Annotated in this window: 51 protein-coding genes, 1 pseudogene and 1 riboswitch (1 of these 53 running past the window's edge); of the genes and pseudogenes, 40 read left to right on the top strand and 12 right to left on the bottom strand. The window is 69.5% G+C overall.

Going from position 1 to position 55,397, the window contains the following annotated elements; genetic code table 11:
* The 6 genes from ccoO to AVS7_RS09825 all read left to right on the top strand — a co-directional run.
* Positions 1-615 carry the 3' portion of a cytochrome-c oxidase, cbb3-type subunit II gene (ccoO, locus tag AVS7_RS09850; RefSeq protein ID WP_020228290.1) on the top strand. It extends 18 nt beyond the left edge of the window, so only the last 615 of its 633 coding nucleotides appear in the window; its start codon lies beyond the left edge, outside the window; its stop codon occupies positions 613-615.
* A 12-nt stretch (positions 616-627) separates the two neighbouring features.
* Positions 628-765, top strand: coding sequence for a cbb3-type cytochrome c oxidase subunit 3 (locus tag AVS7_RS09845; RefSeq protein WP_020228289.1), 138 nt, complete (start codon positions 628-630; stop codon positions 763-765).
* A 30-nt stretch (positions 766-795) separates the two neighbouring features.
* Positions 796-1,710 (top strand): cytochrome-c oxidase, cbb3-type subunit III, encoded by a 915-nt coding sequence (gene ccoP, locus AVS7_RS09840; RefSeq protein WP_020228288.1) that lies wholly within the window; start codon positions 796-798, stop codon positions 1,708-1,710.
* Positions 1,711-1,791: 81 nt separating this feature from the next.
* The gene (ccoG, locus tag AVS7_RS09835; RefSeq protein WP_020228287.1) at positions 1,792-3,234 is read left to right on the top strand and encodes a cytochrome c oxidase accessory protein CcoG; all 1,443 of its coding nucleotides are present in this window, start codon (positions 1,792-1,794) and stop codon (positions 3,232-3,234) included.
* Positions 3,235-3,294: 60 nt separating this feature from the next.
* On the top strand, positions 3,295-3,576 hold the full coding sequence (locus tag AVS7_RS09830) for a FixH family protein (protein WP_024001278.1): 282 nt from the start codon (positions 3,295-3,297) through the stop codon (positions 3,574-3,576).
* A gap of 115 nt (positions 3,577-3,691) precedes the next feature.
* On the top strand, positions 3,692-3,979 hold the full coding sequence (locus tag AVS7_RS09825; protein ID WP_020228285.1) for a hypothetical protein: 288 nt from the start codon (positions 3,692-3,694) through the stop codon (positions 3,977-3,979).
* 25 nt (positions 3,980-4,004) lie between these two features.
* Here the strand turns inward: AVS7_RS09825 and fnr are convergent, their stop codons facing one another.
* On the bottom strand, positions 4,005-4,727 hold the full coding sequence (gene fnr, locus AVS7_RS09820) for a fumarate/nitrate reduction transcriptional regulator Fnr (protein WP_020228284.1): 723 nt from the start codon (positions 4,725-4,727) through the stop codon (positions 4,005-4,007).
* Between the two features lie 195 nt (positions 4,728-4,922).
* Between fnr and hemN the strand changes: the two genes are divergently transcribed.
* The 4 genes from hemN (at position 4,923) to AVS7_RS09800 (ending at position 10,890) form a co-directional block, all read left to right on the top strand.
* Entirely contained in the window at positions 4,923-6,305 is a 1,383-nt protein-coding gene (hemN, locus tag AVS7_RS09815) for an oxygen-independent coproporphyrinogen III oxidase (protein WP_024001276.1), read from the top strand.
* A 3-nt stretch (positions 6,306-6,308) separates the two neighbouring features.
* Positions 6,309-7,037: a sulfite exporter TauE/SafE family protein gene (locus tag AVS7_RS09810; RefSeq protein WP_020228282.1), complete on the top strand. Its 729-nt coding sequence runs from the start codon at positions 6,309-6,311 to the stop codon at positions 7,035-7,037.
* 101 nt (positions 7,038-7,138) lie between these two features.
* Positions 7,139-8,443, top strand: coding sequence for an HD-GYP domain-containing protein (locus tag AVS7_RS09805; protein ID WP_020228281.1), 1,305 nt, complete (start codon positions 7,139-7,141; stop codon positions 8,441-8,443).
* A complete protein-coding gene (locus AVS7_RS09800) occupies positions 8,443-10,890 on the top strand; it encodes a bifunctional diguanylate cyclase/phosphodiesterase (protein WP_020228280.1) in 2,448 nt (815 codons plus the stop codon). Before AVS7_RS09805 ends, AVS7_RS09800 begins: the two co-directional genes overlap by 1 nt.
* A gap of 256 nt (positions 10,891-11,146) precedes the next feature.
* Here AVS7_RS09800 and AVS7_RS09795 read toward each other — a convergent pair whose 3' ends face one another.
* The gene (locus AVS7_RS09795; protein WP_020228279.1) at positions 11,147-11,488 is read right to left on the bottom strand and encodes a cell division protein ZapA; all 342 of its coding nucleotides are present in this window, start codon (positions 11,486-11,488) and stop codon (positions 11,147-11,149) included.
* Positions 11,485-11,706, bottom strand: coding sequence for a hypothetical protein (locus AVS7_RS09790; RefSeq protein ID WP_020228278.1), 222 nt, complete (start codon positions 11,704-11,706; stop codon positions 11,485-11,487). Before AVS7_RS09790 ends, AVS7_RS09795 begins: the two co-directional genes overlap by 4 nt.
* A 35-nt stretch (positions 11,707-11,741) precedes the next feature.
* A riboswitch (cobalamin riboswitch) is annotated at positions 11,742-11,986 on the top strand.
* Positions 11,987-12,067: 81 nt separating this feature from the next.
* On the opposite strand from AVS7_RS09790, the gene AVS7_RS09785 reads away from it, so the two are divergent.
* Genes AVS7_RS09785 through cobT form a run of 14 tightly spaced genes read left to right on the top strand, consistent with a single transcriptional unit; the run spans position 12,068 to position 25,377 of the window.
* Positions 12,068-13,957 (top strand): TonB-dependent receptor, encoded by a 1,890-nt coding sequence (locus tag AVS7_RS09785; protein WP_020228277.1) that lies wholly within the window; start codon positions 12,068-12,070, stop codon positions 13,955-13,957.
* Between the two features lie 6 nt (positions 13,958-13,963).
* A complete protein-coding gene (locus tag AVS7_RS09780) occupies positions 13,964-15,316 on the top strand; it encodes a cobyrinate a,c-diamide synthase (RefSeq protein ID WP_020228276.1) in 1,353 nt (450 codons plus the stop codon).
* Complete coding sequence (locus tag AVS7_RS09775; protein WP_020228275.1) at positions 15,313-15,888, top strand: bifunctional adenosylcobinamide kinase/adenosylcobinamide-phosphate guanylyltransferase; 576 nt, start codon at positions 15,313-15,315, stop codon at positions 15,886-15,888. Before AVS7_RS09780 ends, AVS7_RS09775 begins: the two co-directional genes overlap by 4 nt.
* Positions 15,885-16,754 carry an ABC transporter substrate-binding protein gene (locus tag AVS7_RS09770; RefSeq protein ID WP_020228274.1) on the top strand — a complete coding sequence of 290 codons (870 nt, stop codon included), beginning with the start codon at positions 15,885-15,887 and terminating at the stop codon, positions 16,752-16,754. The genes AVS7_RS09775 and AVS7_RS09770 overlap by 4 nt, the downstream gene beginning before the upstream one ends.
* On the top strand, positions 16,751-17,818 hold the full coding sequence (locus AVS7_RS09765; protein WP_020228273.1) for an iron ABC transporter permease: 1,068 nt from the start codon (positions 16,751-16,753) through the stop codon (positions 17,816-17,818). Before AVS7_RS09770 ends, AVS7_RS09765 begins: the two co-directional genes overlap by 4 nt.
* Positions 17,815-18,621, top strand: a complete 807-nt coding sequence (locus AVS7_RS09760; protein ID WP_020228272.1) for an ABC transporter ATP-binding protein — start codon at positions 17,815-17,817, stop codon at positions 18,619-18,621. Before AVS7_RS09765 ends, AVS7_RS09760 begins: the two co-directional genes overlap by 4 nt.
* 9 nt (positions 18,622-18,630) lie before the next feature.
* Positions 18,631-19,200, top strand: a complete 570-nt coding sequence (gene cobO, locus AVS7_RS09755) for a cob(I)yrinic acid a,c-diamide adenosyltransferase (RefSeq protein ID WP_020228271.1) — start codon at positions 18,631-18,633, stop codon at positions 19,198-19,200.
* A gap of 5 nt (positions 19,201-19,205) precedes the next feature.
* Positions 19,206-19,754 carry a methylated-DNA--[protein]-cysteine S-methyltransferase gene (locus AVS7_RS09750; RefSeq protein WP_020228270.1) on the top strand — a complete coding sequence of 183 codons (549 nt, stop codon included), beginning with the start codon at positions 19,206-19,208 and terminating at the stop codon, positions 19,752-19,754.
* An 11-nt stretch (positions 19,755-19,765) separates the two neighbouring features.
* Positions 19,766-20,710 carry an adenosylcobinamide-phosphate synthase CbiB gene (cbiB, locus tag AVS7_RS09745; protein WP_234449994.1) on the top strand — a complete coding sequence of 315 codons (945 nt, stop codon included), beginning with the start codon at positions 19,766-19,768 and terminating at the stop codon, positions 20,708-20,710.
* Positions 20,707-21,699 carry an aminotransferase class I/II-fold pyridoxal phosphate-dependent enzyme gene (locus AVS7_RS09740; protein ID WP_020228268.1) on the top strand — a complete coding sequence of 331 codons (993 nt, stop codon included), beginning with the start codon at positions 20,707-20,709 and terminating at the stop codon, positions 21,697-21,699. The genes cbiB and AVS7_RS09740 overlap by 4 nt, the downstream gene beginning before the upstream one ends.
* Before the next feature lie 17 nt (positions 21,700-21,716).
* Entirely contained in the window at positions 21,717-22,466 is a 750-nt protein-coding gene (locus AVS7_RS09735) for a HipA family kinase (RefSeq protein ID WP_034690544.1), read from the top strand.
* The gene (locus tag AVS7_RS09730) at positions 22,453-22,863 is read left to right on the top strand and encodes a DUF3037 domain-containing protein (RefSeq protein WP_020228266.1); all 411 of its coding nucleotides are present in this window, start codon (positions 22,453-22,455) and stop codon (positions 22,861-22,863) included. Before AVS7_RS09735 ends, AVS7_RS09730 begins: the two co-directional genes overlap by 14 nt.
* Positions 22,860-24,323 carry a cobyric acid synthase gene (locus tag AVS7_RS09725; RefSeq protein ID WP_020228265.1) on the top strand — a complete coding sequence of 488 codons (1,464 nt, stop codon included), beginning with the start codon at positions 22,860-22,862 and terminating at the stop codon, positions 24,321-24,323. The genes AVS7_RS09730 and AVS7_RS09725 overlap by 4 nt, the downstream gene beginning before the upstream one ends.
* A 7-nt stretch (positions 24,324-24,330) precedes the next feature.
* Positions 24,331-25,377 (top strand): nicotinate-nucleotide--dimethylbenzimidazole phosphoribosyltransferase, encoded by a 1,047-nt coding sequence (cobT, locus tag AVS7_RS09720; RefSeq protein ID WP_020228264.1) that lies wholly within the window; start codon positions 24,331-24,333, stop codon positions 25,375-25,377.
* 61 nt (positions 25,378-25,438) lie between these two features.
* On the opposite strand, the gene AVS7_RS09715 is transcribed toward cobT, so the two are convergent.
* Genes AVS7_RS09715 through AVS7_RS09705 form a run of 3 tightly spaced genes read right to left on the bottom strand, consistent with a single transcriptional unit; the run spans position 25,439 to position 31,397 of the window.
* Positions 25,439-26,989 (bottom strand): efflux transporter outer membrane subunit, encoded by a 1,551-nt coding sequence (locus AVS7_RS09715; RefSeq protein WP_020228263.1) that lies wholly within the window; start codon positions 26,987-26,989, stop codon positions 25,439-25,441.
* Positions 26,986-30,129 carry an efflux RND transporter permease subunit gene (locus AVS7_RS09710; protein WP_020228262.1) on the bottom strand — a complete coding sequence of 1,048 codons (3,144 nt, stop codon included), beginning with the start codon at positions 30,127-30,129 and terminating at the stop codon, positions 26,986-26,988. Before AVS7_RS09710 ends, AVS7_RS09715 begins: the two co-directional genes overlap by 4 nt.
* A 14-nt stretch (positions 30,130-30,143) precedes the next feature.
* Complete coding sequence (locus AVS7_RS09705; RefSeq protein ID WP_034690528.1) at positions 30,144-31,397, bottom strand: efflux RND transporter periplasmic adaptor subunit; 1,254 nt, start codon at positions 31,395-31,397, stop codon at positions 30,144-30,146.
* A 247-nt stretch (positions 31,398-31,644) separates the two neighbouring features.
* Here AVS7_RS09705 and AVS7_RS09700 point away from each other — a divergent pair, with 247 nt between their 5' ends.
* From AVS7_RS09700 to AVS7_RS09670, 7 genes are all read left to right on the top strand, one after another.
* Positions 31,645-33,300 carry a PAS domain-containing methyl-accepting chemotaxis protein gene (locus AVS7_RS09700; protein ID WP_024001272.1) on the top strand — a complete coding sequence of 552 codons (1,656 nt, stop codon included), beginning with the start codon at positions 31,645-31,647 and terminating at the stop codon, positions 33,298-33,300.
* Between the two features lie 190 nt (positions 33,301-33,490).
* Entirely contained in the window at positions 33,491-34,135 is a 645-nt protein-coding gene (locus AVS7_RS09695; RefSeq protein ID WP_020228258.1) for a DUF937 domain-containing protein, read from the top strand.
* Positions 34,136-34,218: 83 nt separating this feature from the next.
* Entirely contained in the window at positions 34,219-34,656 is a 438-nt protein-coding gene (locus tag AVS7_RS09690; protein WP_020228257.1) for a CBS domain-containing protein, read from the top strand.
* 121 nt (positions 34,657-34,777) lie between these two features.
* Positions 34,778-35,941 (top strand): ABC transporter substrate-binding protein, encoded by a 1,164-nt coding sequence (locus AVS7_RS09685; RefSeq protein ID WP_020228256.1) that lies wholly within the window; start codon positions 34,778-34,780, stop codon positions 35,939-35,941.
* Positions 35,942-35,969: 28 nt separating this feature from the next.
* The gene (gene tsaD / locus AVS7_RS09680; protein ID WP_020228255.1) at positions 35,970-37,013 is read left to right on the top strand and encodes a tRNA (adenosine(37)-N6)-threonylcarbamoyltransferase complex transferase subunit TsaD; all 1,044 of its coding nucleotides are present in this window, start codon (positions 35,970-35,972) and stop codon (positions 37,011-37,013) included.
* A gap of 121 nt (positions 37,014-37,134) precedes the next feature.
* Positions 37,135-37,794 (top strand): DUF2242 domain-containing protein, encoded by a 660-nt coding sequence (locus tag AVS7_RS09675; protein ID WP_024001269.1) that lies wholly within the window; start codon positions 37,135-37,137, stop codon positions 37,792-37,794.
* 82 nt (positions 37,795-37,876) lie between these two features.
* Entirely contained in the window at positions 37,877-39,178 is a 1,302-nt protein-coding gene (locus tag AVS7_RS09670; RefSeq protein WP_020228253.1) for a branched-chain amino acid ABC transporter substrate-binding protein, read from the top strand.
* Between the two features lie 12 nt (positions 39,179-39,190).
* Here AVS7_RS09670 and AVS7_RS09665 read toward each other — a convergent pair whose 3' ends face one another.
* Genes AVS7_RS09665 through AVS7_RS09645 form a run of 5 tightly spaced genes read right to left on the bottom strand, consistent with a single transcriptional unit; the run spans position 39,191 to position 45,279 of the window.
* Positions 39,191-40,210, bottom strand: coding sequence for a DUF2059 domain-containing protein (locus AVS7_RS09665; RefSeq protein ID WP_020228252.1), 1,020 nt, complete (start codon positions 40,208-40,210; stop codon positions 39,191-39,193).
* A complete protein-coding gene (mltB, locus tag AVS7_RS09660) occupies positions 40,207-41,298 on the bottom strand; it encodes a lytic murein transglycosylase B (protein ID WP_034690524.1) in 1,092 nt (363 codons plus the stop codon). Before mltB ends, AVS7_RS09665 begins: the two co-directional genes overlap by 4 nt.
* Entirely contained in the window at positions 41,295-43,379 is a 2,085-nt protein-coding gene (locus tag AVS7_RS09655) for a DUF3488 and transglutaminase-like domain-containing protein (protein ID WP_020228250.1), read from the bottom strand. The genes mltB and AVS7_RS09655 overlap by 4 nt, the downstream gene beginning before the upstream one ends.
* A gap of 8 nt (positions 43,380-43,387) precedes the next feature.
* Entirely contained in the window at positions 43,388-44,359 is a 972-nt protein-coding gene (locus AVS7_RS09650; protein ID WP_020228249.1) for a DUF58 domain-containing protein, read from the bottom strand.
* The gene (locus AVS7_RS09645; RefSeq protein ID WP_020228248.1) at positions 44,359-45,279 is read right to left on the bottom strand and encodes a MoxR family ATPase; all 921 of its coding nucleotides are present in this window, start codon (positions 45,277-45,279) and stop codon (positions 44,359-44,361) included. The genes AVS7_RS09650 and AVS7_RS09645 overlap by 1 nt, the downstream gene beginning before the upstream one ends.
* A 91-nt stretch (positions 45,280-45,370) precedes the next feature.
* Between AVS7_RS09645 and AVS7_RS09640 the strand changes: the two genes are divergently transcribed.
* From AVS7_RS09640 to AVS7_RS09605, 8 genes are all read left to right on the top strand, one after another.
* Complete coding sequence (locus tag AVS7_RS09640) at positions 45,371-46,276, top strand: histone deacetylase family protein (RefSeq protein WP_020228247.1); 906 nt, start codon at positions 45,371-45,373, stop codon at positions 46,274-46,276.
* 18 nt (positions 46,277-46,294) lie between these two features.
* Entirely contained in the window at positions 46,295-47,095 is an 801-nt protein-coding gene (locus AVS7_RS09635; RefSeq protein ID WP_020228246.1) for an enoyl-CoA hydratase, read from the top strand.
* A gap of 3 nt (positions 47,096-47,098) precedes the next feature.
* Positions 47,099-48,391 carry a mechanosensitive ion channel family protein gene (locus AVS7_RS09630; RefSeq protein ID WP_020228245.1) on the top strand — a complete coding sequence of 431 codons (1,293 nt, stop codon included), beginning with the start codon at positions 47,099-47,101 and terminating at the stop codon, positions 48,389-48,391.
* A 130-nt stretch (positions 48,392-48,521) separates the two neighbouring features.
* Positions 48,522-49,271, top strand: coding sequence for an electron transfer flavoprotein subunit beta/FixA family protein (locus AVS7_RS09625; RefSeq protein ID WP_020228244.1), 750 nt, complete (start codon positions 48,522-48,524; stop codon positions 49,269-49,271).
* 2 nt (positions 49,272-49,273) lie between these two features.
* Complete coding sequence (locus AVS7_RS09620) at positions 49,274-50,206, top strand: electron transfer flavoprotein subunit alpha/FixB family protein (RefSeq protein ID WP_020228243.1); 933 nt, start codon at positions 49,274-49,276, stop codon at positions 50,204-50,206.
* A 79-nt stretch (positions 50,207-50,285) separates the two neighbouring features.
* Positions 50,286-52,076: an acyl-CoA dehydrogenase gene (locus AVS7_RS09615; protein WP_034690522.1), complete on the top strand. Its 1,791-nt coding sequence runs from the start codon at positions 50,286-50,288 to the stop codon at positions 52,074-52,076.
* 78 nt (positions 52,077-52,154) lie between these two features.
* A complete protein-coding gene (locus AVS7_RS09610; protein WP_020228241.1) occupies positions 52,155-53,111 on the top strand; it encodes a nitronate monooxygenase family protein in 957 nt (318 codons plus the stop codon).
* Between the two features lie 88 nt (positions 53,112-53,199).
* On the top strand, positions 53,200-54,339 hold the full coding sequence (locus tag AVS7_RS09605; protein WP_034690519.1) for an acyltransferase: 1,140 nt from the start codon (positions 53,200-53,202) through the stop codon (positions 54,337-54,339).
* Positions 54,340-54,390: 51 nt separating this feature from the next.
* Here AVS7_RS09605 and rnk read toward each other — a convergent pair whose 3' ends face one another.
* Positions 54,391-54,798 (bottom strand): nucleoside diphosphate kinase regulator, encoded by a 408-nt coding sequence (rnk, locus tag AVS7_RS09600; RefSeq protein WP_020228239.1) that lies wholly within the window; start codon positions 54,796-54,798, stop codon positions 54,391-54,393.
* 286 nt (positions 54,799-55,084) lie between these two features.
* On the opposite strand from rnk, the pseudogene AVS7_RS23645 reads away from it, so the two are divergent.
* Positions 55,085-55,397, top strand: a pseudogene (locus tag AVS7_RS23645) (hypothetical protein); the annotation flags it as partial.

Here is a 55,397-nt window from a genome sequence, read left to right as displayed (position 1 = left end):
AAAGCATCGTCCGGCTTCACCCACGAGAAGGTCGAGACCAGCAACTTCCTCATGATCGTCCTGATTCTGCTGGTGGTCGCCGTCGGGGGGCTGGTGGAAATCGTTCCGCTGTTCTTCCAGAAGTCCACCACGGAGCCGGTCCAGGGCATCAAGCCCTACACGGCCGTGCAGTTGATCGGCCGCGACATCTACCTGCGCGAGGGCTGCTACAACTGCCATTCGCAGATGATCCGCCCGTTCCGCGCCGAGACGCTGCGCTACGGCCACTACTCGGTGGCGGGTGAATTCGTCTACGACCACCCCTTCCAGTGGGGCTCCAAGCGTACCGGCCCCGATCTGCACCGCGTGGGCGGCAAGTACAGCGACGAATGGCATCGCATTCACCTGAACAACCCGCGCGACGTGGTGCCCGAATCCAACATGCCTGCCTATCCGTGGCTTGAGAAGAACCTGATCGATCCTGCCGACGTGGCTCCGCGCATGAAGGCGCTGCGCACCGTGGGCGTCCCGTATACGGACGAGGACATCGCGGGAGGGGCGGAGGCCGTCAAGGGCAAGACCGAGATGGATGCCGTCGTGGCCTACCTGCAAGTGCTGGGCCGCGCGCTCAAGTAAGGAGAGGAAGCCATGGACATCACCACCATGCGCATCGTGGCCACGCTGGCATCGCTGGCGTGTTTCGTGGGCATCTGGTTCTGGGCGTACATGCGCAGCAACCGGGCCCGCTTCGAAGAGGCCGCGCAAGTGCCCTTCGCCGAGGACTGAATGGCTCCTTCACAAGAAAAGAGATAACCCATGAGCGATTTCACCCATAACTTCTGGTCCCTCTATGTGGCCGGAATCACCATCATCGGCATCGTGGCCTGTGGCCTGCTGCTCTGGATCACCTCGCGCAAGAAGGTTGAGGCGACTGCGGACAATACGACCGGCCACGTCTGGGACGTCGATCTGACGGAAATGAACAACCCCATGCCCCGCTGGTGGATGTGGCTGTTCGTCATCACCCTCGTTTTCGGTGCCGGCTACCTTATCGCCTATCCTGGCCTGGGTACCTTCAAGGGCCAGTTGGGCTGGACCCAATTGGGTGAGTACCAGGCCGAGGTCGACAAGGCTTCTGCGGAACTCCAGCCGCTTTATGCCCGTTTCGCCAGCATGAAGACCGAGGAAATGGCAGGCGATGCGGCGGCCATGGCCATCGGCGAGCGCCTGTTCATGAACAATTGCGCGCAGTGCCACGGTTCCGATGCGCGCGGCAGCAAGGGCTTCCCCAGCCTGGCGGACGGCGACTGGCTGCACGGCGGCGCGCCCGACCAGATCCGCCAGACCATCCACGACGGCCGCGTGGGTGTCATGCCCCCCATGGCTGCCGCGGTGGGGTCTCCCGAGGACGTGCGCAACCTTTCGCACTATGTGCTGAGCCTGTCGGGCAGTCCGCATGATTCGCTCAAGGCATCGCTGGGCAAGTCGAAGTTCACGGCGTGCGCTGCGTGCCATGGCATGGACGGCAAGGGCAACGTGGCTCTGGGTGCCCCCAATCTGACGGATGACATTTGGCTGCACGGTTGGGGCGAAGCCGCCATCACGGCTATGATCAACAACGGAAAGACCAACGAGATGCCGGCACAGGCCGGCAAGCTGACCGACGCACAGATCAGCGTGCTGACAGCTTACGTGTGGGGCTTGTCCAACAAGGCCGGCGCCGCGCGCTGACGCCCCTCCACCGGCCGGACACCCCCTCATGGGGTGCCGGCCGTTTTTCATGCGGAAGCCGCTTCCCAAGAGATCCCCACCATGAAGCCAGCCGAAGGCCAGCCCCGCAAGGTGATCCCCATCGCACCTGCCGCGGCAGATAACTCGCAAACCGAAGTTGTTTCGCTGTACGAGGCGCAGAAGAAGATCTATCCCCGTTCCATCAGCGGCATTTTTGCCCGGTGGCGGTGGGTCATGGTGTTCCTGACGCAGTTGATCTTCTACGGGTTGCCGTGGTTCGAGTGGGGCCAGCGCCAGATGGTGCTTTTCGACCTCGGTGCCCGGCGTTTCTACATCTTCGGGCTCGTGCTCTATCCGCAGGACTTCATCTACCTGACGGGCCTGCTCATCATCTCGGCCCTTTCGCTGTTCCTGTTCACCGCTGTCGCAGGGCGCCTGTGGTGTGGTTTCTCGTGCCCGCAGACGGTCTACACGGAAATGTTCATGTGGATCGAGCACAAGATCGAAGGGGATCGCAGTGCCCGCATGCGCCTGGACAACGGACCGTGGACCTTCGAGAAGGTGTGGAAGAAGTCGCTCAAGCAACTGGTCTGGATTGCCGTGGCGTTCTGGACAGGGTTTACCTTCGTGGGCTACTTCGTTCCCATTCGCGAACTGGGCAGCGAATTGCTGGCGCTCCAGGGGACGTGGCAGATTTTCTGGGTGCTCTTCTACGGTTTTGCCACCTACGGCAATGCGGGCTACCTGCGCGAGCAGGTGTGCAAGTACATGTGCCCCTATGCGCGCTTCCAGAGCGCCATGTTCGACAAGGACACTTTGGTCGTGACGTACGACCCTGAGCGCGGTGAGCCGCGCGGGCCACGCAACAAGAGCATCGATCACAAGGCGAAGGGACTCGGCGACTGCATCGACTGCACGCTGTGCGTGCAGGTGTGTCCTACGGGCATCGATATCCGGGAGGGCCTGCAGTATGAATGCATTGGCTGCGGCCTCTGCGTGGATGCATGCAACACCGTGATGGACAAGATGAAGTACCCGAGAGGGCTGATCCGCTTCTCTACGCAGAACGGCGTGAAGAACCATTGGACGCAGTCGCAGATGCTCAAGCGCGTGCTGCGTCCGCGCGTGCTGATCTATACGGCTGTGCTGGCCTTGCTGTGCGTGGGCATGCTGGCCAGCCTCGTGGTGCGCACGCCGCTCAAGGTGGACGTGGTCCGCGACCGCGCGGCACTGTCCCGGATCGTGGCAGGCGGCAAGCTGGAAAACATCTACCGCTTGCAGATCATGAATGCCACCGAAGGCACGCAGCGCTACCGTATCAGTGCGCGCGGGCTGGAAGGGCTGGAAGTCGCCTCCGAATCGGAGATCGATATCGGACCGGCCGAGTCGCGCTGGGTGGCAGTGCGGCTGCAAGTGCCCTATGGTTCTGCCGCGCCCGGGTCGCACACTGTGTTTTTCGACATCCAGGCACAAGGCGACAAAGCGCAGGTGGCCGAGAAGTCGGTGTTCCTGGTACCCCGCTGATGAGCGTGCCAGGTGGTTATGTTCAGGTCAGGCCTCCTCTATGGGGCCAAGGAGTTTCCCATGCCCGCAGTCCCATCCATGAATGAATCGCCAGTGGCGCAGCCTTGGTGGAAATATGGCCATGTCTGGCTGGTGATCGCCGGGCCGGTGATCGTGATCATCGCTGGCTTCGTGACGCTGTGGCTCGCGATCCGGCAGCCCGACCCTGTATTGGCGGAAGACTATTACCAGCGTGGCCTGGAGATCAACAAGACGCTCCAGCATCCCGAGGCCAGCATGGCCCCTGCGATAAAGGGCCGCAACCATGCCGCCACGCCCCTCGAGGACCAGCCTCGCCGGTGACGCGGGGCCGCATCCGAAAAGAATTGATGCAGGTAAGGGGAATCGAGAGGTCGGGTACTCTTTGCATGCGCAGGGCATGGTGCTAGGCTGTCACCATTGCAAGGAGGCATGCGAAATGTGGACGCAGCGACTGATGTGGATTGCCTGGCCCGCCTTTCTGATGGCAGGGGTCATGGAAATGGTGGTGTTTGCCTTCGTGGATCCGGAGGCATTGCACTGGTTCGACCAACCCATGAACCTATCGCGGCAAGGCGTTTACACCGTTGCCTTCTTCATCTTCTGGTTGGTGATCATGGCGTCGAGTGCATTGACGACCATGCTGTCCCTCTCGCCGTTCGAGGTCAACCGCTGTCCTGTGCCCAAGGGAGACCGTCCCCTGGACTGCGCAAAGTATTCGTCCTGAAGAAGCGGGCCGCCTGCAAGGCGGTTCAGTGGCAGGCTTGCTGGCTGTTCACGATGCGTTTCAGGGCATCGGTGTCCACGATGCGGACATGCCGCTGCTTGACTTCCACGATGCCTTCTTCCACGAATTTCGAGAATGTACGGCTCACGGTTTCCAGCTTGAGACCGAGGTAGCTGCCGATTTCCTCACGCGTCATGCGCAGGACCAGTTCCGACTGGGAAAATCCCCGCGCATGCAGGCGCTGTACCAGATTCAACAGGAAAGCCGCTAGACGCTCCTCGGCGCGCATGCTGCCGAGCAGGAGCATGACGCCATGTTCACGCACGATCTCGCGGCTCATGATCTTGTGCACATGGCTCTGCAGTGCCGTCACTTCGCGGGAGAGCTCTTCAATGCGGTCGAAGGGCATCACGCAGACTTCTGCATCCTCGAGCGCTACGGCGTCGCAGGTGTGCCTGTCGTTCACGATGCCATCGAGGCCGATGATCTCCCCGGCCATCTGGAAGCCGGTGACCTGATCGCGTCCATCCTCCGTGGCGACGCAGGTCTTGAAAAAGCCCGTGCGGATCGCAAAAAGGGAAGTGAAGGCTTCACCGTTGCGAAACAGCGTGCCGCCTCGCTTGATCTTGCGGCGGATGGCCACGATTTCGTCGATGCGTTGCAATTGCTGGTCGTTCAGCCCCAGGGGCATGCAAAGCTCGCGCAAGTTGCAGTTGGAACACGCAACTTTGATGGTCTGCAGATTCATGTGCACGGGCGCCCTGTTCATGTGGCTAGCTTACCTCTGAAACCCCTGGAGGCGGAAATGCCGCAGGGAATTGACCGACTTTGAGCCGAAATCAAATTGTCGCTATCCTGACCCCGTGAGTGCTTGATTAAAGTCAAGGACGAGCCGGGGCCTCTGCGGCACAGTGGATAGCCAGATACAAGGAAAATTTTCCCCATGACTGTTGTCACCACCGAGCTCTTGCGTCGCTTCGATGTGCCTGGGCCGCGCTACACCTCCTACCCTACAGCAGACCGTTTCGTGGAGGCTTTTGGCGAAGAAGAATACATTCTTGCGCTGCAGCAGCGCCGCGTGGGTTCGGCGGCCAAAGCGATGCCATTGTCGCTGTATGTGCACATCCCGTTTTGCGAGTCGCTGTGCTACTACTGCGCATGCAACAAGATTATCACGCGGCACCCGGAACGGGCGGAGGTCTACCTGCGCTATCTGAGCCGGGAGATCGACCTGCATACAGCCCATTGCGGTGTCGGGCAGCACGTCAGCCAGTTGCATCTGGGAGGGGGGACGCCGACATTCCTGTCCGACGAGGGGCTGCGCGAACTCATGGGCATGCTGCGCCGCAGCTTCGTGCTGGCGCCTGGGGGCGAATATTCGATCGAAGTGGATCCGCGCACGGTCGACGAACAGCGCCTGGCTCTGCTGGCGGAACTGGGCTTCAACCGGCTCAGCTTCGGTGTGCAGGATTTCGACCCCGAGGTGCAGAAAGCGGTGCACCGGGTGCAGCCCGCGGAAAAGGTATTCGCCCTGGTGGCGAGCGCCCGCAAGCTGGGGTTCGAGTCGGTCAACGTGGATCTGATCTATGGTTTGCCACGCCAGACTCCGGAGTCCTTCGATCGGACGCTGGAGCAGGTCACCCAGTTGCGCCCGGACCGCATTGCGCTCTACGCGTATGCCCACCTGCCCGAGCGGTTCAAGGCGCAGCGGCGCATCGTCTCCGCCGAGTTGCCCATGGCATCGGCCAAAGTGTCCATGCTGGCCCGCTCCATGGATGTCTTCATGGCTAGCGGCTATGTGTACGTGGGCATGGATCATTTTGCCTTGCCGGACGACGCTCTGGCCGTGGCCAAGCGCCAGGGGCGCCTGCATCGCAACTTTCAGGGCTACAGCACCCAGCCTGACTGCGACCTGATCGGCCTGGGCGTCTCGGCCATCGGCCGCATCGGCGCTACCTACAGCCAGAACGTCAAGACCCTGGACGAATACTACGACGCGATCAACCAGGGACACCTGCCCGTTGTGCGTGGCCTAGCGCTTACCCGTGACGATCTGATACGCCGTGCAGTCATCATGGCCTTGATGTGCCAGGGCAAGGTGCTTTTCGAGCCCATGGAGCAATCCTGGCTGATCGATTTCCGCCGTTACTTCGATGTCGAACTGGCACGGTTGCAGGAGATGGAAGGGCAAGGCCTGGTGAAAATCAATTCCGATGGCGTGGAGGTCACGCCGATGGGATGGTTCTTCGTGCGGGGCGTGGCGATGGTGTTCGACAAGTACCTGCAGGCCGGACGCAACCGGGCGCAGTTCTCCCGCATCATCTGATCCATGCTGCTGGCCCTGGCCTCCACGGCATTGCTCATGGGCATCTCGGGTGGGGCGCACTGCCTTGTCATGTGCGCGGCTCCTTGCGGCGCATTGACGGGGCAAGGGGGGGAAAAGCCACAGGCCTCGGAGCAGGCGGTCCAGTGGGTCTCGCACAAGCGCCGGGGCAGGGGGCGCCTGCTGGGATTCCACTTGGGGCGGCTCGTTGGCTACGGTGCGGCGGGAGCCATGGCTGCGCTGGCAATGGAGCGCCTGGCGTGGCTGAGCCAGTTCAGCCCTGCGCTGCGCCCAGCGTGGACGATGATGCATGTGATGATCCTGGCCTGGGGGGCGCTGATGGTGCTGCAGGCGCGCCAGCCCGCGTGGATCGAAGCCGCTGGCCGCCGCGTATGGGCCAAAACCAAGCCTCTCGTATCCAAGCCTGGAGGGGTGTTTGCTGCGGGAGTCGCCTGGGCCCTGCTGCCTTGCGGCCTGCTGTATACCGCATTGCTCATGGCAGCACTGAGCGGCAGTGTGGCCAACGGGGCTGCGTGCATGGTGCTGTTCGGAATCGGCAGCGGTTTGTGGCTGGTCGCCGGCCCTTGGGCATGGAGCCGGTTGCGCGAGCGGCTGAACGCGCTGCGCGGAAGCTGGGGGACGCGGTTGGCCGGCGCGGTGCTCCTGACCATGGGGGCATGGGCCCTATGGATGGACGTAGTCCACGGACAGCCGGCCCCCTGGTGCGTGAGCTGAGTGTTGCATCGGCGGCTGTCGCCTACTATTTGTAACAACTCTAAAGCTGCCGTAACTGATGATAATGGTTCAATCAAAGCGAGCTGCCTGCGCTCCGTGAAGTGAACCAATCCGTCCTGATCGACATCGACCAGCTCCGTGTGGGCATGTTCATCCAGCTCGACCTGGGGTGGATGAACCATCCTTTCCCGATGAGCAGTTTCCGGGTGTCCTCGCAAGAGCAAATTCACACCCTGAGAGAGCTGGGACTGAAGCAGGTGCGCTATGTGCCCGCCAAAAGCCAGCCAGTGCCCGAGGTACCCGCCAGATCGGGCTTGCAAAGGGATGGTGCCGAAACGGCGGTGCCCGATCCTGCGGGTGCTTTCGGTACGCAAGAGCAATCCCTTGACACAAGTGCCTCATTTTCCGGCACGCGAGCCTGGCGGGAGCAAAGCGAGTCGCTGCAGCGCTGCGGCCAGCGCTACAGGGAAGCCACGGACACCTATGTCATGGTGTCCACGCAGGTTCTGGTTTCCCCGCCTGACGCACGGAGGCAGGTGGATGCGTTGGTTGGCAGTTGTGTGGCCGAGCTGCTGGACGCCGAGCATTGCGCGATCCGCTTGCTGGCCGAGGTGCCCAGCGAGCGGCCGGCCCTGCATGCTGTCAATGTCATGGTGCTGGCATTGCTGCTGGGGCGGGCGCTGGGGCTGCAGTCCAGGGAGTTGCACCACGTCGGCGTAGCCGCCTTGCTCCATGACTTGGGCAAGATCATGCTGCCTCCCCACGTCGGCGAGCCGGGAGCTTCGCTGACGCCGGCCGATCTCTCGCGTTATGAGGGGCATGTCGGCCATTCGGTGGAGCTGGGTCAGCGGATGGAGCTGGCCAGCGATGTGCTCATCGCCATCGCCCAGCACCATGAAATGGCGGACGGCAGCGGCTTTCCCTTGCGTCTCATGGCGGACGACCTGGGCCGGGGAGGGCAGATCGTGGCGCTGGCCAATCGCTACGACCGCCTGTGCAATCCGTTGCATGGCGCGCAGGCGCTGACACCGCATGAAGCGCTGTCGCAGATTTTCGCGCAGCAGAAGATGTGTTTTGATGCCACGGTGCTGGGCGCCTTCATCCGCATGATGGGAGTCTACCCACCGGGCTCCCTGGTTCAGCTGACGGATGGTCGCTTCGCTTTGGTCGTCTCGGTCGATGCATTGCACCCGTTGCGGCCTTGCGTGTTGCCGTTCGACGCGAAGGTGCCGCGGTCGCAGGCCGTGGCCATGGATCTGGCTGCATGTCCGGACGAAGGCATACGCCGCAGCCTCAAGCCGGAACAGCTGCCCCGCGAAGCGCTCGACTACTTGTCGCCGCAGCAGCGCATCTGCTACTTCTTCGAGCGCGCCGTGGATGCGCGGCGGTGCGAGGACGGTGCTTGATGGACAGCCGCCTCTCCCTCGCAGCCTGGACTGCGGTGTGCGACGGCCTGGACGTCGCCCTCTGGGTGGTGGATGGACAGGCACTGGACATCCTGCACGCCAACGAGGCGGCAGCGCGGCTCGTAGGCCGTCCGGTGGGAAGCATGGTGGGCATGGCGGTGCAGACGTTGGCCGAGACGCCCGAGGACCACATCTTCTGGAGCCAGTCTGCGCAAGACATCGTGCGGGGCATCCACTCCCGCACCAGCGTCCGGCATGCGGGGAGCGGCCATCTGGTGCCGGTGGAGCGCCGCGTGCTCGCCCTTGTGGGCCACGAAGGCTTGCTGCTGCTGACGATGTACGACCGCTCCGAGCAGGAGGCTTCCGAACGCGAGCTGGAAACCTTGTTGTCCGAGCTGCGTGCGACGCTCGATTCCGCGGCCGACGGCGTGCTGACCTGCAACCTCCACGGCGAGGTGCGTGCCTTCAACCAGCGCTTGGCCCAGATCTGGCACATACCGCGCGAACTGCTGGTGCAGCGCGACGATGCGGCCATCCGGGAGCACATGGAAGCGCAGGTGCTGGACCGCGATGCCTACCGGGCGCGCCTGGCTTCCATTGCGCTGGAGCCGCTGCTCGAAACGACGGACGTCCTGCATCTGCGCAACGGCGCCACGATCGAGCGCTGCTCCGTGCCGCAGCTCATCAAAGGCCGGCCCGCCGGGCGCGTGTTCTCCTTCCGCGACATTTCCCGGCAGGCGGAGGTGCAGGCGGGCCTGCGCCTGGCGGCGCGGGTGTTCGAATCCAGCCTGGATGCCATCTTCATCGCGGACGAGCAGCATGCCGTCGCACGCATCAATCCCGGCTGCGAGCGGCTGCTGGGAGCCGACGCGCAGGCGCTGGTAGGCCGCCCGGCCCAGAGCCTGCTGTGTCCGAACGACGAGGCCGATGCGTTCATGGCCCGGGTGGCGGACGGGTGGGCGCGCAGGGGGTTCTGGGAAGGCGAACTGGCCCTTGCCCGGCAGGACGGCAGCCGCTGCGCCGTGCAACTGTCCTGGGTGGCGCTGCGCGACGATGCGGGCGCCATCACGCAGAGCATCGGCTTCATGCGCGACCTCACTTCGCAGCATGCAGCCCAGCGGCGCATCGAAGAGCTGGCCTACCGCGACGTGCTGACGGGCTTGCCGAACCGGCTGCTGCTGGGGCAGCGGGTCATGGCGGCCATCGACGGCGTGAGCACGCGCGGCGGCGGCTTTGCGATCCTTTTCCTGGACCTCGACCGCTTCAAGATCATCAATGACTCCATGGGGCACCCGTTCGGAGACCGGGTGCTGCAGCTCGTGGCGAGGCGGCTGCAGGACTGCCTGCGCCAGTCCGACATGCTCTGCCGCCTGGGAGGCGATGAATTCGTCATCTACCTGCACGATGCCGATGCGGTGGTGGCAGAGGCCGTGGCGCGGCGTGTGCTGGACGAGATGGCGAGCCCGTTCATGCTCGATGAGCTGGGGTTCTCGATCCAGTGCAGCATCGGCATGGCCTTGTATCCCCGCGACGGCATGACGCTGGACGACCTCATCAAGCAGGCGGACACGGCCATGTACCGCGTCAAGGAGCGCGGGCGCGGCAGCTATGGCTTCTACCAGCCGCAGATGAATGCCCATCTGCTGTCGCGCATGAAGATGGAGCACGCGATGCGGCAGGCCCTCGGGCAGGGGCACATGGCCGTGCACTACCAGCCCCAGGTGGGTATGGCGGACGGGCGCATCGTGGGCGCTGAGGCGCTGGTCCGGTGGACCGCCCCTGAATTGGGCGCGGTATCGCCCAGCGTGTTCATTCCGCTGGCAGAGGAGTCCGGCTACATCGTCACGCTGGGGGCATGGGTCATGGAACAGGCCATCCGGGAAGCGGCCCGCTGGCGGCGGTGCGGCGTGCCGCTGCCGGTGTCGGTCAATGTCTCGGCACTGGAGTTCCGCCAGCCCGGCTTCGTGGAGCGCGTGACCGGCCTGCTGGACGAATGCGGCCTTCCGCCGGACCAACTGGAGCTGGAACTGACGGAAACCATCCTGCTGCAGGATGCGCTGGAGATGGAGCAACTGCTCCATGCCTTGTCGCAATTGGGCGTGCGTCTGTCCATCGACGACTTTGGAACCGGCTATTCCAGCCTGGCCTATCTCAAGAAGCTGGACATCCACAAGCTCAAGATCGACAAGTCGTTCGTGAGCGGCCTGCCCGGCGACGAGGGTGACCGGGCGATCGTGCGCGCCATCGCCAGCATGGGCCGCGCGCTGCGCATCGAAGTTCTCGCGGAGGGCGTGGAAACCGAACAGCAGCGGCTCGCGTTGCGTGAGATGGACTGCGACTGCTACCAGGGATTCCTGTGCGCGCCCGCCTTGCCGATGGCCGACTTTCGCGCTCTGCTGGCGCGGCAGTGGGGCGCTTCTGGCTTGCTGGCGGGGGATGAGGTCTGATGCGTGCCCTGCGTCATGGGCACAGGAAGAGGGTGTCTGCAAATGCCACCGGACCGGCATCCTGAACCGGGGGTTCAGGTGGGCAAGGGCAGCCAGGCGTTGGGTTCATCTGACGCGAGATGATCACGCTCACCAGGCAATGTACCAAGCCCGTGCTCAATGAGCATTGGTTCAAGGAAATATAAAGCCCGGCAGCACTGCAGACGGTTCCATTGTAAGGCCGCGAGTCCGGGTTGTGGACCTCTTCAGGGAATGCTTACAAGAGTCGCCCGTCGTCACCCAGGGCTTCGTCCAGGCGCAGCAGCAACTGCTGCACGCGTTCGTCGCCGGCGGCTTCATCCGTGCCGGTTGGCGCGGCGCTGGCCCGCGCAACGGACTGCGCCGCGGCGGACAGGGCTTCCCGGTCGGCCAGCTCGAATGCCAAGTTGAGGGCAGCCAGCACCGCGATGCGCTCGCGCGCGCGTACCTTGCCCGCGTCGCGGATACGGGTCATGGCCGTGTCCACGCGCTCCACGGCGTCCAGCAGGCGGGCCTCCTGCCCTTCGGGGCAGGCCAGCACATAGCTTTGCTGCAGGATCTGGACCTCGATTTGCTTCATGGCGCGTCCTTCGTCTCGGAAGCAGGGGGCAGGCGGTCGAGCAGTGCGTCCACGCGCGCGCGGGCGGCCTGCAGACGGGATTGAAGGGAGTCGCGCTCCTGCGTGAGCGCCATGACCTGCTGCGCCAGCAGCGTGTTGGTGCGCTGCAGCTCCGCATGGCGCAGCAGCAGGCGCTCGACGCGCTCGGCGATCTGATCGAGGGAGGAGGGGTGGGCCATACGCCGCCGATTGTAGGGACGGCGTCGCCGGGCAACGTAAAATTACACGTGTTGGTGCTCGCGGCGTGGTTCGCATGCCGCAGTTCAACGGGAAGCAGGGAAGGCGCCTCCGCCATGGAGCGTGTCCTGTGCCTGCGCTGCCCCCGCAACGGTCAGCGGATGAGTCGCACGCCGGCTCCACTTTCATACACACGCCACTGGGTGCCTTGAACAAGCCCCTGGGAAGGCCATGGAAGCTGTTCCGCCAGCCCGGATACCGGCCAACATGGTGGCCGTGCGCGCCTGCAAAAAGGCGCACGCGGCTGTATCACCCAACGCTGGCGGGGAAGCTGGCACGGGTTACCTAGCAGTAATTTTTCCTATGATGAATCGGTCTTTCCGCGAGTGCGCCGCAGCGCCCGCGCGTGCGCACCTGCGCTATTCGGCCTTGGCCCTGGCGGCCATGGTGACCTGTGCGGCGCAGGCCCAGGAGGGTGGCGTGCTGGTGGCGCAGAACCTGCGCGCCCCTTCCCTGAATGAAGTCGTGATCACCGCCACCCGCACCGAGCAGCCGCTGACCGACATCGTGGCGGATGTTTCCATCGTGGACCGCGAGACCATCGACACCGCGGGCGCCACCGGCTTGGCGGACCTGCTGGCGCGCCTGCCGGGCGTGGAGATCACGCGCAACGGCGGCGTAGGCAATTCGTCCAATGTGTTCCTGCGCGGCGCCGAGGGGCGCTTCACCGCCGTGTACATCGACGGCGTGCGCGTGGACTCGCAGTCCACCGGCGGCGCCGTGTGGGAGCAGATCCCGCTGTCGCAGATCGACCGCATCGAGGTGCTGCGCGGCCCGGCCGCTGCTGTCTACGGCTCGGACGCCATGGGCGGCGTGATCCAGCTCTTCACCAAGAAGGGCGAGGGCTCGGCGGCGCCCTACGTGGGCGTGGGCCTGGGCTCGCACAACCTGCGCAAGATCGAAGCGGGCGTGAGCGGCGCGGCGGGCGTCTTCGACTATGCGCTGGGCATCAGCCACGAGCGCAGCGACGGCTACGACATCCGCGACAACGCGGGCCACAACCCCGACAAGGACGGCTACCGCGCCACGGCGGGCAATGCGCGCCTGGGTTTCCAGATCAACACCGCCCACCGGCTCGACGCCACGCTGCTGGCCAACGAGATGAAGTCGGGCTACGACGCCTTCACCTACACCCCGGCCAACCCCGAGAACGACCAGAACGACAACCGCATGCACACGGCGGGCCTCACCTGGTCGGCCAAGTGGACGGATGCGTTCAGCTCGCGCGTGTCGGTCACGGACTCGGTCAGCCGGTACGAAACCACGCCTGCCTACTACCTCACCCGCACGCACCTGCGCGGTTACCTGTGGCAGAACGAATACCGCCTGGGCGCGCACCTGTTCACCGCCGCGCTGGAGCGCCGCGAGGACGAGCTGGCCAATGCTCCCATTGACCGCGACCGCTCGCAGGACGCATTGGCCCTGGGCTACGGCTTCCATGCGGGCGCGCACACGCTGCAGCTCAACCTGCGCCATGACGACGACAGCGAATTCGGCGGCAAGAACACGGGCAGTGTGGCCTACGGCTACGCCCTCACGCCCACGCTGCGTGCCACGGCATCGGCCGGCACGGCCTTCCGTGCGCCCACGCTGTACCAGCGCTTCAGCATCTACGGCGATCCCAGCCTGAAGCCCGAGACAGGCCGCAACGTCGAACTGGGCCTGCGCTACGCGAGCGGCGCCAGCTATGCGGGCGTGGTGGCTTACCGCAACCGAGTGAGCGACCTGATCGTCTTCGACAGCGGCTACAAGGCCTGCAACCAGGCATTCGGCTGCTACAACAGCGTGGGCCGCGCCGAATACAAGGGCGTGACCCTCTCCGCGGGCCACCGCATCGGCGGCGTGACGCTGCGCGGCTCCATCGACCTGCAGAACCCCAAGGACCTCACCACCGGCAAGCAACTGCAGCGCCGCGCCAAGCGCCATGCCACCTTCGGCGCCGACACGCAGCTGGCCGGCTGGACGCTGGGCGCCGAGGTGCAGGCCTCGGGCCAGCGTTTCGAGAACGCGACCAACACGCAGGTGCTGGGCGGCTACACGCTTGTCAACCTCTATGCCAGCACCCAGGTGGCGCGCGATTTCACATTGCTCGCCCGCGTGGACAACCTGGGCGACAAGGACTACCAGCTGGCGCGCACCTACGTGACGCCGGGGCGCTCCGTGTACGTCGGCCTGAAGTGGGCCCCGCGCTGACCTGACATGGCCCGCTGCCCCGCACTGGTCATCGCCGCGCCCGCCTCGGGCCAGGGCAAGACCGCCGTCACCGCCGCCCTGGCGCGCCTGCATGCACGCCAGGGCCGGCGCGTGCGCGTTTTCAAGTGCGGGCCGGACTACCTCGATCCCCACTGGCACCAGCTCGCCAGCGGCGCGCCGGTGCACCAGCTCGACCTGTGGATGACCGGCGAGGCCGACTGCGCGCAGCGCCTGGCGCAAGCCGCCGCGCAGGCGGACCTGCTGCTGGTCGAAGGGGTGATGGGCCTGTTCGACGGCGAGCACAGCGTGGCCGCGCTGGCGCGGCGCTTCGGCATGCCCGTGCTAGCGGTGGTCGATGCCGGTGCCATGGGCGGCACACTGGGCGCCGTCGTGCACGGGCTGCGCCACTACTGGGCGGACCTGCCCTGGGCCGGCGTGCTGGCCAACCGCGTGGCGGGCGAGCGCCACGCGGACATGCTGCGCGCCGGGCTGCGGGACGGCGCCGACTGGCTGGGCGCCCTGCCACGCCTCACGGATGCCGCTGCGGGTACAGGGGAGCCTGGTGGCCTCCTGCCCGAGCGGCACCTGGGCTTGGTGGGCGCACAGGAGCTGCCCGATGCACTGCAGCGCCTCGATGCGGCCGCCGACGCGCTGGCCGCCACGCCGCTGGGCCGCATGGATCTGCAGGCGCTGCAGCGCTTTGCCGTGGACTTCGCCGCGCCCGTGCAGCCAACGCCCGTGCCGCCGCTGCTCGCCGGCCGCACCGTGGCCGTGGCGCAGGACGCGGCCTTCTGCTTCGTCTACGACGCCAACCTGGACACCCTGCGCAGCCTGGGCGCGCGGGTGGCCCTCTTTGCCCCGCTGCGCGGCGACCCGCTGCCCGCCTGCGATGCCGTGTGGCTGCCCGGCGGATACCCTGAATTGCATGCCGACACGCTGGCCGCGAACACGGCCCTGCGCGAGGCCCTGCGTGCGCACGTGGGGGCAGGCCGGCCCGTGTGGGCCGAGTGCGGCGGCATGCTGGCGCTGCTGGAGTCGCTCACGCTGGCCGATGGCCGCAGCGTGCCGATGTGGGGCCTGCTGCCGGGCCGCGCCGCGATGCGCCGGCGGCTGGCAGCGCTGGGGCCGCGCGAAGTGCTGCTCGATGGCGTGGATGGCGCGCATGCGCTGCGTGGCCACACCTTCCACTACAGCACCACCGACAGCCCGGCCACCGCCTGCGCCCACACCCGGCGGCCCGGCGAAGACGCCGTGGACGAGCCCGTCTACCGCCACGGCAGCATCCGTGCGAGCTACTTCCATGCGTGGTTCGCCTCCAGCCCGCGGGCCGTGGCCGCGCTTTTCACGCAGGCGCCATGAACATCGCCCGCAGCGAACTCATCCTGGGCGGCCAGAAGAGCGGCAAGTCGCGCCGCGCCGAGTTGCTCGCGCGCGCGTGGCTGGCGCAATCCCCCGCGCACCGCGCCGTGCTCATCGCCACCGCCCAGCCGTGGGACGACGAGATGCGCGCACGCATCGCCCGCCACCAGCGCGAGCGTGCCGAGCGCGTGCCCGGCATGGCCACGGTGGAGGCGCCGCGCGACCTTGCTGGCGCGCTGGCGCGCCATGGCGCGGCCGATACCCTCGTCGTGGTGGATTGCCTCACACTCTGGCTCACCCACTGGCTGATGCCCATGGAATCAGAGCAAAATAAGCCTCCAGCGCTTGACTGGCAAGCGCAAGCAGCTCACTTTTTCGAAGCGCTGGCTGCCAGCCCCGGCCCCGTGGTGCTGGTGGGCAACGAGATCGGCCTGGGCGTCATCCCGCTGGGGCGCGAGGTGCGCGCCTTCGTCGATGCGCTGGGCGTGCTGAACCAGCGCGCGGCCGCCGCCTGCCGCCGCGTAACACTGATGGCGGCCGGACTGCCGCTCACCTTGAAGGACGACACATGAAGCCCTGGCACCGCCTGCTGCTCGCCGCCTGCTGCCTGCTGGCCGGCGCCGCGCAGGCCATCACCATCACCGACGACCGGGGGCGCCAGCTCCACTTCGACGAGCCGCCCCGGCGCATCGTGAGCCTGCTGCCCTCGCTGACCGAAAGCGTGTGCGAACTGCAGCACTGCGACCGCATCGTGGGCGTGGACCGCTACTCCAACTGGCCCGCCTCCATCCAGCGCCTGCCCCAGGTGGGCGGCGGGCTTGACCCGAACATCGAGGCCGTCGTCGCCCTGCGCCCGGACGTGGTGCTGCTGTCCGTCAGCAGCCGCGTGAGCGACCGGCTGGAGGCCCTGGGCGTGAAGGTGGCCGCGTTGGAGCCCAAGAGCCACGCCGACGTGCGCCGCGTGCTGCGCGTGGTGGGCGACCTGCTGGCCGTGCCGCATGCGCAGGGCGCCGACCGCGTGTGGCGCGTGATCGACGCGGCCGTGCAGGCCGCCGCGCAATCCCTGCCCGCGCGGGCGCGCGGCACGCGGGTGTATTTCGAAGTGAGCCGCGGCCCCTACGCGGCGGGCGCCAGCTCGTTCATCGGCGAGACGCTGGTACGCCTGGGCGTGCGCAACGTGGTGCCGCCCGAGCTGGGACCCTTCCCGCGCCTGAATCCGGAATTCGTGCTGCGCGCGCGGCCCGACGTGATCATGGTCGCCAACCGCAGCATGCAGCCCATGGTGCTCTACCCCGGCTGGCAGAACATGGCGGCCGTGAAGGAAGGGCGCATGTGCGAGTTCGGCCCCGAAGTCTCCGACGTGGTGGTGCGCCCCGGCCCGCGCATGGCCGAGGCCGCGCGCATCATGGCCGGCTGCCTGGCAAAGTCCTTCCCATGAACCTGCACGTTCCCCCAAGCGATACCCTTGCCGCGGCCGTGGAGCCGGCGGCACCGGGCCCGGCGCCCGGCAGCCGCCGCGCGGCGCTGCTAGCCACCTGGCTGCTGTCAGGCACGGCCGTGCTGCTGCTGCTGGGCGCCAGCGTGGGGAGCACCGGCTGGGACAGCGTGCTGCATATGGGCAGCGATCCGCTGGCGTGGCAGATCGTGTGGGACATCCGCCTGCCGCGCACGCTGGGCGCGTGGCTGGCCGGCGCGCTGCTGGGGCTGGCCGGTGCCGTTGCGCAGGGCCTGTTCCGCAACCCGCTGGCCGACCCTTACCTGCTGGGCAGCGCCTCCGGCGCGGCGCTGGGCGGGGCCATCGCCATGGCCATGCTGGGCGTCTCGCCCACCACGGCGGGCTGGCTGGTGCGCCTGGGCGTGGTCGGCATGGCCTTCCTCGGCGCGGCCGGGGCTGTGCTGCTCACGCTCACGCTGGCGGGCGGGGTGCAGCACACGCTGCGCCTGCTGCTGGCGGGCGTGATCGTGGGCGTGGTGCTGGGCGCGGTGCGCGACCTGATCCAGGTGGCCAAGCCCAGCATTCTGGAATCCATGCAGGTCTTCACCATGGGCAGCTCCGCCTTCGTGGGCTGGCAGGCCTGCGCGCTCATGGCCGCCGGCTGGGCGCTGTGCGCGGGCACGGCCTGGGCGCTGTCGCGGCTGCTGGACGGGCTCATGCTGGGCGAGGCCACTGCTGCCAGCCTGGGCCTGCCGCTCGCGCCCATGCGTGCCGGGCTGGTGCTGGCGCTGGCGCTGGCGACCGGGCTGGCCGTGGCGCACACGGGGCTGATCGCCTTCGTCGGCCTGGCGGCGCCGCACCTGGTGCGGTCGATCGCGCGCGTCACGCACCAGTGGCACGTGTGGCTGTCCAGCCTCATGGGCGCGGTGCTGCTGCTGGCGGCCGATATCCTGGCGCGCTGGGTCATCGCGCCGCAGGAGCTGCCCGTGGGCGTGCTCACCGCTGCGCTGGGCGGCAGCTACCTGCTGTGGCTCATGCACCGCCGCACGCGGGGGGGCGGACTATGAAAAACATAGCTATCAGCGCCCGCCAGATCAGCGCCAGCATCGGAAATGCCCACATACTGCGCGGCATCGACCTGGACCTGCCCGCCGGCCGCTGGACCAGCGTGGTCGGCCCCAACGGCGCGGGCAAGTCCACGCTGCTCAAGGCCCTGGCCGGCCTGCTGCGCCATGCGCGCGCGCAGGGGCAGGTGGAGCTGCTGGGCCGCCCGCTGCACGCCATTCCCATGCGCGAGCGGGCGCGCCAGCTCGCCTGGCTGGGGCAGAACGAGTCCACGGCCGACGACCTGCCCGCCTACGAGGTCGCCATGCTCGGCCGCCTGCCGCACCGCCCGTGGATGGCGCCCCCCAGCGCCGCCGACCACGCCGCCGTGCAGCAGGCGCTGCGCACCACGCAGGCCTGGGAATGGCACGCGCGCGCGCTGTCCGAACTGTCGGGCGGCGAGCGCCAGCGCGTGCTGCTGGCGCGCGCCCTGGCCGTGCAGGCGAGCGTCACGCTGATGGACGAGCCCCTGGCCAACCTGGACCCGCCGCACCAGACCGACTGGATGCTCGCCGTGCGCGCCCTGGTGGAGCAGGGCGGCACCGTGGTCAGCGTGCTGCACGAAGTCTCCATCGCGCTGCAGGCCGACGACATGGTGATCATGGCCGCCGGCCGCGTGGCGCACCACGGACCCTGTGCCGATGCGGCCACCCACCGCGCGCTGGAACAGGTATTCGACCACCGCATCCAGGTGCGCCAGATCGACGGCGCCTGGATCGCCTTGCCCCGCATGGCGGCGCAGGCAACCTCTTCCTTGATTGATTAGGATCGTCCCATGCAGATCGAGAATCCTCCCACCGAAGCCCGGTACGACAAGCCCCAGGGCGAACGCCGTGGCCTGGTGCTGGTGCACACCGGCGACGGCAAGGGCAAGAGCACGGCGGCCTTCGGCCTGGCGTTGCGCGCGCACGGGCGCGGCAAGGCCGTGAAGATCTTCCAGTTCATGAAGGTGCCCTCGGCGCGCTTCGGCGAGCACCGCATGTTCGAGCAGCTGGGCATTCCCATCGAAGGCCTGGGAGACGGCTTCAGCTGGAAAAGCAAGGACCTGGAGCACTCCGCCCAGCTTGCGCGCGATGGCTGGCAGAAGGCCCGCGCGGCCATCCTCTCGGGCGACCCGTTCCTGGTCGTGCTCGACGAGATCACCTACCCGCTGATCTACGGCTGGCTGCCGCTGCAGGAGGTGCTGGACACGCTGGCCGCCCGGCCCACGCTGGTGCACGTGTGCCTGACCGGCCGCCGCTGCCCGCAGGAAATCATCGACATCGCCGACACCGTGACCGAGATGAAGCTCATCAAGCACGCGTTCCAGGCGGGCGTGCCCGCCCAGCGCGGCATCGAGGACTGATCTCCATGGCCCTGCTGTCGCGCCGCCTGCCCACGCCGCTCGGCGAAATGCTGGCCGTCGCCTCGCCGCAGGGCCTGTGCCTGCTCGAATTCATCGGCCAGCGCGGCGTGGAGCGCGAACTGGCCCAGGTCGAGGCTGCGCGCGGCAGCCCGGTGGGCGATTGCGACAGCGCCATCACCGCGCAGGCCGCGCACGAGCTGGCCGAATACTTCGCGGGCCGCCGCACCGCCTTCGGCGTGCCGCTGGACCTGGTGGGCACGCCGTTCCAGATCGATGCGTGGCACGCCCTCGTCGCCATTCCCTACGGTCAGACCCGCAGCTACGCGAGCCAAGCCCGCGCCATCGGCCGCCCCACCGCCACGCGCGCCGTGGCGGCGGCCAACGGGCAGAACAAGATCTCCATCATCGTCCCCTGCCACCGCGTGATCGGCAGCGACGGCAGCCTCACCGGCTTCGGCGGTGGGCTGCCGCGCAAGCAGGCGCTGCTGGCGCTGGAGGGCAGGGCGGTGCAGGCGGACTGGCTGCACGGCGAAGCCGGAGGCTTCGCCCTGTGATGGAGGTGGCCATGGCGCTGGCAGTGGCCGGCGCGCTGCTGCTGGCCCTGGCCGTCGATGCGCTGTGGGGCGAGCCGCCCGCGCCGGTGCACCCCGTGGTGTGGATGGGGCACGCGCTGCACTGGTGCGGCGAGCGCCTGGCACCACTCTCGCCTCGGGGGCGCGATTACAAGGGGTTTTGGCTTGGAGCGCTTGCCTGGTGTGCGCTGGCAGCTATTGTTTTTGTAGTCTTCTGGGGCCTGGAGCGGCTGGCGCTGCACCTGCCCGCGCCGCTGGCGGCATTGGCGCTGGCGCTGCTGCTCAAGCCGCTGCTCGCTTGGCACATGCTGCGCGACGAAGTGCTGGCGGTGGAGGTGGCGCTGTCGCAGTCGCTGCCCGCCGGACGTGAGCGGCTCGCACGGCTGGTGAGCCGCGACGTGGAGCGGCTGGATGCGGTGCAGGTGCGCGAATCGGCTATCGAGTCGCTGGCCGAGAACCTCAGCGACTCGGTGGTCGCGCCGCTGTTCTGGTTCGCGCTGCTGGGCCTGCCGGGCGCCGCGCTCTACCGCTTCGCCAACACGGCCGATGCGATGTGGGGCTATACCGGCATGCGCGGCGGGCGCTACTGGCAATGGGCCGGCAAGTGGGCGGCGCGCGCCGACGACGTGCTCTCGTGGCTGCCTGCGCGCCTCACCGCGCTGCTGCTGGCGCAAGCCGCGCGCGGCCTGCCGCTGCGCGCGCTGGCGCGCGAGGCGCGCAAGACGCCTTCGCCCAACAGCGGCTGGCCCATGGCGGCCATGGCGCTGGCGCTGGGCGTGCGCCTGGCCAAGCCCGGCGTCTATGCGCTGCACCCGCGCGGCCGCCGTGCCGGGCCGCTGGACACGCGGCGCGCGGCCAGGCTGGGTTCGCTCGCGGTGCTGCTGTTCGCACCCGTGGCGGCAATGGCGGCTGCGTTGCTGTACTGGGCGCTGCCATGAACGCGGTGCACGGCGGGCCGGACGCGCTGGGCGTGCCGGCGCACGATTTCTCCACCAACGCCAACGCCTGCGGCCCCTGCCCGCAGGCGCTCGCCGCGCTGCGCGAGGTCGACCGCAGCCGCTACCCCGATCCCGCCTACACGGCGCTGCGCGCGCGCCTGGCCGCGTTCCATGGCGTGGAGGCGGGGCGCATCGTCGTCGCGGCCAGCGCCAGCGAGTTCATCCACCGCATCACGGCCTGCGCGGCACGCGCCGGCCTGCGCCACGCCGTGCTGCCCGCGCACGGCTATGGCGACTACGCGCGCGCGGCGCAGGCATGGGGGCTGGCGCTTGCGCCGCAGGAGCCCGCGCTGCACTGGGCCTGCGAGCCCGCGAGCCCCCTGGGCACGGCGGATGCAGCCCTTGCGCAATGGGCGCGGCAGCCCGCACCGCCGGGCGCGCTGCGCGTGATCGACTGCGCCTATGCGCCGCTGCGGCTCGAAGGCGCCGGTGCGGCCCCGCCCGGGGATGCCTGGCAGATGTGGACGCCCAACAAGGCCCTGGGCCTGACCGGAGTGCGCGCGGCGTATGCCATCGCGCCCGGTACCGCCGAGGGGGTGTCGCAGGCCGCGGCCGTGCAGGCGCTGGCTCCGTCCTGGCCCCTCGGCGCGGACGGCGTGGCGCTACTCCAGGGCTGGGTGGAGGAGGGCGCGCAGGCCTGGCTGGCCGCGTCGCTCGCCACGCTGCGCGGCTGGAAGGAGCGGCAGGCGGCGCTGTGCACGGCGCTCGGCTGGGCCGTGGTGCCCGGCAGCCTGGCCAACTATTTCACGGCCCGCCTGCCGGTGGGGGACGTTCCTGCGGTGCTGCAGGCGCTGCGCGGGCGGGGCGTCAAGCTGCGCGACTGCGCATCGTTCGGCCTGCCGGGCCATGTGCGGCTGGGCGTGCTCGCGCCCGTGTCGCAGCAGGCGTTGCACGAGGCATGGACCGGCGCGGGCTACCATTTCGCATGACCCCTGAAGTCCAACCCCTGCGCTCCGTCACGGTGGAGCGCTACGTCACGCCGCTGCGCGAAGGCGGCTCCATGCCCGCCGTGGTGGAGGCCGACGACCTCGGCCTGTACGTGCTCAAGTTCCGCGGCGCCGGCCAGGGCGTGCGCGCCCTGATCGCCGAGATCCTCTCCGGCGGCATCGCCCGCGCCTTGGGCCTGCCCGTGCCCGAGATCGTGCTGGCCACGCTCGACCCCGAACTGGCGCGCACCGAGCCCGACCCCGAAATCCAGGACCTGATCCGTGCCAGCGGTGGCCTGAACGTGGCGCTCGACTACCTCTCCGGCGCGGTGAACTTCGACCCCGCCGTGGACGAGGTCACGGCCGACTTCGCCTCGCGCCTCGTGTGGTTCGACACGCTGGTGAGCAACGTGGACCGCACGGCGCGCAACACCAACCTGCTGGTCTGGCACCGTCGGCCCTGGCTGATCGACCACGGCGCCAGCCTCACCTTCCACCACGCCTGGAACCGCACGGTGGCCGACCCGGGCAAGCCCTTCGCCCCCACCGGCGAACACGTGCTGCTGCCGCGCGCCGAAGGCCTGGCGCAGGTGGATGCCGAGCTGGCCGCGCTGCTGACGCCCGCCGTGCTGCAGGCCATCGTGGCCGCGGTGCCGCAGGACTTCCTGGACCAGGCGGGCGTGCCGGCCCAGGCCTATGCCGATTATTTCCAGGCCCGCCTGGCCGACCGCGGCCGCTGGCTGCAAGGGGCGATCGATGCGCGCGGCTGAGCTGTACGACTACGCCGTCGTGCGCGTGGTGCCGCGCGTGGAGCGCGAGGAATTCATCAACGCGGGCGTGATCCTCTCGTGCCAGCGCACCGGCTTCCTGCGCGCGGCCGTGGAGCTGGACGCGGCGCGCTTGCTGGCGCTGGACCCGCACGCCGACGTGGACACCGTGCACCGCCACCTGGGCGCCATCGTCGCCATCTGCGCGGGCGCGCCGGGCGGCGGCCCCATCGCCCTGCTGCCGCTGCGCGCGCGCTTCCACTGGCTCACCGCACGGCGCAGCAGCATCATCCAGACCTCGCCCGTGCACACGGGCCTGTGCGTGGACGGGGCCGCGGCGCTCGAACACGCCATGGACCGCATGGTGCGCCCGCTGCCCGCGCCCCGGAGGCCCGCATGACCGCCCGCTGCGTCATGGTGCTGGGCACCACCAGCGGCGCCGGCAAGAGCTGGCTGGCCACCGCGCTGTGCCGCTACTACAGCAACCAGGGCCTCAAGGTCGCGCCCTTCAAGGCGCAGAACATGAGCAACAACGCGCGCGTGGTCGCCACACCCCTGGGTGGATACGGCGAGATCGGCAGCGCCCAGTACTTCCAGGCCCTGGCCGCGCGCGCCACGCCTGACGTGCGGATGAACCCGCTGCTGCTCAAGCCCGAGGCCGACACCCGCAGCCAGGTGGTGGTGCTGGGCCAGGTGAGCGCGCAGCTTTCCGCCATGCCCTGGCGCGGCCGCAGCCAGCACGTGTGGCCGCAGATCGCCGCCGCGCTCGACCAGCTCCGCGCCGAGAACGACGTGGTGGTGATCGAGGGCGCAGGCTCGCCCGCCGAGACCAACCTGCACGCGAGCGACGTGGTCAACATGCGCGTGGCGCGGCATGGCGGCGCGCGCTGCCTGCTGGTGACCGACATCGACCGGGGCGGCGCCTTCGCCCACTTGTACGGCACCTGGGCGCTGCTGCCCGAGGACGAGCGCGCGCTGATCCGCGGTTTCGTGCTCAACAAGTTCCGCGGCGACGCCAGCCTGCTCGCGCCTGCGCCCGAGGACCTGCAGCGCCGCACGGGCATTCCCACCGTGGCCACCATCCCCATGCAGTGGCGCCATGGCCTGCCGGAGGAGGACGGCGTGTTCGACGACCGCAGCGCCGCCGCGGGCGCCGTGCACACCACGGTGGCCGTGGTGGCCTACCCGCGCATCAGCAACCTCGACGAGTTCCAGCCTCTCAAGAACGTGCCGGGCGTGCGCCTCGTGTGGGCGCGCAGCCCGGCCGCGCTGGCGGGCGCCGACTGGATCGTGCTGCCCGGCTCCAAGGCCACGGCGGCCGACCTGGGCTGGCTGCGCGCGCAGGGGCTGGACGGCGCCATCGCCGCGCACGCGGCGCGCGGCGGCCGCGTGCTGGGCGTGTGCGGCGGCCTGCAGATGCTGGGGGAGGCCCTGATCGACACCGAGGGCATCGACGGCAACGCGCCCGGCCTGGGCCTGCTGCCGCTGGTCACCGCCTTCGCGCAGGGCAAGACGGTGCGGCCCACGCGTGCGCGCTTCGGCGCGGTGCCCGGTGCCTGGGCGCCTCTGGCGGGCGTGGCGGTCGCAGGCTATGAGATCCACCACGGCCAGACCGCGCAGCACCCCGCCATGGCCGCCGCAGGCGACGTGGCCCGCGAAGTGCTGCCGGGCCTGGCCTGGAGCAACGCCGCGGGCAACGTGCTGGGCCTGTACCTGCACGGTCTGTTCGAGGACGCGGCCGCGCTGCAGGCGCTGTTCGGTGCGCAGGCGCCCACGCTGGACAGCGTGTTCGACGGGCTGGCCGAGGGCATCGCCACCCATTTCGCCCCGGGCGTGCTCGATGCGCTCGGGGCTCCTTGATTTTCTTATGACGACTTCTTCCCTTCTCCCTTCCATCGGCGACCTGCACGACGCTGCACTGGCTGCCCGGCTGCAGCACCGCATCGACCACAAGACCAAGCCGCTCGGCTCGCTCGGCCAACTGGAGCGCCTGGCGCTGCGCCTGGGCCTCATCCTGGGCACCGAGACGCCCGCGCTGCAGGCGCCGCAGATGCTGGTGTGCGCCGGCGACCACGGCCTGGCCGCACGCGGCGTGTCGGCCTATCCCGCCGACGTGACCTGGCAGATGGTGGAGAACTTCCTCGCCGGCGGCGCAGCCGTGAGCGTGCTGGCGCGCCAGCATGGGCTGGCGCTCACCGTGGTGGACTGCGGCGTGGCCAAGGATTTCGCGCCGCGCCCCGGCCTGGTGGTGCGCAAGGTCGCCCACGGCACGCAGGATGCATCGCAAGGCCCCGCCATGACGCGGGCGCAATGCGAGGCCGCCATCGCCAACGGCCGCGAGGTGGTGCGCGCGCTGCCCGGCAACGCGCTGCTGCTGGGCGAGATGGGCATCGGCAACACCTCTGCGGCATCGCTGCTGCTGGCGCGGCTGGCGGGCGTGGACCTGGCCGAGTGCACGGGCGCAGGCACCGGGCTGGACGACGCGGGCATCGCCCGCAAGCGCGCGGTGCTGCGGCAGGCCTTGGACGCCAATGCCGGCGCCGTGGCGCCGCTCAATGCGCTGGCGGCGCTGGGCGGCTTCGAAGTGGCCACGCTGGTGGGGGCGGTGCTGCAGGCGGCGTCCGAGCGCCGGGTGGTGGTGGTGGACGGCTTCATCACGAGCGCTGCCGTGCTGGTGGCCAGCCGCCTGCAGCCGCTGGTACTGCAGCGCTGCGTGTTCGCGCACCGCTCGGGGGAGCGGGGGCATGCGGCCATGCTGGAAGCGATGGGCGCGCAGCCGCTGCTGGACCTGGGGCTGCGGCTGGGAGAGGGATCGGGGGCTGCGCTGGCCTGGCCGTTGCTCGTGTCGGCTTGCGCGGTGCTGCGGGAGATGGCCAGTTTCGAGTCGGCTGGCGTGGCTGGGGCGACTGGTTAGCAATGAAACTGGGCTCTAGCGCTTATGTGGAAAGCGCTGGAAGCTATCAACTCAGGAGCAATCAGCCCCTGTCAGCCACACCTTCCACATCCTCGCGCAGCAAGGTGCCGTCCGCCCAATGCCCGCCCAGCACCTTGTAGAGCGTGATCCGGTTCACCTGCTCGGCCAGATGCAGCGAGATCTGCGCCTGCTGCGCGGCATAGAGCGAGCGCTGCGCATCCAGCACGGTGAGGTAGTTGTCCGCACCCAGGCGGTAGCGTGCATCCGACAGCTCCAGTGCGCGCTGCGTGGCGTCCACCAGCGAGCGCTGCGCGTCCAGGCGCTCGGCCAGGGTGGCGCGCTCGGCCAGGGCGTCGGCCACCTCGCGCAAGGCGGTCTGCACGGCTTTCTCGTACTGGGCCACGGCGGTGCCCTGCGCGGTTTCGGCCACGCGCAGGTTGGCGCGGTTGCGGCCGGCGTCGAAGATCGGCAGGCGGATCTGTGGCGCGAAGCTCCAGGTGCCGTTGCCGCCGCCCCACAGGCCCGAGAGCTGGTTGCTGGCCACGCCCACCGAGGCGGTGAGGGTGATCGATGGGAAGAAGGCTGCGCGCGCTGCGCCGATGTTGGCGTAGGTGCCCTGGAGCTGGTGCTCGGCCGCCTGCACGTCGGGGCGGCGCAGCAGCACGCTGGAAGGCAGGTCGGACGGTACGGCCAGCAGCACCGCGGCGGGCTCGGCCGGCGGGGCCAGGTGCGGGGTGGCGCCGGCGCCGGTGGCGGCGGGCGGGGCCATGGCATCGGCTACGCCGGGCGGCAGCAGCGTGTCGGGCACGGCGGTGCCTGCCAGCAGCGCCAGCGCGTTGCGGTCCTTGGCCAGCTGCGATACGTAGGCCGCGACGTCGGCGCGCGCGCTGTCCACGGTGGTCTGGGTCTGAGCCAGTGTCAGGCCCGAGGCGGCGCCCAGCGCGTGGCTCTGGCGCGTGAGGTCGAGCGCCTGCTGGCGCGTGCGCAGGGTTTCGCGGGCCAGGCGCAGGCGGCGCGCGTCGGCATCCAGGGCGAGCCAGGCGTTCGCCACCTCGGCCACCAGGCTGAGCTGCACGCTGCGGCGGTTCTCGGCCACGCGCAGGAATTCCTGCAGTGCCACTTCATTGAGGTTGCGCACGCGGCCGAAGAAGTCGATCTCGTAGCCGGTGAAGCCGAGCTGGGCGCTGTACTGACCCGAGACGTTGGGCCGGCCGGCGGTGACCAGGTCGTCGGCCGTGCGGCTGCGGCTGCCCGCGCCCGTGGCATTGACGGCCGGGAAGAGGGCGGAGCGCTCGATGCCGTATTGCGCCCGCGCCCGCTCGATGGCCAGCAGCGCCACGCGCAGGTCGCGGTTGTGGTCCAGCGCCAGGGCCACCACCTCGCGCAGGCGCGGCTCCTGGATGAAGCCGGCCCAGGGCATGGGGCCGTCCTCGGTGATGCGCAGGGCGGCCTCGCGGTCCGGGGCCATCGCCTGCGCCGGGACTTGCGGCTGGGTGGCGCCCAGGGTCTGCGGCACGGGCAGGGCGGGGGCGTGGTACTCGGGCGCGAGCGAGGTGCAGGCGGTGAGCGCCAGCGGCAGCGCCCAGAGCACGGGGATGGAGGGGCGGGTCATGGCGTGGCCTCCGGCTGGGGTGCCTGGTGGGCGGCCGGGGTGCGCGTGAACAGGCGGCGCACGATGAGGAAGAACACGGGCACGAAGAAGATGCCCAGCAGGGTGGAGAACACCATGCCTCCGAGCACGGCGGTGCCGATGGCCTGGCGCCCGCCGGCACCTGCGCCCGTGCCGATGGCCAGGGGCAGCACGCCGAAACCGAAGGCCAGCGAGGTCATGAGGATGGGCCGCAGGCGCAGGCGCACGGCTTCCACCGTGGCGTCGAACAGGCTGCGCCCGCGCTCCTGCAGCTGCACGGCGAATTCCACGATCAGGATGGCGTTCTTCGACGCCAGGCCCACGGTGGTGAGCAGGCCGACCTGGAAATAGACGTCGTTGGCCATGCCGCGCAGGTAGGTGGCGGACAGCGCGCCGATCACGCCCAGCGGCACGGCCAGCATGACCGAGAAGGGCACGCTCCAGCTCTCGTAGAGCGCCGCCAGGCACAGGAACACGAAGAGGATGGAGACGGCGTAGAGCATGGGCGCCTGCGAGCCCGATTGGCGCTCCTGCAGCGAGGCGCCGGTCCACTCGAAGCCGATGCCGGTCGGCATGGTGGCCATGATTTCCTCGATGGCGGCCATCGCGTCGCCCGAGCTGGCGCCGGGCGCGGTGTTCGCCTCCATCTCCATGGCGGGGCTGCCGTTGTAGCGCATGAGCTGGGGCGAGCCGCTGGACCAGGAGGTGGTGGCGAAGGCCGCGAAGCGCACCATCTCGCCGTTCTTGTTACGCACGGACCACTGGCCGATGTCCTGCGGCAGCATGCGCGAGGGCGCATCGCCCTGGATGTAGACGCGCTTGACGCGGCCCTGGTGGATGAAGTCGTTCACGTAGGTGCCGCCGAGGGCGCTGGAGAGCACGCCATTGATGTCCGCCACGGCGATGCCGAGGGCCGCAGCCTTGCGGTCGTCGATCTCCACCTTGAGCTCGGACGTGTCGTCGAAGCCGGTGGTGCGCATGTTGGTCAGGGCCGGGTGGTCGCGCGAGGTGGTGATGACCTTGTCCATCGCCTGCATCAGCGCCTCGTGGCCCAGGCCGTTGAGGTCCTTGATGACGAAGTTGATGCCCGCATTCGCGCCCAGGCCGCGCACCGCCGGCGGCAGCGTGACGATGATGCGCGCATCGCGGATCCTGGCCAGGTCCTTGTTGGCCTGGCGCACCAGCGCTTCCGCGGACTGACCGGGCAGCGGCCGCTGGTCCCAGGTCGTGAGCCGCACGAACATGGAGCCGGAGCTCTGGTTGCCGTTGTTGCCCAGGATGGCGTTGGTGCTGAAGACCTCGGGCTTGTCCTTGAAGTACAGGCGGATCTCGTCCATCACCTGCTGCAGGCGTGCATCGGTGGCGCCCGAGGGCAGGGTGACGATGACGCGCACGAAGCCCTGGTCCTCGTTGGGCAGGAAGGACGTGGGCAGGCGGTGGAACATGAAGGCCACGGCCGCCAGCACCATGCCGAACAGCACCGCCATGCGGCCGGTGCGGCGCAGCAGGCGCGCCACCGCGCCCTGGTAGCGCGTGGCGCTGCGGTCGAAGTGGTGGTTGAACCAGAGGAAGAAACGGTCCACCCAGCCGAGCGGGCCGCGGCGCACTGTGCGCTCGTGCGCCATGGGCTTGAGCAGCGTGGCGCACAGCGCTGGCGTGAGCGTCAGCGCCACGAATACCGACAGGCCCATGGCCGCGACGATGGTCACCGAGAACTGCCGGTAGATCACGCCCACCGACCCTGCGAAGAACGCCATGGGCACGAACACCGCCGACAGCGTGAGGCCGATGCCCACCAGCGCGGGCGTGATCTCTTTCATGGACTTACGGGTGGCCTCCTTGGGCGACAGGCCTTCTTCGCTCATCACGCGCTCCACGTTCTCCACCACCACGATAGCGTCGTCAACCAGCAGGCCGATGGCCAGCACCAGCGCGAACATGGTCAGCATGTTGATGGAGTAGCCCATGGCAGAGAGCACGCCCAGCGTGCCCAGCAGCACCACGGGCACGGCGATGGCCGGGATCAGCGTGGCGCGGAAGTTCTGCAGGAAGAGGAACATCACCAGCGTCACCAGCACCATGGCCTCGGCCAGAGTCACCACCACCTCCTTGATGGAGGCGCGCACGAAGGGCGTGGTGTCGGAGCTGACGAAGCCGGTGATGCCGTCGGGAAAGAAGGGCGCCAGCTCGGCGATCTTCTTGGCCACGGCATCGGCCACTTCCATGGCGTTGGCGCCGTCGGCCAGCACGATCCCCAGGCCCGCGCCCGGCTGGCCGTTGAGGATGGAGCGCACGGTGAGCGTGTCGGCCGCCAGCTCCACGCGCGCCACGTCGGCCATGGTGACCACCGAGCCGTCGGAGGCGGACTTGAGCACGATGTCCTTGAACTCCTCCACCGTCTGCAGCTTGGAACGGGCGGTGACGGTGGCATTGAGCATTTGCCCCGGCACCGCGGGCAACTGCCCGAGCTGGCCGGCCGAGACCTGGGCGTTCTGCGCGTTGAGTGCGTTCACCAGATCCGAGGGCATGAGCGCGTACTTCTCCATCAGCGCCGGATCCATCCAGATGCGCATGGCGTAGTTGGTGCCGAACACGGTCACGTCGCCCACGCCGTCCACGCGCGCGATCACGTCCACCACGTTGCTGGTCAGGTAGTCGCCGATGGTCACCTGCGACACGTTCGGGTCGGGCGAGGTGAACACGTAGGTCACCAGATAGTCCTGGCCCCCCTTGTTGACGAACACGCCGCGGCTCTTGACCGCATCGGGCAGGCGGTTGACCGCGCCCTGCAGCTTGTTCTGTGCCTGCACCTGGGCCACGTCGATGTTGGCGCCGGGCTCGAAGGTGAGCGTGGTGCGCGAGCGGCCGGCCGAGTCGCTGGTGGAGCTCATGTAGAGCAGCCGGTCCAGCCCCTTGAGCTGTTGCTCGATCACCTGCGTGACCGAGTTCTCCACCGTTTCGGCCGAGGCGCCGGTGTAGGTGGTGTTGAGGGTCACGCGCGGCGGCGCGATGTCGGGATACATCTCCAGCGGCAGCGTGAAGATGGACAGACCGCCCGCGAGCATGATGACGATGGACAGCACCCATGCGAAGACGGGGCGGTTGATGAAGAACTGCGCCATGGCGAGGCCGGCCCTTATTGCGGCGCGGAGGCGGGAGCGGACGCCGGGGCGGCCGCGCCCTGTGCCTTTGGCGTCCAGGGCACGGCACGCACCGTGCTGCCCGGGCGGGCGCGCTGCGCGCCGTCCACCAGCACGCGCTCGCCAGCCGACAGGCCCGAGAGCACTTCCCAGCGGTTGCCCACGGCCGCACCGGTCACGATGCGGCGGCGCTCCACCTTGTTCTCGGGCGTGACGACCAGTACGCTCGGGTTGCCCGCCGGGTCGCGCGTCACGGCCTGCTGGGGCGCGAGCAGGGTCTGCTCGTTCACGCCGGCCTCCAGCACGGCACGCACGTACATGCCGGGCATCAGCAGCCCGTCGGGGTTGGGCACCACGGCGCGCAGCGTGACCGCGCCGGTGCCAGGATTGACCTGCACGCCGCTGAACTGCAGGCGGCCGGGGTGGGCGTAGGTGCTGCCGTCGTCGAGCTTGATGGCCACGCGCACGTCGTCCTTGCCCTCGCGCTTGAAGCGCCCGCTGGCCAGGTCGTTCTTCAGCCGCAGCACCTCGGTGCTGGACTGGGTCACGTCCACATAGAGCGGATCGACCTGCGATACCGTCGTCAGCGCAGCCGCCTGGTTGGCGGTGACCAGCGCGCCCGGCGTGACGGTGGACGTGGTGGTGCGACCCGCGATGGGCGACTTGATGCGCGTGTAGCCCAGGTTGATGCGCGCGGCCTCCACGGCCGCGGTGGCCACTCCGACGTCGGACTGCGCCTGCGCGGCGGCGGCCTGGCTGTCGTCGTGCACCTGGCGGCTGACGGCGTCGATCTTCACCAGCTCGGCGTTGCGCCGGGCGTTGGTCTGCGCCGTGCTCAGTGTGGCGCGGGCCTTGGCCAGCTGAGCCTCGGCCGAGGCCAGCGCGACCTCGTAGCTGGCAGCGTCCAGCTGGTAGAGCACCTGGCCGGCCTTGACCTCCGCGCCTTCGGTGAACAGGCGCTTTTGCACGATGCCGCCGACCTGCGGGCGTATCTCGGCCGTCAGGAAGGCACTGGTGCGCCCCGGCAGCTCGGTGGTGACCAGCTGGCGCTCGGGCTGGAGCGTGACCACGCCCACTTCCGGCGGCTGGCTGGCCGCGGCAGGCGCGGCGTTCTTGTCGCCGCAGGCGGCCAGCGCCAGCGCCAGGGCCATGCCCCATGCCAGCCTGAACCCGGCGCCTGGGCCGGAGGGGGATGATGGGATGGGGGAAAAGGAGGCCAGGGCAGGGCTGACGCGGATCGCGGGTGTCATGGAGGCGGAACGCAGTATGTCTCGGTTGGGCCGGCAAACAGAGGCCCCCGGCGCCGGGCCGGGGCAGGGCCAAGACCGCAATGTCGCATATCGGCGTTAGGGCTGCTCCGGAGGGCGGTTTTCTTCATTTTTCTTTACATTGAGGAAAGTCAACGTTCACAATGTTCTGACGATTCGGGCTGGGAGCATCAGCCTCCGGCAACGGGATACCAACTGGCACACCAGAGCCAAGAAAGAGGGAGGCTTCATGCGCGTGAATCTTCCGGTCAGTAGGCAGGAATTCGCTTTTCCCAAGGGGGAGACGCTGGTCTCGACCACCGATCTCCAGGGACGCATCCTGTATTGCAATCCCATGTTCATCGAGGTCAGCGGCTTCACCCGCGAAGAGCTGCTGGGCCAGCCCCACAACCTGATCCGCCACCCGGACATGCCGCCCGAGGCCTTCCGGGACATGTGGCAGACCATCGGCAACGGCCTGCCCTGGTCGGCGCCCGTGAAGAACCGGCGCAAGAACGGTGACTACTACTGGGTCATGGCCAACGTGACGCCGCTCATGGAGGGCGACCAGCCTGTGGGCTACATGTCGGTGCGCACCGAGGCGTCGCAGGCGCAGGTGCAGGAGGCCGAGCGGCTCTACCAGTGCATGCGCGAGGAGGAGAAGGCCGGCCGCCAGGTGCTCGCGCTGCGCGCGGGCCGCTTGGTACGGGCCACGCCGGCAGGAAGGCTGCTGGAGTCGCTGTCGCTGGGGCTGGCGGGCAAGGTCGGGCTGGCCTTCCTGGCCGTGCTGGCGGCGGCGGGGGCCGCGGCTTATGCCGCCACCCATGCCACAGGAGGCTGGGACGCGCTGGCGTGGGCCGGGGCGCTGGCCGTCACGCTGGTGGCCTTGGGCTACGTGCAGCGCGTCGCCGTGGCGCCGCTGGCGCAGCTGGTGCAGGCCGCCAACCGCATGGCGGCGGGCGACCTGACCCAGCAGCCCGTCGTCACCCGTGCCGACCTGGTGGGCGACCTGCAAAAGGGGCTGTCGCAGCTCAACGTGAACCTGCTGTCCATCGTGCGCGACGCGCGCCAGGAGAGCGACAAGATGCGCGCCGCCACGCGCGAGATCGCGGAGGGCAATCGCAACCTGTCCGGGCGCACCGAAAGCCAGGCCAGCAACCTGCAGCAGACGGCCGCCTCCATGGAGCAGATCACCGGCACGGTGAAGCAGACCAGCGAGTCGGCGCGCCAGGCCACCCAGCTGGCGGACCAGGCCACCGCCGTGGCCGAGCGCGGCAGCCAGGCGGTCGATGGCGTGGCCTCCACCATGCAGCAGATCCAGCAGGCGTCGGTGCGCATCGGCGAGATCACGCAGCTCATCGACAGCATCGCCTTCCAGACCAACCTGCTGGCGCTCAACGCCGCCGTGGAGGCCGCCCGCGCGGGCGAGCACGGGCGGGGCTTCGCCGTGGTGGCGGCCGAGGTGCGCGGCCTGTCGCAGCGCACCCAGGCGGCGGCCAAGGAGATCCGCGAGCTCATCGCCGAGTCGGCGGCCACGGTGGGCGAGGGCCACCGCAAGACCGGCGAGGCGCAGAAGACCATGGAGGAATCCCTCTCCATGGTGCGGCGCGTGGGCACGCTGATCGGCGAGATGCACAACGCATCCAACGAGCAGCTTTCGGGCATCTCGCAGGTGAATGCCGCCGTGGCCCACCTCGACACGATCACGCAGCAAAATGCGTCGCTGGTCGAGCAGAGCGCGATGCTGGCCGTGCAGCTGCAGGCCCAGGCGCAGATCGTCTCCGAAACGGTGCAGATGTTCCGCATCGATGCGGCGCAAAGCTGGCAGGCGCCGCAGGCCGTGGAGCTGCGCCGCGCCATGAAGGCCGCGCGGGGCGCCGCCGTCGCGCTGCCCGGCAGCGCCTGAGGGTGGTGAGCGAAATCGGCCTCCAGCGCTGGATGGGAAAGCGCAGGCAGCTATCGAATTTGAAGTCTTCCGCGATTGTCAACTTCGGTTGCGGACCCGGGCATGCCCGCGTGTCCGGCGCGGGCCGGCATACCATGCGGGCATGCGGCCCCTCGCGGGCCGTCTCCACCGTTTGAAGGAATCCGTGACCATGAACCACTCCGCTTCCACCCCGCTGCTGGCCGAAGAACTGATGCAGCAACTGCAGGGCGCGCCGCTGCAGAACATCGCCCAGCAACTGGGCACCAGCACCGCCGAGACGCAAAGCGCCGTGGCCATGGCGCTGCCGCTGCTGCTGGGCGCGCTGGGCCGCAATGCACAGGATGCGCAAGGCGCGCAGTCGCTGTTCGGGGCGCTGCAGCGCGACCACATGCCCCAGCAGGCGGCGGGCCTGGGCGGCGGCATGGATCTGGGCGGGCTGCTCGGCGGCCTGCTGGGCGGCGGCCGGCAAGGCGGCGGGGCGGGCGCGGACATCCTGGGCCACATCCTCGGCGGAGGCCAGGCGCGCGCCGAATCGGGCCTGGGGCAGGCCAGCGGCCTCGGCGCGAACGCGGGCCAGCTGCTGCAGATGCTGGCGCCCATCGTCATGTCCTTCCTCGCCCAGCGCGTGAGCGCGGGCGGCATGGATGCCGGCGGCCTGGGCCAGATGCTGGGCCAGGAGCGCGCCAGCGTGCAGCGCCAGGGCACGCCGGGCGGCGACCTGCTGGGCAGCCTGCTGGACCAGGACGGCGACGGCCAAGTGGGCCTGGGCGACCTGCTCAAGATCGGCGGCAGCCTGCTCGGCGGAAGGCGCTAGGTCACTTGCACGGCGGCCCGGGTTCAGCGGACACTTCCCCCAGCGTTTCGGTTTTTGTTCCACTCACAGCCAGGGAGGCCGCCATGACAACCGTTGCAGAAATCCTCAAGTCCAAGTCCAGCGCGCAGATCTACAGCGTCGCCCCCTCGGACACCATCCTTTCCGCGCTGCGCCTCATGGCCGACAAGGGGATCGGCGCGCTGCTGGTGATGGAGGACGGGCAGATCGCGGGCATCTTCACCGAGCGTGACTACGCGCGCAAGGTGGTCCTGCTGGGCCGCAGCTCGGGCGACACGCCCGTGCGCGAGGTGATGACGCGCGCCGTGCGCTTCGTGCGCTCCACGCAGAGCACCGACCACTGCATGGCCCTCATGACCGAGAACCGCCTGCGCCACCTGCCCGTGGTGGACGATGGCGAGGTGGTGGGGCTGGTGTCCATCGGCGACCTGGTGAAGAACATCATCTCGCACCAGCAGTTCCTTATCGAGCAGATGGAGCAGTACATCACCGGCGCACGTTGATGCAGCCGGGGCCGCAGGCATCGGGGTTTGCCCTGGTGCCCGCGGCCATGCGGGCATTCCCGCTGTCGCGTGGCCCCCTTCGTGGATATACATCCGGTCACATTTTTCCTTGCGAAGGAGCATGCGCGTGAACAATGCAATAAGCCGCCGCAGGTTCTCTGCCGGCCTGGGCGCGGCAGCGCTGGCCGGCGCGGGACTGCCTGGCTGCAGCAAGGTGCCCGACACCATCAAGATCGGCGTGGCCCAGCCGCTGTCCGGGCCCATCGCGGGCCTGGGGCAGGACCTGCTCAACGGCGTGAAGCTGGCGGTGGACGAACTGAACCGGTCCGGCGTGCAGGTCGACGGTAAGCGCGTGGCCTTCGAGATCGTGGCGCAGGACGACCGCTCCGACCCCGTGGCCGGGCGCGCGGCGGCGCAGCAGCTGCTGGACTCGGGCGTGGTGGCGGTGATCGGCCACCTGAATTCGGGCGTAAGCATCGAGGCCGCGCCGCTGTACGCGGCCAGGCAGGTGCCGCAGCTCGTCATCTCCACCAACCCCCGGATCACGCAGATGGGGCTGGGCACGCCCTTTCGCATCGTGGCCAACGACTCGCTGCAGGCGCGCGCCATCGGCTCCTTCGCGGCCACGCAGCTCAACGCCGAGAGCTATGCCGTGGTGGACGACGGCTCGCCCTACGGCAAGGGCCTGGCAGACGGTGCGGCCACCGAGCTGCAGGCGGCCCGCAAGAACATCACCGTGCGCCAGAGCTTCGACGACAAGACAGTCGCCTTCGCCGACCTCGCGGCCAAGCTCAAGGACGAGCGGGTAAGCGTCATCGTCTGCATGCTCAACGACTTCCAGGCCCTGGCGCTGCTCGAGGAGCTGCGCAAGATCGGCCATACGCGCCTGGCCCTGCTGGGCGGGGACCTGGTCAAGACCACCGACATGACCCAGGGCATGGGCGTGGTCGACGGCATCTACGCCACCTCGCCCGTGCTCGACGTGACTGAGTTCACCACCGGCCGGCAATTCCTGGCCAAGTACGAAGCGGCCTTCCGGAAAGCCCCCGCCTATGGCGGCCACTACACCTACGACGCGATGTACGTCCTCAGCGAGGCCATCAAGAAGGCCGGCTCGGCCGCGCCCGCGGACATCACCAAGGCACTGCGCACCATCAATGGCTACGCCCCCGTCACCGGCACCATGACCTGGGACGACAAGGGCGAGCTGCGCTACGGCGCCGTGGGCGTGTACGAGCTGCGCAAGGGCAGCTGGGAGCTGCGCATGCGCTCCGACCGCTGGTGAGGGAGGCGGGGGCTACACTTGCGGCCCTATGAATGGGCTGATCCTGGGCATCGAATCCTCCTGCGACGAAACCGGCGTGGCGCTCGTGCGCGCGCAGGCCGGCAGCGGCCTGCCGGTGCTGCTGGCGCACGCGCTGCACAGCCAGATCGAGATGCACCAGGACTACGGCGGCGTGGTCCCCGAGCTGGCCAGCCGCGACCACATCCGCCGCGTGCTGCCGCTCACGCAGGCGGTGCTGGCCGAGGCGCGGCAGGAGCTGGCCGACGTGGACGTGGTCGCCTACACGCGCGGCCCGGGCCTGGCCGGCGCGCTGCTGGTGGGCGCGGGCGTGGCCTGCGCGCTGGGCGCGGCGCTGGACCGGCCGGTGCTGGGCGTGCACCACCTCGAGGGGCATCTGCTCTCGCCCTTCCTGAGCAGCGACCCGCCGGAGTTTCCCTTCATCGCGCTCCTGGTGTCCGGCGGGCACACGCAGCTCATGCGCGTGGACGGCGTGGGGCGCTACGCCATCCTGGGCGAGACCATCGACGACGCGGCCGGCGAGGCCTTCGACAAGTCCGCCAAGCTGCTGGGCTTGGGCTATCCCGGCGGGCCGGCGCTCTCGCGCCTGGCGCAGGAGGGCGACCCCGCCGCCTTCAAGCTGCCCCGGCCGCTGCTGCACAGCGGCGACCTGGACTTTTCCTTCGCCGGCCTCAAGACCGCCGTGCTCACCCAGGCGAAGAAGCTCGGCGACGGCCTGCAGGCGCGCCGCGCCGACCTGGCGGCCAGCACGCAGGCCGCCATCGTCGAGGTGCTGGTGAAGAAATCCTTGATGGCGCTGGACGCCACGGGCCTGCAACGCCTCGTGGTGGCGGGCGGCGTGGGCGCCAACCGGCTGCTGCGCGCGCAGCTCGACGCGGCCTGCGCGCGGCGTGGCGTGCGCGTGCACTACCCCGAGCTGCACCTGTGCACCGACAACGGCGCCATGATCGCCATGGCTGCCGCCATGCGCCTGCAGGCAGGGCAGCAGCAGCCCAACCGCGACTACGCCTTCGACGTCAAGCCGCGCTGGCCGCTGGATGCCATCGCTGGCTGAGGGCCGTGCGGCCCGTGGCAGTGGGCATGACGTTGCGATGGGTTACAGGGGCGCGCCGCACGCTCCGGGCCATACAGGCTTCACAATGTGCGTTGCTGCGACATACCGCCTCCTGATTGCCGTGAACCGTTCCCGACGCCGTTCCCCTCGTCCGCTTGCTCCCTTTTCCCTTCTGCTGCTGGCCGCTGCGCTGCTGTCGGGCTGCGCGCGCATGCCGGAGTCCATGCCCGGGCTGGACCGCAACCTGGCCTTCACGCCGAACGACTTCGACGGTGCCAGCATCCACACGCGCCACATTGGCGCCTCGCAGGAGCGCACCTGCGAGGCTGCGCGCCGCGCGCTGCTGAGCCAGGGCTACCTGGTGCACACCGCCACCAGCGAACTGGTCGCCGGCCGCAAGTACTACCAGCCGCACACCGACGTGCACTACGAGGTGGAGATGCGCATCGTCTGCGCCCCCGAGGGGCTGGGCGACACGCGCACCTCGGCCTTCGCCAGCGCGCTGCAGGACCGCTACGTGATCAAGAAGATCAACAACTCCGCCTCGCTGGGGGTCGGGGCCATCGGCTCGGTGTCGCTGCCGGTGAGCGCCACCGACGACACGCTGGTCAAGGTGGGCAGCGAAACCGTCACGGACGCGCAGTTCTACGAGCGCTTCTTCCAGATCTTCGAGCGCTACGTGGGCGTGCTGCCCGACCTGCGCCCGGCCACGGCCCATCCCGTGCCTTTGCAGGAGCGCGAGGCCGTGGACCGCGGCACCGAGCTGCCGCCGGCCGAGTAGGCGGCAGCGCCTTCCCATCGTCCTGGGGTCTTCGCACCGCAACCGCTGCGCAGCACCGCTCCGTTCCTTTCTTCTCGCACGCATGATGTCCATCTCCCGCCGCCAGGCCGCCGTCGCCTGCGCATGGGCCCTCGGGGCCGCCGCCGCGCCGTTGCCGGCGCAAACCACCACCGCCGCGCAGCCCGCAGGCGCGCCCATCAAGGTGGCATTGGTCGAAAGCCTGTCGGGCAGCTTCGCCAACACGGGCGAGGCGGTGTTCCGCAACATCGCCTGGGCCATGGAGCGCGTGAACGCGCGCGGCGGCGTGCAGCTGCCATCGGCCGAGGGCGGCGCCCGCCCGCTGGTCCTCACGCGCTACGACAGCAAGGGCACGAACGAGGAGGCGCTGTCGGCCCTGCGCGCGGCCATCGACGACGGTGCGCGCTTCGTCATGCAGGGCAACTCGTCCGCGACGGCCGCGGCGCTGGTCGAGGCCGTCAACAAGCACAACCAGCGCGACCCGCAGCGGCGCGTGGTGTTCCTGAACTACTCTGCCGTCGATCCCGCGCTGACCAACGAGAAGTGCAGCTTCTGGCACTTCCGCTTCGACCCCCATGCCGACATGCGCATGGCCGCGCTGATGCAGGTGATCCGCGAGGACAGGAGCGTCAGGAACGTCTACCTCATCGGCCAGGACTACAGCTTCGGCCAGGCCGTGCTGCGCGAGGCCCGGCGCCAGCTCGCGAGCCAGCGGCCCGACGTGGCCGTGGTGGGCGACGAGCTGCACCCCGTGGGCCGCGTGAAGGACTTCGCGCCCTACGCCGTGAAGATCAAGGCCAGCGGCGCGCAGGCCGTCATCACCGGCAACTGGGGCAACGACCTCACGCTGCTCGTCAAGGCCGCGCGCGAGGTGGGCTACGACGGCATGTTCTACACCTTCTACGGCAACGCCCTGGGCGCGCCCGCCGCGCTGGGCGAGGCGGGCGTGGGCAAGGTGGTGGCGGTGGCCGACTGGCTGCCCAACGTGCCCACGCAGGGCAGCGAGGCGTTCTACCGCGCGTTCCGCGCGCGCTTCCCCAAGCCGCAGGACGACTACGTGCACATGCGCATGCAGCTCATGGTCGAATCCCTGGCCCAGTCTATCGAGCGTGCCGGCAGCACCGACGCGACGGCCGTCGCGCACGCACTGGAGAAAGCCAGCGTCCAGCTCGCGGGCCAGGCGGGGGCCATGCGCGCGGCGGACCACCAGTTCCAGCAGCAGCTCGTCGTGGGCGTGATGGACCGGCGCGGCGCGCCGGGCGTGCAGTTCGACGTGGAAGGCTCGGGCTACGGCTTCCGCGTGGTGCGCCAGCTCACGGCCGCGCAGGCCGAGATGCCGCACGCCTGCCAGATGCAGCGGCTCTGACGCCCGGCGACGTCAGGGCTTGCGCGCGCCTGCTTCGTCGCGCAGGGCCTCCAGGATCCGGCCTTGGATCGCCGGCAGCAGCTCCTGGCGCTGCCAGTCCTGCAGGTCCTTCTGCAGGGCCTGCGCCGCCAGGCTGGTGCGTGCGCGCTGCGCGGCGCGGGCGGGCGTGCGCTCCGCGGCGAGCAGCGCGGCCAGCTCCCCGGGCGGGATGCGCGCGGCCACCGCCTGAGCCAGCACCGGCAGGGCGTGGCGCGCCTCGAAGGCGCGCACGCGGGCGGAAATCTGCTGGCGCCACGCGGCCTGCTGGGGGCGCGTGGTTTCGGGGGGCCAGTGTGGTTCGATGGATTCCAGCGCCTGCACCTTGGCCTGCACCAGCTTGCGGTAGGTCTCGCCCGGTGCGAGCAGCAGGATGAGTTCGCCCGCCTGGCGCTCGTGGTCGCTGCGGGGCGCAGGGGCGTCGGCGTCCGCGAGAGGCCCGGCTCCGGCCACCGCCGCCTGCTGCCAGGCCAGGACCTGGGCGTGGATGTGCTGCGCCAGCGCGGCCTGCGCTGCCTCGACGGCGGGCAGGGCCTGGCGCACGAAGGTTTGCCCTGCGGGCGTGCGGTAATAGGCGCGCAGGGCCTGTGCCTCGTCTTCGCTCAATACGCGCTGGTAGGCGGCGGTGGCCATAGGCAGCAGGCGGGTGCTCCAGTCGAATTGCGCGCGCAGCCAGGGGGAGAGCTCGGCGTGCAGGCGCTGCTTGCGCGCGCGGCGCTGCGGATCGGCTTCGTCGTCGGGGCGCGGGGCGTAGCGGGCGTCGATCTGGTCGAACGACGCGGCCAGGCGGGCGGGCAGGCCTTCGTCCTCGAACAGCCCGGCGAGCGTGTGCGCGCTGGCCGGCGTTGCGGGTGGCTGCGGCGCGGATGCGGCGGCCGCGGGGGGCGTGGCCGGGGCGGCCGGCGTCTGCGCGAACGCCGCATGCCAGGCCAGGGGCGCAGCCAGCAGCCAGGCCGCGTGGTGCGCGAGCGGCCTGCGGGAGCGGTGCAGGATCATGGGGACTCCCGGGATGCGGTACGGGCGGAAGCAGGCAGGGCGGCTGCCACGGCGCGGCCCAGCTCGATCACCGCCAGCGCGTAGTAGCTCGACCAGTTGTAGCGCGTGACGGCGTAGAAGTTCTCCGTGCCCGCGACGTAGCTGGGCGGCGCGGCGCCGTTTTGCAATTCCACCAGCGCCAGCGGGCCGGCATGCTGGCTGCCTTCGGCGTCCAGTACCGCACCCAGTGCGGCCATGCGGGCAGCGCTGAAGCTGGGCAGGATGTCGGGGGCGAGCAGGGTGTCCAGCTGCACCCGCGCCGGGTCGGTGTCGAACGCCACGGCGTAGTGCGTCGGCATGCCGGTCTTCCAGCCGTGGCCCACGAAATAGTGGGCCACGGAGCCGATGGCGTCCACGGGGCTGTTCCACAGGTCGATGCGGCCGTCGCCGTCGAAGTCGACCGCGTAGCGTGCCCAGCTCGACGGCATGAACTGGCCCAGGCCCATGGCGCCGGCATAGCTGCCGCGCGGCGCGTGCGGGTCGATGCCGGTGCGGTCCATGAGGGTGAGGAACTGCTCCAGCTCGCGCGCGAAGAAGGCCTGGCGCTCGGCGGCGCGCGGGTGGGCGGCGGGGAAATCGAAGGCCAGCGTGGCGAGGGAGTCGATGACGCGCAGGCTCCCCATCTGCTGGCCGTACAGCGTTTCCACGCCGATGATGCCGACGATGAGGCCGGCCGGCACGCCGTATTCGCGCTCCGCGCGCGCCAGCGCCTCGGCATGGGCCTGCCAGAAGCGCACGCCCGCGCGGATGCGGATGGGCTCGACGAAGCGCGCGCGGTAGGCGGTCCAGTTCTTCGGCGTGCCCTTGGGTGGCGGCAGCACGAGGCGCGGCACCTGCGGCAGCAGGCGGGCCTGGCCGATGGCCTGGCGTACCCATTCGCGGTCCAGGCCGCGGCGCTCGGCCAGGTCGTCGGCGAACTGCATGGCCTGGGCGCTTTCAGCGTAGTGGTAGGCCGGTGCGGGCTTTTTTGGGGTCTTTTGGGCTGTAGCGCTTATGGAGAAAGCGCAAGCAGCTATTGTAAGAATAGCGTTTCGGATCGCGGCGTTCATGGTGCGGGGGCAGGCCAGGGCAGGCGGCGCAGTTCGCGCCGCAGGGAGGTGAGGGCGGTGGCGGGCCGGGGGGCGTAGCGGGCCTGCTCCACGCGCAGCAGCCATTGGGCGGCAGGCTCGGCCGGCGGGCCGAAGCGCTCGCGCGCCTGCCGGGCCATGCTGCGCGGCGGCGTGTGCGGGGGGAGCGGCAGGCCCGCGCGGGCCAGGCGGGTGCGCGCCTGCAGCAGCAGGCGCTGCCAGGGGTCGTGGCGGCGGCGCTCCCAGGCGGCCCAGAGCACACCGCCGGCGGCAGCCAGCGCGGCCAGCACGCCCATGAGGCGCACCAGGTCCTGCGCGCTGGGCGATTGCATGCCCAGCGACTTGAGCAGGTCGAGCTGGCGCCCTTGCGTGTAGTTGAGCACCCACTGGTTCCAGCCGTTGTTCATGGCCTCCCAGGCAGCGCGCAGGTGCTGCACCATCGTGCGGCCGACCACAGCGTCCATGGCCGTGCCGAACACGCCGCGCGGCGCCTGCAGGCGCTGGAACAGGCCCACGCGGTCGGGGGCGATGGCACCCGTGGGGTCAACGCGCAGCCAGCCGCGGCCTTCCTGCCAGACCTCGGCCCAGGCGTGGGCATCGCTCTGGCGCACGGTCCAGTAGCCGTCGATCGCGTTCATCTGCCCGCCCTGGTAGCCGGTGACGATGCGCGCGGGTACGTCCAGGGCGCGCATCAGCACGACGAAGGCCGAGGCGATGTGCTCGCAGAAGCCCTCCTTGCGGTCGAACCAGAAGTCGTCGGCCGTGTGCTCGCCGTACACGCCGGGTTCCAGCGTGTAGGTGTAGCCGCCGGTGCGCAGCCGCGCGAGGGCGGCGTCCACATAGGCCTGCGCGCCGCCGGCCGCCAGTTGCGGGTCGGCCTGCATCTGCCGGGCCAGGGCCTGGGTGCGCGGGTTCAGTCCGGGAGGCAGCTGCACGTAGGCGCGCATCTCGGGCGTGCGGCGCTGCGGGCCGTGGGTGAAGCGCAGGTGGCTCTCGGCACGGTAGCGCAGCACGCTGAGGACGGGGCGCGAGGCCATCCATTGCAGCTCGGGTGACATCAGCGCCCAGGTGCCCTGGGGCAGCTCGGGGCGCTCCCGCGCGGCATCCAGCGTGAGCAGCCAGGGGCGGCGGCTGGGCTCCAGCGTGACCTCGTAGCGCAGCGGCTCGCCTTCCACCTGCAGGTGCGCGGGCGTGGGGCTGGCCCAGGTGATGGCGCGCGCCTCGGGCTGCGAGAGGGCGTACCACTCGCGCCCGTTGAAGGCCGTGAGCACGGGGCCGCGGAAGTACAGGCTGCTTTGCGGCGGAGGCTCCCCGCCGGGGCTGCCGTCGGGGGTAAGGAAGCGCACGCGCAGGGCCACGCTGTCGTCGAGCACCAGCGAGGCCATGCTGCCGATGCTCATCTGCCCCGCGAGGCCGCTGCGTCCGGCCAGCGTTTCGGCGGGTACCCCCCACAGCGGCGCCATGCGCGGGAACAGCAGGAAGAGCGCCAGCATGATGGGCGCGCCCAGCAGCGCCATGCGCGCGGCCGTGCGCATCGATTGCGCCAGCGGCGGGCGGCCCACGGGCAGGTGGGCGTTGACCAGGGCCGTGAGCAGGCCCAGCAGCGCCACCAGCATGGCGGCGGCGGTGGCGAGCGACTGCGAGAACAGGAAGTTGGCCAGCAGCGTGAAGAAGCCCAGGAAGAACACCACCATGGCGTCGCGCCGCGCGCGCAGCTCCAGCGTCTTGAGCGCCAGCAGCATGACGATGAGGGTGACGCCCGCCTCCGTGCCGACGATGGTGCGGTGCGTGAGCAGCGTCAGCCCCACGGCCAGCGCCAGCAGCGCGCCTACCACCCAGCGCCCGGGCAGCGGCCGCGCGCGCCAGGCCAGCCAGCCGCGCCAGGCCAGCAGCGCGATGGCCAGCGCGATGGTCCAGGCCGGCAGGTGGCCCGCCAGCGGGCCGATGCAGCAGGCCACGACGGCCAGCAGGAACAGCGTGTCGCGCGCATCGCGCGGCAGGTGGGCGAGGGTGCTACCTTTGTGATAGCTGCTCGCGCTTGTTGGTATTGGGCTGGAGGCCATTTTCGTTCTTAATGCAGGGCCAGGGCTTCCAGGCAGCGGTGGCGGTGGGCCGCGCCGCTGCCCTGGCCGATGGACTGGCCCGGCAGGCGCAGGCCGTAGTCCACGCCCAGGCGGTCGGCCTGCAGCACCCAGGCGGCCAGGCGGGCGATGCGCGCCTCGGGGTCGTGCAGTCCGGTGGCGGCGGCGTCCAGCCAGAGTTCGTGGCGCTGGGCCTGCTGGGCGTCGCGGCTCACCATGTCGCCGGTGCCGGTGGCCAGCGCCTGGGCGGCTTTCTTCCACACCACCAGCTTGAGCGGGTCGCCGCGGCGGTAGGCGCGCACGCCATCGAATTCACCCGCGCCGCGCGCCTGGGCGCTGCCGCCGCTGCCGGCGCGCGGCTCGCCGGGGGGCAGGGGCGGGGCGGGCACCTCGGGGCGCGGGTAGACCAGCACCTGCGCGGCCGGGCGCCACAGCGCCCACACGCGGAAGGTGCCCAGCGGGTAGAGCGTCTGCGCCGTGAGCGTGGGCACGTCCTGCAGCCCGCGCCGCTCGGGCCGGAAGGCCACCTGCACGCTGGCACTGCCGCCGGCGGGCACGTCGCTCCAGACCCATTCGGTGGCGCGGCCGCCGCCGTGCACGGCCACCGCGATGGCATGGCGCGGCGTGCGCCGCGCGTTGTGCAGCTGCACCTGCAGCAGTGTGGCGCTGCCCAGGAACTGCGGCTCGGGCGCCGCCAGGTGCAGCGTGAGGCCGCGCAGCGTGGCGTGGCACAAGTGCATGCCCACGGCCACGCTGCCGGCCAGCAGGAAGGTGAGCAGGTAGCCCAGGTTGAGCTGGAAGTTGATCGACGCCACCAGCAGCACCAGCAGCGTGAGCGCCAGCATCCACCCGGCGCCGGTGGGCAGGATGTAGACGTTGCGCTGGGTGAGCGTGAGCGTGTCGGTGCGCGGCAGGCGCGCGGTCCACCAGCGGCGCCAGCGCTCGGCGAGGGCGGCGCGCATCAGGGCAGCGGCACGGACTCGACCATGGCGCGCACCTGCTCCACGCTGCCCCGGCCCGCGTCGCTCACGGGCACCAGGCGGTGGGCGATGGTCTGGGGCAGGATGGCCTGCACGTCGTCGGGCGCCACGTAGTCGCGCCCCTCGATCAGCGCCTGCGCCTTGGCCGCGCGCATGAGCGCGATGCCCGCGCGCGGCGACAGGCCCTGCAGGAACCAGCGGCCCGAGCGCGTGGCGGCGATCAGGTCCTGCACGTAGTTCAGCAGCGGCTCGGCCGCGTGCACGGCCAGCACCTGCTGCTGCAGCGCGGCCAGCTCTTCGAGCGAAAGCAGCGGCAGCAGGCTGCCCACCATGTCGCGGCGGTCGCTGCCGGCCAGCAACAGGCGCTCGGAGGCGCGGTCGGGGTAGCCCAGCGAGATGCGCATCAGGAAGCGGTCGAGCTGGCTTTCGGGCAGCGCGAAGGTGCCGAGCTGGTCGTGCGGGTTCTGCGTGGCGATCACGAAGAACGGGTGGGGCAGGGCGCGCGTCTCGCCCTCCACCGACACCTGCTTTTCCTCCATGGCTTCGAGCAGCGCGCTTTGCGTCTTGGGGCTGGCGCGGTTGATCTCGTCGGCCAGCAGCACCTGCGTGAATACCGGGCCGGGGTGGAACACGAAGGACTCCTTGCCGCGCTCGTAGACCGACACGCCGGTGAGGTCGCTGGGCATCAGGTCGGCCGTGAACTGCACGCGCGAGAACTGCAGGCCGAAGGTGTGCGCCAGCGCATGCGCGAGGGTGGTTTTGCCCACGCCCGGAACGTCCTCGATGAGCAGGTGACCGCCCGCCAGCAGGCAGGCCACGCAGTCCTGGATTTGTAAGCTTTTCCCAATGATCACCGTGTTAAGCTGGTCCAGGAGCGATTTGATCTTGTGCTGTGCGTGCATGGCGCGACGTTATCCGAAAAACGAACGAGAGACGGGGTTGACTGTGAGCAAAACGGGCTATTACACCCATCGCGACTGCTGGAAGCACGAGATGGGGCCAGGACACCCCGAATGCCCGGCACGGCTGGACGCCATCGAGGACCGGCTGCTGGTGACCGGCATCGCCGACGCGCTGGACCACCGCGAAGTGCCGCTCGCTCCCCTGGCCGATATCGAACTGGCCCACGACCGCATGTACATCGCCTCGCTGCGGGGCCTGTCGGACCGCCTCATCGAGGAAGAGGACGCGGGCGGCCCGACCCACATGCAGCTCGACACCGACACCTCCATCAACCGCCACACCTGGACCGCCGCGCTGCGTTCGGCGGGTGCGGCGCTGGCGGCCACCGACGCGGTGATGGCCGGCGAGATCGAGAACGCCTTCTGCAGCGTGCGCCCGCCCGGACACCACGCCACGCGCGACAAGGCCATGGGCTTTTGCTTCTTCAACAACGTGGCCGTCGCCGCCAAGTACGCGCTGCAGCGCTACAACCTCCAGCGCGTGGCGGTGGTGGACTTCGACGTGCACCACGGCAACGGCACGGAGGACATCCTGGCCGGCGACCCGCGCGCGCTCATGGTCAGCATCTTCCAGCACCCGTTCTACCCCTACAGCGGCGACCAGAACCCCGCGCCCAACATGCTCAACGTGCCCGTGCCGGCCTATACCAAGGGCATGGACGTGCGCGACATCGTCGAGATGGTCTGGATGCCGCGCCTGGAGCAGTTCAAGCCCGAGATGATCTTCGTTTCCGCAGGCTTCGACGCCCACCGCGAGGACGACATGGGCCAGCTCGGCCTGACCGAGCAGGACTACACCTGGATCACCATGCGCATCAAGGACGTGGCGCGGCGCTTTTCCAACAAGCGCATCGTCTCGTGCCTGGAGGGCGGCTACATGATGGGGCCGCTGGCGCGCAGCGTCGAGGCCCACATCCGCGTCCTCGCCGATCTGTAGGATCGTAAACACGCTCTAATGACCGCCATGACCGCCACCGATTCCCTGCTCCACGTTGCGCGCGATGCGCGCGGCGTGGCCACCCTCACGCTGAACGACCCGGCCCGTTTCAACGCCCTGGGCAGCGACATGCTCGCCGCCCTGCAGCAGGCGCTGGACGGCGTGGCGCGCGACGAGTCCGCGCGCGTGGTGGTGCTGGCCGCCAGCGGCCGCGCCTTCTGCGCCGGGCACAACCTCAAGGACATGGCGCAGAACCCCGAGCTTGCCTACTACCAGCAGCTCTTTGCGCAGTGCAGCCGCGTGATGCTCGCCATCCATCAGTTGCCGGTGCCGGTGATCGCGCGCGTGCACGGCATGGCCACGGCGGCGGGCTGCCAGCTCGTCGCGCAGTGCGACCTGGCCGTGGCCAGCGACGCCGCGAGTTTCGCCACCAGCGGCATCCACTACGGCCTGTTCTGCGCCACGCCCAGCGTGCCGCTGGTGCGCAACGTGCCGGCCAAGCAGGCCATGGAGATGCTGCTGACGGGCGACTTCATCGACGCGCGCACGGCGCTGGAGCGGGGGCTGGTCAACCGCGTGGTGGCGCCCGAGGCGCTGGACGCCGAGGTGGAGAAGCTCGTGCAGTCCATCCTGGACAAGCCGCGCGTGGCCGTGGCCATGGGCAAGGCACTGGTGTACCAGCAGCGCGAGCTGGGCATCACGGCCGCCTACCAGCTCGCCGGGCAGACCATGGCCGTCAACATGATGGACGAGGCCGCGCAGGAGGGCGCACGCGCCTTCGCGGAGAAGCGCCAGCCGGCCTGGAAGCAGCAGGCGTGAGCGATGGAGTGGCTGGACCGGCTCACCCATGACTTCCAGCGCTCCAGTACCTGGCTGGAGCTGGCGCTGCTGGTCGGCGCCGTCGCGGTCGCCTACGCCCTGAGCCGCGTGGCCGGGCGCGGCCAGCCGCCCGACTCCGTATGGTTCGGGCGCCGCACGCTCGACGGGCTGCTGTTCCCCATGCTGGCGCTGGCGCTGGTCTACGCCTGCCGGCTGGCCGTGGCGCACTACCAGCCCGTGTTCCTGCTGCGCGTGGCCGTGCCCGTGCTCACATCGCTGGTGCTGATCCGGTTCGTGGCGCGCGTGCTGGCCATGGCCTTCCCGCGCTCGGCGCTGATGCGGCTGCTCGAGCGCATCGTTTCGTGGCTGGCCTGGGGCGTGGCGGTGCTGTGGATCGCGGAGCTATTGCCGCGCGTGCTGCAGGAGCTCGACGAGATCACCCTGTCCTTCGGCAAGTCCACCATCAGCCTGCTCATGCTGCTGCAGGGCGGCCTGTCGGCGGCGCTGGTGCTGGTGACGGCGCTGTGGGCGTCGTCCACCATCGAGCGGCGCGTGCTCGACGGCGCGGTGAGCGACCTGTCCATGCGCAAGGTGGCAGTGAACGCCACGCGCGCGCTGCTGCTGTTCATCGGCCTGATGTTCGCGCTGTCGGCCGTGGGCGTGGACCTCACGGCGCTGTCGGTGCTGGGCGGCGCGCTGGGCGTGGGCCTGGGCTTCGGGCTGCAGAAGCTGGCGTCCAACTACGTGAGCGGCTTCGTCATCCTGCTGGAGCGCTCGCTGCGCATCGGCGACAACGTGCGCGTGGATGGCTTCGAGGGGCGCATCACCGACATCAAGACCCGCTACACGCTGATCCGCGCAGGCAACGGCCGCCAGTCCATCGTGCCCAACGAAAGCCTGATCACGCAGCGCGTGGAGAACCTCACCGATTCCGACCGCAAGTTCAACCTGACGACGAATCTCACCGTGGCCCACAGCAGCGACGCGGCCCGCGTGCAGCGCATCCTGTGCGACGCCGCGGCGGCGCAGCCGCGTGTGCTGGCCGAGCCCGCGCCCGTGGCCTACCTGGTCGACTTCGTGCCCGACGGACTGGCCTTCACCCTGAACTACTGGATCGCCGACCCCGGCGCCGGCACGGCCAACGTGCGCTCGGCCGTGAACCTGGCCGCGCTCGAAGGGCTGCGGGCAGCAGGCATCGACATCGCCCCGCCGCAGCGCGTGGTGCGCGTCGCGCAGGCGGCATCCGAGGGAGGAGCAGGGCTCGACCCCGGCGCGCCGGGCTGGCATAATCCATAAAAGCACGATCGTTCTTTTTTTGTGATTTTTCCCACCGGCCGTTTTCCCGATGCGGAGCATGCTGCGGTGCGCAATAGAATGGATCGGTTTACGTGAACGTCAAGCATCAACAACTGAAGGAGCCGCAGCAATGAAGGTCTTGGTCCCCGTCAAGCGCGTGGTGGACTACAACGTGAAGGTCCGAGTGAAGTCGGACGGCACGGGAGTGGACATCGCCAACGTGAAGATGAGCATGAACCCCTTTGACGAAATCGCCGTCGAGGAAGCCGTGCGCCTGAAAGAAAAAGGCATCGCCACCGAAGTGATCGCCGTCAGCTGCGGCGTGGCGCAGTGCCAGGAAACCCTGCGCACGGCCATGGCCATCGGCGCCGACCGTGCCATCCTGGTGGAAACCGACGCCGAGCTGCAGCCCCTGGCCGTCGCCAAGCTGCTCAAGGCCCTGGTCGACAAGGAGCAGCCCCAGCTCGTCATCCTGGGCAAGCAGGCCATCGACGACGACGCCAACCAGACCGGCCAGATGCTCGCGGCGCTGGCCGATCTGCCCCAGGCCACCTTCGCCAGCAAGGTCGAAGTCGCCGACGGCAAGGCCAGCGTCACCCGCGAAGTCGACGGCGGCCTGGAAACCCTCTCGCTCACCCTGCCGGCGGTCATCACCACCGACCTGCGCCTGAACGAGCCGCGCTACGTCACGCTGCCCAACATCATGAAGGCCAAGAAAAAGCCGCTCGACACCCTCAAGCCCGAAGAGCTGGGCGTCGACGTCGCCCCGCGCCTGAAGACCCTCAAGGTCTCCGAGCCCCCGAAGCGCGGCGCCGGCGTCAAGGTGCCCGACGTGGCCACCCTCGTGGCCAAGCTCAAGAACGAAGCCAAGGTGATCTAAAAATGCCCGTACTCGTCATCGCAGAACACGACAACGCCTCCATCAAGAGCGCCACCCTCAACACCGTCACCGCCGCGCAGGCATGCGGCGGTGACGTGCACGTGCTCGTCGCCGGAGAAAACGCCCAGGGCGCGGCGCAGGCCGCCGCGCAGATCGCCGGCGTCGCCAAGGTCATCCACGTCGACGGCGCCAGCCTCAAGGACGGCCTGGCCGAAAACATCGCCGCGCAGGTGCTGCAGATCGCCGGCAACTACAGCCACATCCTGTTCCCCGCCACCGCCAGCGGCAAGAACGCCGCCCCGCGCGTGGCCGCCAGGCTCGACGTGGCGCAAATCAGCGACATCACCAAGGTCGACAGCCCCGACACCTTCGAGCGCCCCATCTACGCGGGCAACGCCATCGCCACCGTGCAAAGCGCAGACAGCGTCAAGGTCATCACCGTGCGCACCACGGGCTTCGATGCCGCCGCCGCCACGGGTGGCAGCGCCGCCATCGAAACCGCAGCCGCTGCGGCAGACAGCGGCAAGAGCGCCTTCGTCGGGCGCGAAGTCACCAAGAGCGACCGGCCCGAGCTGACCGCCGCCAAGATCATCGTCTCGGGCGGGCGGGCGCTGGGCAGCAGCGAGAAATTCCAGGAAGTGCTCACGCCGCTGGCCGACAAGCTGGGCGCGGCCATCGGGGCCAGCCGCGCGGCGGTGGACGCGGGCTACGCGCCCAACGACCTGCAGGTGGGCCAGACGGGCAAGATCGTGGCGCCGCAGCTGTACGTCGCGCTGGGCATCTCGGGGGCCATCCAGCACCTGGCGGGCATGAAGGACTCCAAGGTGATCGTGGCGATCAACAAGGACCCGGAGGCGCCGATCTTCAGCGTGGCCGACTACGGGCTGGAGGCGGACCTGTTCGCGGCCGTGCCGGAACTGGTGCAGGCTTTGTAAAGCCGCCCCGCAGGCAAGAAGGCATCGCGTGCGATGCCTTTTTTTTGAGATTCGCATTGCATTGGAGTTGGAGATCCCCATGAGTTACACCGCCCCCGTGAAGGACATGCTGTTCACCATCGAGCATCTGGCGAACATCGGCCAGGTCGCGCAGATCCCGGGTTTCGAGGATGCGGGCCTGGACACCGCCGCCGCCGTGCTGGAGGAGTGCGCACGGTTCAACGAGGGCGTGGTGGCTCCGCTCAATGTGGAAGGGGACCGCAACCCTTCGTGGTTCAAGGACGGCGCGGTCACCACCACGCCGGGCTTCAAGGAGGCCTTCCGCCAATTCGCCGAGGGCGGCTGGCAGGGCCTGCAGCACCCGGCCGACTTTGGCGGCCAGGGGCTGCCCAAGACCATCGGCGCGGCCTGCGGCGAGATGCTCAACAGCGCCAACCTGAGCTTCGCGCTGTGCCCGCTGCTGACCGACGGCGCCATCGAGGCGCTGCTCACCGCGGGCAGCGACGAGCTCAAGGCCACCTACCTGGAAAAGCTCATTTCCGGCCAGTGGACCGGCACGATGAACCTCACCGAGCCCCAGGCCGGCTCCGACCTGGCGCTGGTGCGCAGCCGCGCCGAGCCGCAGCCGGACGGCACGTACAAGGTCTTCGGCACCAAGATCTTCATCACCTACGGCGAGCACGACATGGCCGAGAACATCGTGCACCTGGTGCTGGCGCGCGTGTCGGGCGCGCCCGAGGGCGTCAAGGGCATCAGCCTGTTCGTGGTGCCCAAGTTCATGGTGAACCAGGACGGCAGCCTGGGCGCGCGCAACGATGTGCACTGCGTGAGCATCGAGCACAAGATGGGCATCAAGGCTTCGCCCACGGCCGTGCTGCAGTATGGCGACAACGGCGGCGCCGTCGGGTATCTGGTCGGCGAGGAGAACCGCGGCCTGGAGTACATGTTCATCATGATGAACGCCGCGCGCTACGCCGTGGGCGTGCAGGGCATCGCGGTGGCCGAGCGCGCCTACCAGCACGCCGTGCAGTACGCGCGCGAGCGCGTGCAGAGCCGCCCCGTGGACGGCAGCGTCCGGGGCAGCGCTGCCATCATCCACCACCCCGACGTGCGCCGCATGCTCATGACCATGCGCGCCTTCACCGAGGGCTGCCGCGCCATGGCCAGCGTGGCCGCCGCCGCGTACGACGCGGCGCACCACCACCCGGACGCGCAGGTGCGCGCGGACAACGCCACGTTCTACGAATTCATGGTGCCGCTCGTGAAGGGCTACAGCACGGAAATGAGCCTGGAGGTCGCCTCGCTGGGCGTGCAGGTGCACGGCGGCATGGGCTTCATCGAGGAGACCGGCGCGGCCCAGTACTACCGCGACGCCAAGATCCTCACCATCTACGAGGGCACGACGGCGATCCAGGCCAACGACCTCGTGGGCCGCAAGACCGCGCGCGACGGCGGCCAGACCGCCAAAGCCATCGCCGCGCAGATCGAGAAGACCGAGGAGCAGCTGCGCGCCAGCGGCACTGCCGACGCGCAGGCCGTCGCCACGCGCCTGGCCGCTGCGCGCCAGGCCTTCCTGGATGCGGTGGACTTCGTCGCGGGCGGCGCCAAGGCGCAGCCCAACGACGTGTATGCGGGCAGCGTGCCCTACCTGATGCTCGCGGGCAACCTCGTGGCAGGCTGGCAGATGGCGCGCGCGCTGCTGGTGGCGCAGGAGCTGTCCGCCAAGGGACAGGACACGGCCTTCATGCAGGCCAAGATCACCACCGCGCGCTTCTATGCCGAGCACATCCTCACCCGTGCGCCCGGCCAGCGCGACGCCATCGTCGACGGCGCGGCCAGCGTCACGGCGCTGGCGCTCGACGCGTTCTGATCGATGCTTCTTTTTTGATAGCTGCTGGCGCTTGAGGGATAAGCGCTGCAGCCCATTTTTATTCAGGAGACTGCCCGCATGTCCAAGCTGCCGCCCGCGCTGCAAAAACTCTCGCTGCCCGTCATCGGGTCGCCGCTGTTCATCATCAGCAACCCGCAACTGGTGATCGCGCAGTGCCAGGCCGGCATCGTCGGCTCCATGCCAGCGCTCAACGCGCGCCCGGCCGCGCAGCTCGAGGACTGGCTGGCGGAAATCACCGAGACGCTGGCTGCCTGGGACAAGGCGAACCCCGACAAGCCCTCGGCTCCGTTCGCGATCAACCAGATCGTGCACAAGAGCAACGACCGGCTGGAGCACGACATGCAGGTGTGCGCCAAGTACAAGGTGCCGATCGTCATCACCTCCCTGGGGGCGCGCGAGGATGTGAACCAGGCCGTGCATGGCTGGGGCGGCGTGGTGCTGCACGACATCATCAACAACAAGTTCGCGCACAAGGCCATCGAGAAGGGCGCCGACGGCCTCATCGCCGTGGCGGCCGGCGCGGGCGGCCACGCGGGCGTGAAGAGCCCGTTCGCGCTCATCCAGGAAATCCGCCAGTGGTTCGACGGCCCGGTGGCGCTGTCGGGTTCCATCGCCTCGGGCGGCGCCATCCTCGCCGCGCAGGCCATGGGAGCGGACTTCGCCTACATCGGCTCGGCCTTCATCGCCACGCACGAGGCGCGCGCGGTGGATGCGTACAAGCAGGCCATCGTGCAGGGCAGCTCCGACGACATCGTCTACAGCAACCTGTTCACGGGCGTGCATGGCAACTACCTCGCGCCCTCGATCCGCGCGGCGGGGCTGGACCCCGACAACCTGCCCGAGTCCGACCCGAGCAAGATGAACTTCGGCGGCGGCGCGCAGAAGGCCTGGAAGGACATCTGGGGCTGCGGCCAGGGCATCGGCGCGGTGACCGAGGTGACCTCGGCCGCGGCGCTCATCGAGCGCCTCCGGCGCGAATACCAGGCCGCGCGCGAGCGCCTCGCGCTGGCCTGAGCGGCGCCCTGCAGAGCTGGGCCAAAAGGCGCACAATGCCGCCTTTCCGTGCGCCGCCGCAGGCGGCGCCTCCAGCGCCCACCTTCCCATGTCTCACGCCCGCCGCAGTGCATTGATCGACTGCGCCAAGGCGATGGCCTGCACGGCCATCGTGTGGCACCACCTCGCGTTCTACGGCCCCCTGTCCGACGTGGTTCGCCAGGGCCTGCCGGGGCTGGTCGACTGGCTGGCCGAAGACGCGCGCATGGCCGTGCAGGTGTTCCTGGTGCTGGGCGGCTACCTGGCCGCCGCCAGCCTGGCGCCGCAGGGACGGGCGCGCTTCGGCGACCCCTGGCCCAAGGTGGCGGGGCGCTTCGTGCGGCTGGTCGTGCCGTATGCGGTGGCGCTGGTGCTGGCCATCGTGGTGTCGGCGGCCGTGCGTCCGTGGTTCGACCATGCATCGGTCTCCGGCGAGCCGGAACTGGGGCAACTGCTCGCGCACGCGCTGCTGCTGCAAAGCATCCTCGACGAGGAATCGCTCTCGGCCGGCGTGTGGTACGTGGCCATCGACTTCCAGCTCTTCGCGCTGACCACGCTGCTGCTCGCGGGCGTGGCGCGTGCAGACGCCGCGCTGGGCGATCGCGCGCTCTGGAGGCCTGCAGCGGTCACCGGTTCGCAGGCGCTGGTGGTGCTGGGCGTGGCGGCGTCGCTCTACGGCTTCAACCGCGATGCGCGCTGGGACGTGTGGGCGGTCTACTTCTTCGGCGCCTACGGCCTGGGCATGCTGGCCTACTGGGCCGCGCATGCGCCCGATGCGCGGCAGGCCCTGGGCTGGGCGCTGCTCATCGCGGCGCTGGCGCTGGGTGCGCTGCTGCTGCAATGGCGCGCGCGCATCGCGCTGGCCGCCGGCATGGCACTGCTGCTGGCGCTGGCCCTGCGGCGGCCCGTGCTGGCGCAGTGGACGGGCTGGGCGCCGCTGCGCAGGCTGGGGCTGATCTCGTACTCGGTCTTCCTCGTGCACTTTCCGGTCTGCCTGCTGGTGAACGCGGCGGTCAGCCGGCTGTGGCCCGGCTCCGTGGGCTTGGCCCTGGGCGGCATGGCGCTGGCCTTCGCGCTGTCGGTCGCCGCGGGCCACCTGCTGTACGAGCGCGTGGAGCGCCACATGCCCACCTGGCGCGTGGCGCTGCGCTGGCAGGCATCCCTGGTGGGCACGGGCCTGCTGGCGGCATTGCTTGCGGGCGTGCGCTGAGCAGAAAAAAAGCAGCCCTGGGGCTGCTGCGGCAGGGGGCGGGCGCTGTGTTCAGCGGTGCAGTTCGCCCGCGCTTTCGGGCTGGAACTCGAGGGCATCCACGCGCACGGTGACCTGGCCCGTGGGGCTGGGCATCTGGAATTCATCGCCCACGGCCAGGCCCAGCAGGGCGATGCCCACGGGAGCGAAGATGGACACCTTCTCGCCCGAGCCGTCCATCTCCTTGGGATAGACCAGCGTCAGCGTGTTGGTCTTGCCCGACTCCAGCAGGGTGAAGCGCACCGTGGAATTCATGGTCACCACGTTGGGCGGCATGTCCTTGGGGTCCAGCACGTCGGCGCGGTCCAGTTCGGCCTCCAGGGCCTCGCGGCCGGGGAAGGGGGCCGCCTGTTTCTCCAGCAGCGCCTCGATGCGCTCCAGGTCCAGCGACGACAGGGTGATAGGGGGCTTGCGCAGCATGGTATGGCTCCGTTGCGAATGGTCTGTACGGTGGCGGGTGCCGTGCCTCGCGGGGTGCGTGCGGCCGGCGCCCTGGTGTTCAAACGGACAAAAGCCCGGGCAACGGGGTTGTCCGGGCCAAGGCGTTGTCTCTGGGGAAGCACCATGGTGGTGCAACGGACCGATTGTGCAGGCGGACCGGCCGGCTGCCAAGCTATCCCGCACGGCGCGGGTGCGGATTGCGCGGGGCTTGCCAAAAGGCCAGGGATTGCGTAAGCGCAAAATAACTGTATATTTATACAGTATCATGCCCACCCCAGCTCCCCCCTTTGACGATTCGCCGCCCGCCGTCTGGGTGCCTGTGCACGCCATCAAGGGCCGTGGCGCCGCGAGCCGGCTGGCGCACCGCTTCGAGCGGCAGGCGCGCGAGGCCTTCGACGATGGGTGGGACGCCCCGGGCGAGAAGGCGGGCACTCCCGGCGCGCCGCGCACCCAGGTGATCTGGGAAAACGCGCGCAGCGCCCTGTGCAGCAACGACTCTCCGGACAGAGGGTGTGCAGAATTTTGTGTAAACGGACAATCCACCGCCGGCGCGAGCCGGCCTGTCCGTAAGCACAATG

Source organism: Acidovorax sp. MR-S7 (assembly GCF_000400995.2).
Classification (GTDB): Bacteria; Pseudomonadota; Gammaproteobacteria; order Burkholderiales; family Burkholderiaceae_C; genus MR-S7.
The sequence above is the reverse complement of the archived record's forward strand: the minus strand, read 5'-3'. Positions and strand labels throughout refer to the sequence as shown.

What these genes read in the sequence shown, in the direction of transcription:
- AVS7_RS09845 (WP_020228289.1), top strand. Translation starts at nt 628, where the DNA reads ATGGACATCACCACCATGCGCATCGTGGCCACGCTGGCATCGCTGGCG.
- ccoP (WP_020228288.1), top strand. Translation starts at nt 796, where the DNA reads ATGAGCGATTTCACCCATAACTTCTGGTCCCTCTATGTGGCCGGAATC.
- ccoG (WP_020228287.1), top strand. Translation starts at nt 1,792, where the DNA reads ATGAAGCCAGCCGAAGGCCAGCCCCGCAAGGTGATCCCCATCGCACCT.
- AVS7_RS09830 (WP_024001278.1), top strand. Translation starts at nt 3,295, where the DNA reads ATGCCCGCAGTCCCATCCATGAATGAATCGCCAGTGGCGCAGCCTTGG.
- AVS7_RS09825 (WP_020228285.1), top strand. Translation starts at nt 3,692, where the DNA reads ATGTGGACGCAGCGACTGATGTGGATTGCCTGGCCCGCCTTTCTGATG.
- fnr (WP_020228284.1), bottom strand. Translation starts at nt 4,727, where the DNA reads ATGAATCTGCAGACCATCAAAGTTGCGTGTTCCAACTGCAACTTGCGC.
- hemN (WP_024001276.1), top strand. Translation starts at nt 4,923, where the DNA reads ATGACTGTTGTCACCACCGAGCTCTTGCGTCGCTTCGATGTGCCTGGG.
- AVS7_RS09810 (WP_020228282.1), top strand. Translation starts at nt 6,309, where the DNA reads ATGCTGCTGGCCCTGGCCTCCACGGCATTGCTCATGGGCATCTCGGGT.
- AVS7_RS09800 (WP_020228280.1), top strand. Translation starts at nt 8,443, where the DNA reads ATGGACAGCCGCCTCTCCCTCGCAGCCTGGACTGCGGTGTGCGACGGC.
- AVS7_RS09795 (WP_020228279.1), bottom strand. Translation starts at nt 11,488, where the DNA reads ATGAAGCAAATCGAGGTCCAGATCCTGCAGCAAAGCTATGTGCTGGCC.
- AVS7_RS09790 (WP_020228278.1), bottom strand. Translation starts at nt 11,706, where the DNA reads ATGGCCCACCCCTCCTCCCTCGATCAGATCGCCGAGCGCGTCGAGCGC.
- AVS7_RS09785 (WP_020228277.1), top strand. Translation starts at nt 12,068, where the DNA reads ATGATGAATCGGTCTTTCCGCGAGTGCGCCGCAGCGCCCGCGCGTGCG.
- AVS7_RS09780 (WP_020228276.1), top strand. Translation starts at nt 13,964, where the DNA reads ATGGCCCGCTGCCCCGCACTGGTCATCGCCGCGCCCGCCTCGGGCCAG.
- AVS7_RS09775 (WP_020228275.1), top strand. Translation starts at nt 15,313, where the DNA reads ATGAACATCGCCCGCAGCGAACTCATCCTGGGCGGCCAGAAGAGCGGC.
- AVS7_RS09770 (WP_020228274.1), top strand. Translation starts at nt 15,885, where the DNA reads ATGAAGCCCTGGCACCGCCTGCTGCTCGCCGCCTGCTGCCTGCTGGCC.
- AVS7_RS09765 (WP_020228273.1), top strand. Translation starts at nt 16,751, where the DNA reads ATGAACCTGCACGTTCCCCCAAGCGATACCCTTGCCGCGGCCGTGGAG.
- AVS7_RS09760 (WP_020228272.1), top strand. Translation starts at nt 17,815, where the DNA reads ATGAAAAACATAGCTATCAGCGCCCGCCAGATCAGCGCCAGCATCGGA.
- cobO (WP_020228271.1), top strand. Translation starts at nt 18,631, where the DNA reads ATGCAGATCGAGAATCCTCCCACCGAAGCCCGGTACGACAAGCCCCAG.
- AVS7_RS09750 (WP_020228270.1), top strand. Translation starts at nt 19,206, where the DNA reads ATGGCCCTGCTGTCGCGCCGCCTGCCCACGCCGCTCGGCGAAATGCTG.
- cbiB (WP_234449994.1), top strand. Translation starts at nt 19,766, where the DNA reads ATGGCGCTGGCAGTGGCCGGCGCGCTGCTGCTGGCCCTGGCCGTCGAT.
- AVS7_RS09740 (WP_020228268.1), top strand. Translation starts at nt 20,707, where the DNA reads ATGAACGCGGTGCACGGCGGGCCGGACGCGCTGGGCGTGCCGGCGCAC.
- AVS7_RS09730 (WP_020228266.1), top strand. Translation starts at nt 22,453, where the DNA reads ATGCGCGCGGCTGAGCTGTACGACTACGCCGTCGTGCGCGTGGTGCCG.
- AVS7_RS09725 (WP_020228265.1), top strand. Translation starts at nt 22,860, where the DNA reads ATGACCGCCCGCTGCGTCATGGTGCTGGGCACCACCAGCGGCGCCGGC.
- cobT (WP_020228264.1), top strand. Translation starts at nt 24,331, where the DNA reads ATGACGACTTCTTCCCTTCTCCCTTCCATCGGCGACCTGCACGACGCT.
- AVS7_RS09715 (WP_020228263.1), bottom strand. Translation starts at nt 26,989, where the DNA reads ATGACCCGCCCCTCCATCCCCGTGCTCTGGGCGCTGCCGCTGGCGCTC.
- AVS7_RS09710 (WP_020228262.1), bottom strand. Translation starts at nt 30,129, where the DNA reads ATGGCGCAGTTCTTCATCAACCGCCCCGTCTTCGCATGGGTGCTGTCC.
- AVS7_RS09705 (WP_034690528.1), bottom strand. Translation starts at nt 31,397, where the DNA reads ATGACACCCGCGATCCGCGTCAGCCCTGCCCTGGCCTCCTTTTCCCCC.
- AVS7_RS09700 (WP_024001272.1), top strand. Translation starts at nt 31,645, where the DNA reads ATGCGCGTGAATCTTCCGGTCAGTAGGCAGGAATTCGCTTTTCCCAAG.
- AVS7_RS09695 (WP_020228258.1), top strand. Translation starts at nt 33,491, where the DNA reads ATGAACCACTCCGCTTCCACCCCGCTGCTGGCCGAAGAACTGATGCAG.
- AVS7_RS09690 (WP_020228257.1), top strand. Translation starts at nt 34,219, where the DNA reads ATGACAACCGTTGCAGAAATCCTCAAGTCCAAGTCCAGCGCGCAGATC.
- AVS7_RS09685 (WP_020228256.1), top strand. Translation starts at nt 34,778, where the DNA reads ATGCGCGTGAACAATGCAATAAGCCGCCGCAGGTTCTCTGCCGGCCTG.
- tsaD (WP_020228255.1), top strand. Translation starts at nt 35,970, where the DNA reads ATGAATGGGCTGATCCTGGGCATCGAATCCTCCTGCGACGAAACCGGC.
- AVS7_RS09670 (WP_020228253.1), top strand. Translation starts at nt 37,877, where the DNA reads ATGATGTCCATCTCCCGCCGCCAGGCCGCCGTCGCCTGCGCATGGGCC.
- AVS7_RS09665 (WP_020228252.1), bottom strand. Translation starts at nt 40,210, where the DNA reads ATGATCCTGCACCGCTCCCGCAGGCCGCTCGCGCACCACGCGGCCTGG.
- mltB (WP_034690524.1), bottom strand. Translation starts at nt 41,298, where the DNA reads ATGAACGCCGCGATCCGAAACGCTATTCTTACAATAGCTGCTTGCGCT.
- AVS7_RS09655 (WP_020228250.1), bottom strand. Translation starts at nt 43,379, where the DNA reads ATGGCCTCCAGCCCAATACCAACAAGCGCGAGCAGCTATCACAAAGGT.
- AVS7_RS09650 (WP_020228249.1), bottom strand. Translation starts at nt 44,359, where the DNA reads ATGCGCGCCGCCCTCGCCGAGCGCTGGCGCCGCTGGTGGACCGCGCGC.
- AVS7_RS09645 (WP_020228248.1), bottom strand. Translation starts at nt 45,279, where the DNA reads ATGCACGCACAGCACAAGATCAAATCGCTCCTGGACCAGCTTAACACG.
- AVS7_RS09640 (WP_020228247.1), top strand. Translation starts at nt 45,371, where the DNA reads ATGGGGCCAGGACACCCCGAATGCCCGGCACGGCTGGACGCCATCGAG.
- AVS7_RS09635 (WP_020228246.1), top strand. Translation starts at nt 46,295, where the DNA reads ATGACCGCCATGACCGCCACCGATTCCCTGCTCCACGTTGCGCGCGAT.
- AVS7_RS09630 (WP_020228245.1), top strand. Translation starts at nt 47,099, where the DNA reads ATGGAGTGGCTGGACCGGCTCACCCATGACTTCCAGCGCTCCAGTACC.
- AVS7_RS09625 (WP_020228244.1), top strand. Translation starts at nt 48,522, where the DNA reads ATGAAGGTCTTGGTCCCCGTCAAGCGCGTGGTGGACTACAACGTGAAG.
- AVS7_RS09620 (WP_020228243.1), top strand. Translation starts at nt 49,274, where the DNA reads ATGCCCGTACTCGTCATCGCAGAACACGACAACGCCTCCATCAAGAGC.
- AVS7_RS09615 (WP_034690522.1), top strand. Translation starts at nt 50,286, where the DNA reads ATGAGTTACACCGCCCCCGTGAAGGACATGCTGTTCACCATCGAGCAT.
- AVS7_RS09610 (WP_020228241.1), top strand. Translation starts at nt 52,155, where the DNA reads ATGTCCAAGCTGCCGCCCGCGCTGCAAAAACTCTCGCTGCCCGTCATC.
- AVS7_RS09605 (WP_034690519.1), top strand. Translation starts at nt 53,200, where the DNA reads ATGTCTCACGCCCGCCGCAGTGCATTGATCGACTGCGCCAAGGCGATG.
- rnk (WP_020228239.1), bottom strand. Translation starts at nt 54,798, where the DNA reads ATGCTGCGCAAGCCCCCTATCACCCTGTCGTCGCTGGACCTGGAGCGC.